Source organism: Phytopseudomonas straminea, assembly GCF_900112645.1.
GTDB lineage: Bacteria > Pseudomonadota > Gammaproteobacteria > Pseudomonadales > Pseudomonadaceae > Aquipseudomonas > Aquipseudomonas straminea.
Genome location: NZ_FOMO01000002.1, coordinates 57,593 through 113,232, shown reverse-complemented (window position 1 = coordinate 113,232; position 55,640 = coordinate 57,593). Strand labels below are relative to the sequence as shown.

At 63.8% G+C, this 55,640-nt stretch carries 54 protein-coding genes and 1 tRNA gene (1 of these 55 cut by a window edge); 41 read left to right on the top strand and 14 right to left on the bottom strand.

All coding sequences use genetic code 11. The features are described from left to right. Positions 1-773, bottom strand: partial view of an MFS transporter gene (locus BM279_RS04690; protein WP_093501451.1) — the 5' portion only. Its footprint begins 433 nt before the window's first position; the window shows 773 of its 1,206 coding nt (coding positions 1-773); it begins with the start codon at positions 771-773; the stop codon falls past the left edge of the window. 230 nt (positions 774-1,003) lie between these two features. Between BM279_RS04690 and BM279_RS04685 the strand changes: the two genes are divergently transcribed. The 4 genes from BM279_RS04685 (at position 1,004) to recD (ending at position 10,721) form a co-directional block, all read left to right on the top strand. Then, on the top strand, positions 1,004-1,477 hold the full coding sequence (locus tag BM279_RS04685) for a winged helix-turn-helix transcriptional regulator (protein WP_093501449.1): 474 nt from the start codon (positions 1,004-1,006) through the stop codon (positions 1,475-1,477). A 93-nt stretch (positions 1,478-1,570) separates the two neighbouring features. Further along, positions 1,571-5,023 (top strand): exodeoxyribonuclease V subunit gamma, encoded by a 3,453-nt coding sequence (gene recC, locus BM279_RS04680; RefSeq protein WP_093501447.1) that lies wholly within the window; start codon positions 1,571-1,573, stop codon positions 5,021-5,023. Then, the gene (gene recB, locus BM279_RS04675; protein ID WP_093501445.1) at positions 5,020-8,685 is read left to right on the top strand and encodes an exodeoxyribonuclease V subunit beta; all 3,666 of its coding nucleotides are present in this window, start codon (positions 5,020-5,022) and stop codon (positions 8,683-8,685) included. The genes recC and recB overlap by 4 nt, the downstream gene beginning before the upstream one ends. Further along, positions 8,682-10,721, top strand: a complete 2,040-nt coding sequence (gene recD / locus BM279_RS04670) for an exodeoxyribonuclease V subunit alpha (protein ID WP_093501443.1) — start codon at positions 8,682-8,684, stop codon at positions 10,719-10,721. The genes recB and recD overlap by 4 nt, the downstream gene beginning before the upstream one ends. A gap of 145 nt (positions 10,722-10,866) precedes the next feature. Here the strand turns inward: recD and BM279_RS04665 are convergent, their stop codons facing one another. Next, a complete protein-coding gene (locus BM279_RS04665) occupies positions 10,867-11,445 on the bottom strand; it encodes a Maf family protein (RefSeq protein ID WP_093501441.1) in 579 nt (192 codons plus the stop codon). 111 nt (positions 11,446-11,556) lie between these two features. On the opposite strand from BM279_RS04665, the gene BM279_RS04660 reads away from it, so the two are divergent. The 13 genes from BM279_RS04660 to BM279_RS04600 all read left to right on the top strand — a co-directional run bounded on the left by BM279_RS04660 (position 11,557) and on the right by BM279_RS04600 (position 21,753). Continuing rightward, complete coding sequence (locus BM279_RS04660; RefSeq protein WP_013791825.1) at positions 11,557-12,084, top strand: YceD family protein; 528 nt, start codon at positions 11,557-11,559, stop codon at positions 12,082-12,084. A gap of 12 nt (positions 12,085-12,096) precedes the next feature. Beyond that, entirely contained in the window at positions 12,097-12,279 is a 183-nt protein-coding gene (gene rpmF / locus BM279_RS04655; protein WP_013791824.1) for a 50S ribosomal protein L32, read from the top strand. Positions 12,280-12,282: 3 nt separating this feature from the next. Beyond that, positions 12,283-13,299: a phosphate acyltransferase PlsX gene (gene plsX, locus BM279_RS04650; protein WP_093501439.1), complete on the top strand. Its 1,017-nt coding sequence runs from the start codon at positions 12,283-12,285 to the stop codon at positions 13,297-13,299. Between the two features lie 99 nt (positions 13,300-13,398). Then, on the top strand, positions 13,399-14,349 hold the full coding sequence (gene fabD, locus BM279_RS04645) for an ACP S-malonyltransferase (protein WP_093501437.1): 951 nt from the start codon (positions 13,399-13,401) through the stop codon (positions 14,347-14,349). A gap of 15 nt (positions 14,350-14,364) precedes the next feature. Further along, entirely contained in the window at positions 14,365-15,108 is a 744-nt protein-coding gene (gene fabG, locus BM279_RS04640; protein ID WP_093501435.1) for a 3-oxoacyl-ACP reductase FabG, read from the top strand. Between the two features lie 192 nt (positions 15,109-15,300). Then, positions 15,301-15,537, top strand: a complete 237-nt coding sequence (gene acpP, locus BM279_RS04635; protein WP_003245177.1) for an acyl carrier protein — start codon at positions 15,301-15,303, stop codon at positions 15,535-15,537. A 214-nt stretch (positions 15,538-15,751) separates the two neighbouring features. Continuing rightward, positions 15,752-16,996 (top strand): beta-ketoacyl-ACP synthase II, encoded by a 1,245-nt coding sequence (fabF, locus tag BM279_RS04630; RefSeq protein WP_093501433.1) that lies wholly within the window; start codon positions 15,752-15,754, stop codon positions 16,994-16,996. Further along, a complete protein-coding gene (pabC, locus tag BM279_RS04625; protein ID WP_093501430.1) occupies positions 16,996-17,808 on the top strand; it encodes an aminodeoxychorismate lyase in 813 nt (270 codons plus the stop codon). Before fabF ends, pabC begins: the two co-directional genes overlap by 1 nt. Before the next feature lie 3 nt (positions 17,809-17,811). Beyond that, positions 17,812-18,876 (top strand): endolytic transglycosylase MltG, encoded by a 1,065-nt coding sequence (gene mltG / locus BM279_RS04620; RefSeq protein WP_093501427.1) that lies wholly within the window; start codon positions 17,812-17,814, stop codon positions 18,874-18,876. Beyond that, entirely contained in the window at positions 18,873-19,505 is a 633-nt protein-coding gene (tmk, locus tag BM279_RS04615) for a dTMP kinase (protein ID WP_093501425.1), read from the top strand. Before mltG ends, tmk begins: the two co-directional genes overlap by 4 nt. Beyond that, a complete protein-coding gene (locus tag BM279_RS04610) occupies positions 19,498-20,484 on the top strand; it encodes a DNA polymerase III subunit delta' (protein ID WP_093501423.1) in 987 nt (328 codons plus the stop codon). Before tmk ends, BM279_RS04610 begins: the two co-directional genes overlap by 8 nt. Before the next feature lie 34 nt (positions 20,485-20,518). Then, positions 20,519-20,875, top strand: coding sequence for a PilZ domain-containing protein (locus BM279_RS04605; RefSeq protein ID WP_013791815.1), 357 nt, complete (start codon positions 20,519-20,521; stop codon positions 20,873-20,875). 86 nt (positions 20,876-20,961) lie between these two features. Continuing rightward, positions 20,962-21,753: a TatD family hydrolase gene (locus BM279_RS04600; RefSeq protein ID WP_093501420.1), complete on the top strand. Its 792-nt coding sequence runs from the start codon at positions 20,962-20,964 to the stop codon at positions 21,751-21,753. A 231-nt stretch (positions 21,754-21,984) separates the two neighbouring features. Here the strand turns inward: BM279_RS04600 and BM279_RS04595 are convergent, their stop codons facing one another. Then, a complete protein-coding gene (locus BM279_RS04595; protein WP_093501418.1) occupies positions 21,985-23,118 on the bottom strand; it encodes an aminotransferase class V-fold PLP-dependent enzyme in 1,134 nt (377 codons plus the stop codon). 73 nt (positions 23,119-23,191) lie between these two features. On the opposite strand from BM279_RS04595, the gene BM279_RS04590 reads away from it, so the two are divergent. The 3 genes from BM279_RS04590 to BM279_RS04580 all read left to right on the top strand — a co-directional run bounded on the left by BM279_RS04590 (position 23,192) and on the right by BM279_RS04580 (position 25,116). After that, complete coding sequence (locus BM279_RS04590) at positions 23,192-23,830, top strand: TetR/AcrR family transcriptional regulator (RefSeq protein ID WP_075959504.1); 639 nt, start codon at positions 23,192-23,194, stop codon at positions 23,828-23,830. A gap of 101 nt (positions 23,831-23,931) precedes the next feature. Next, positions 23,932-24,537, top strand: coding sequence for a DUF4823 domain-containing protein (locus BM279_RS04585; protein WP_093501416.1), 606 nt, complete (start codon positions 23,932-23,934; stop codon positions 24,535-24,537). 12 nt (positions 24,538-24,549) lie between these two features. Next, positions 24,550-25,116, top strand: coding sequence for a DUF1285 domain-containing protein (locus tag BM279_RS04580; RefSeq protein WP_075959502.1), 567 nt, complete (start codon positions 24,550-24,552; stop codon positions 25,114-25,116). A 39-nt stretch (positions 25,117-25,155) separates the two neighbouring features. Here BM279_RS04580 and BM279_RS04575 read toward each other — a convergent pair whose 3' ends face one another. Beyond that, positions 25,156-26,820: an electron transfer flavoprotein-ubiquinone oxidoreductase gene (locus BM279_RS04575; protein WP_093501414.1), complete on the bottom strand. Its 1,665-nt coding sequence runs from the start codon at positions 26,818-26,820 to the stop codon at positions 25,156-25,158. A 320-nt stretch (positions 26,821-27,140) separates the two neighbouring features. On the opposite strand from BM279_RS04575, the gene BM279_RS04570 reads away from it, so the two are divergent. Both BM279_RS04570 and BM279_RS04565 read left to right on the top strand, forming a co-directional pair. Beyond that, entirely contained in the window at positions 27,141-27,890 is a 750-nt protein-coding gene (locus BM279_RS04570) for an electron transfer flavoprotein subunit beta/FixA family protein (RefSeq protein WP_093501412.1), read from the top strand. Further along, positions 27,890-28,819: an electron transfer flavoprotein subunit alpha/FixB family protein gene (locus BM279_RS04565; RefSeq protein ID WP_093501410.1), complete on the top strand. Its 930-nt coding sequence runs from the start codon at positions 27,890-27,892 to the stop codon at positions 28,817-28,819. The genes BM279_RS04570 and BM279_RS04565 overlap by 1 nt, the downstream gene beginning before the upstream one ends. 63 nt (positions 28,820-28,882) lie before the next feature. Here the strand turns inward: BM279_RS04565 and BM279_RS04560 are convergent, their stop codons facing one another. Continuing rightward, on the bottom strand, positions 28,883-29,848 hold the full coding sequence (locus BM279_RS04560) for an alpha/beta fold hydrolase (protein ID WP_093501408.1): 966 nt from the start codon (positions 29,846-29,848) through the stop codon (positions 28,883-28,885). Positions 29,849-29,945: 97 nt separating this feature from the next. Here BM279_RS04560 and BM279_RS04555 point away from each other — a divergent pair, with 97 nt between their 5' ends. The 8 genes from BM279_RS04555 to BM279_RS04520 all read left to right on the top strand — a co-directional run bounded on the left by BM279_RS04555 (position 29,946) and on the right by BM279_RS04520 (position 37,043). Further along, entirely contained in the window at positions 29,946-30,776 is an 831-nt protein-coding gene (locus BM279_RS04555) for a substrate-binding periplasmic protein (RefSeq protein ID WP_093501406.1), read from the top strand. Between the two features lie 9 nt (positions 30,777-30,785). Next, complete coding sequence (locus BM279_RS04550; RefSeq protein ID WP_093501404.1) at positions 30,786-31,139, top strand: DUF4398 domain-containing protein; 354 nt, start codon at positions 30,786-30,788, stop codon at positions 31,137-31,139. Further along, entirely contained in the window at positions 31,136-31,945 is an 810-nt protein-coding gene (locus BM279_RS04545; protein WP_093501402.1) for an OmpA family protein, read from the top strand. The genes BM279_RS04550 and BM279_RS04545 overlap by 4 nt, the downstream gene beginning before the upstream one ends. A gap of 152 nt (positions 31,946-32,097) precedes the next feature. Continuing rightward, positions 32,098-33,528 carry an aminotransferase-like domain-containing protein gene (locus BM279_RS04540; RefSeq protein ID WP_093501400.1) on the top strand — a complete coding sequence of 477 codons (1,431 nt, stop codon included), beginning with the start codon at positions 32,098-32,100 and terminating at the stop codon, positions 33,526-33,528. A gap of 83 nt (positions 33,529-33,611) precedes the next feature. Beyond that, a complete protein-coding gene (locus BM279_RS04535; RefSeq protein WP_093501398.1) occupies positions 33,612-35,270 on the top strand; it encodes a vWA domain-containing protein in 1,659 nt (552 codons plus the stop codon). Between the two features lie 2 nt (positions 35,271-35,272). Then, a complete protein-coding gene (locus BM279_RS04530) occupies positions 35,273-35,860 on the top strand; it encodes an RNA polymerase sigma factor (RefSeq protein ID WP_093501396.1) in 588 nt (195 codons plus the stop codon). Continuing rightward, positions 35,857-36,405, top strand: a complete 549-nt coding sequence (locus tag BM279_RS04525) for a hypothetical protein (RefSeq protein ID WP_093501393.1) — start codon at positions 35,857-35,859, stop codon at positions 36,403-36,405. Before BM279_RS04530 ends, BM279_RS04525 begins: the two co-directional genes overlap by 4 nt. Positions 36,406-36,515: 110 nt before the next feature. Next, on the top strand, positions 36,516-37,043 hold the full coding sequence (locus BM279_RS04520; RefSeq protein ID WP_143103563.1) for a hypothetical protein: 528 nt from the start codon (positions 36,516-36,518) through the stop codon (positions 37,041-37,043). A gap of 14 nt (positions 37,044-37,057) precedes the next feature. Here BM279_RS04520 and BM279_RS04515 read toward each other — a convergent pair whose 3' ends face one another. From BM279_RS04515 to BM279_RS04505, 3 genes are all read right to left on the bottom strand, one after another. Then, positions 37,058-37,813 carry a CPBP family intramembrane glutamic endopeptidase gene (locus tag BM279_RS04515; RefSeq protein WP_093501387.1) on the bottom strand — a complete coding sequence of 252 codons (756 nt, stop codon included), beginning with the start codon at positions 37,811-37,813 and terminating at the stop codon, positions 37,058-37,060. Between the two features lie 59 nt (positions 37,814-37,872). After that, entirely contained in the window at positions 37,873-38,040 is a 168-nt protein-coding gene (locus tag BM279_RS04510; protein ID WP_093501385.1) for a DUF2897 family protein, read from the bottom strand. A 103-nt stretch (positions 38,041-38,143) separates the two neighbouring features. Then, the gene (locus tag BM279_RS04505) at positions 38,144-39,490 is read right to left on the bottom strand and encodes a class II 3-deoxy-7-phosphoheptulonate synthase (protein ID WP_093501383.1); all 1,347 of its coding nucleotides are present in this window, start codon (positions 39,488-39,490) and stop codon (positions 38,144-38,146) included. A gap of 172 nt (positions 39,491-39,662) precedes the next feature. Between BM279_RS04505 and BM279_RS04500 the strand changes: the two genes are divergently transcribed. The 4 genes from BM279_RS04500 (at position 39,663) to pabB (ending at position 44,682) form a co-directional block, all read left to right on the top strand. Next, positions 39,663-40,436 (top strand): spermidine synthase, encoded by a 774-nt coding sequence (locus tag BM279_RS04500; protein WP_425272663.1) that lies wholly within the window; start codon positions 39,663-39,665, stop codon positions 40,434-40,436. Between the two features lie 342 nt (positions 40,437-40,778). Beyond that, positions 40,779-41,177 carry an ester cyclase gene (locus BM279_RS04495; RefSeq protein ID WP_093501381.1) on the top strand — a complete coding sequence of 133 codons (399 nt, stop codon included), beginning with the start codon at positions 40,779-40,781 and terminating at the stop codon, positions 41,175-41,177. Positions 41,178-41,505: 328 nt separating this feature from the next. Beyond that, positions 41,506-43,179: a DEAD/DEAH box helicase gene (locus BM279_RS04490; RefSeq protein ID WP_093501379.1), complete on the top strand. Its 1,674-nt coding sequence runs from the start codon at positions 41,506-41,508 to the stop codon at positions 43,177-43,179. A gap of 138 nt (positions 43,180-43,317) precedes the next feature. After that, on the top strand, positions 43,318-44,682 hold the full coding sequence (gene pabB, locus BM279_RS04485) for an aminodeoxychorismate synthase component I (RefSeq protein WP_093501377.1): 1,365 nt from the start codon (positions 43,318-43,320) through the stop codon (positions 44,680-44,682). Here the strand turns inward: pabB and BM279_RS04480 are convergent. After that, the gene (locus tag BM279_RS04480) at positions 44,667-45,434 is read right to left on the bottom strand and encodes a DODA-type extradiol aromatic ring-opening family dioxygenase (RefSeq protein WP_093501375.1); all 768 of its coding nucleotides are present in this window, start codon (positions 45,432-45,434) and stop codon (positions 44,667-44,669) included. The genes pabB and BM279_RS04480 overlap by 16 nt on opposite strands. Before the next feature lie 105 nt (positions 45,435-45,539). Here BM279_RS04480 and BM279_RS04475 point away from each other — a divergent pair, with 105 nt between their 5' ends. Beyond that, positions 45,540-46,190 (top strand): thiopurine S-methyltransferase, encoded by a 651-nt coding sequence (locus tag BM279_RS04475; RefSeq protein ID WP_093501373.1) that lies wholly within the window; start codon positions 45,540-45,542, stop codon positions 46,188-46,190. A gap of 57 nt (positions 46,191-46,247) precedes the next feature. On the opposite strand, the gene htpX is transcribed toward BM279_RS04475, so the two are convergent. From htpX to BM279_RS04460, 3 genes are all read right to left on the bottom strand, one after another. After that, the gene (gene htpX / locus BM279_RS04470) at positions 46,248-47,120 is read right to left on the bottom strand and encodes a protease HtpX (protein ID WP_093501371.1); all 873 of its coding nucleotides are present in this window, start codon (positions 47,118-47,120) and stop codon (positions 46,248-46,250) included. A 217-nt stretch (positions 47,121-47,337) separates the two neighbouring features. Continuing rightward, entirely contained in the window at positions 47,338-47,781 is a 444-nt protein-coding gene (locus BM279_RS04465) for a hypothetical protein (protein WP_093501369.1), read from the bottom strand. A 61-nt stretch (positions 47,782-47,842) separates the two neighbouring features. Then, on the bottom strand, positions 47,843-49,054 hold the full coding sequence (locus tag BM279_RS04460) for a pyridoxal phosphate-dependent aminotransferase (protein WP_093501367.1): 1,212 nt from the start codon (positions 49,052-49,054) through the stop codon (positions 47,843-47,845). 147 nt (positions 49,055-49,201) lie between these two features. Here BM279_RS04460 and msrB point away from each other — a divergent pair, with 147 nt between their 5' ends. The 3 genes from msrB (at position 49,202) to BM279_RS04445 (ending at position 50,652) form a co-directional block, all read left to right on the top strand. Beyond that, positions 49,202-49,600 carry a peptide-methionine (R)-S-oxide reductase MsrB gene (msrB, locus tag BM279_RS04455; RefSeq protein ID WP_093501365.1) on the top strand — a complete coding sequence of 133 codons (399 nt, stop codon included), beginning with the start codon at positions 49,202-49,204 and terminating at the stop codon, positions 49,598-49,600. Between the two features lie 118 nt (positions 49,601-49,718). Continuing rightward, entirely contained in the window at positions 49,719-50,207 is a 489-nt protein-coding gene (locus BM279_RS04450) for a glutathione peroxidase (RefSeq protein ID WP_093501363.1), read from the top strand. Then, the gene (locus BM279_RS04445) at positions 50,200-50,652 is read left to right on the top strand and encodes a MarR family winged helix-turn-helix transcriptional regulator (RefSeq protein ID WP_093501361.1); all 453 of its coding nucleotides are present in this window, start codon (positions 50,200-50,202) and stop codon (positions 50,650-50,652) included. The genes BM279_RS04450 and BM279_RS04445 overlap by 8 nt, the downstream gene beginning before the upstream one ends. A gap of 15 nt (positions 50,653-50,667) precedes the next feature. On the opposite strand, the gene BM279_RS04440 is transcribed toward BM279_RS04445, so the two are convergent. After that, complete coding sequence (locus BM279_RS04440) at positions 50,668-52,977, bottom strand: hybrid sensor histidine kinase/response regulator (RefSeq protein ID WP_093501359.1); 2,310 nt, start codon at positions 52,975-52,977, stop codon at positions 50,668-50,670. A 101-nt stretch (positions 52,978-53,078) separates the two neighbouring features. Between BM279_RS04440 and BM279_RS04435 the strand changes: the two genes are divergently transcribed. Continuing rightward, the gene (locus BM279_RS04435) at positions 53,079-53,969 is read left to right on the top strand and encodes an ATP-binding protein (RefSeq protein ID WP_093501357.1); all 891 of its coding nucleotides are present in this window, start codon (positions 53,079-53,081) and stop codon (positions 53,967-53,969) included. Next, complete coding sequence (locus BM279_RS04430) at positions 53,966-54,448, top strand: GAF domain-containing protein (RefSeq protein WP_093501355.1); 483 nt, start codon at positions 53,966-53,968, stop codon at positions 54,446-54,448. The genes BM279_RS04435 and BM279_RS04430 overlap by 4 nt, the downstream gene beginning before the upstream one ends. Positions 54,449-54,480: 32 nt before the next feature. On the opposite strand, the gene BM279_RS04425 is transcribed toward BM279_RS04430, so the two are convergent. Then, positions 54,481-55,248, bottom strand: coding sequence for a hypothetical protein (locus tag BM279_RS04425; protein ID WP_093501353.1), 768 nt, complete (start codon positions 55,246-55,248; stop codon positions 54,481-54,483). A 316-nt stretch (positions 55,249-55,564) separates the two neighbouring features. Between BM279_RS04425 and BM279_RS04420 the strand changes: the two genes are divergently transcribed. Next, a tRNA-Glu gene (locus BM279_RS04420) sits at positions 55,565-55,640 on the top strand.

The following is a 55,640-nucleotide window of genomic DNA, read 5'->3' as shown; positions in this document are numbered from 1 at the left end:
GCGGTTTGCGAAAGATTGTGCGGCGGTGCGCTCAAGAGCAGCACGATGGCCGTCCAGAACACGTTGAACACGGCGAACATCAGCAGTGCCAGCACGCCGCGTACCTGCAGCGTGCGCTGACGGGCGAGGAGGGTCAGTAACGATAGAAGCAGTTGCCCGTAACGAGGTGCCTCAGATGAAAGCGGCTGAGCCGGCAGGTATCGCCAGAGGGCCAGTGCCAGGCCGCCCATCACTGCTGCCGAAGTCAGGTAAACGCTGCGCCAGCCTGCCAGGTCGGCAACCCCGCCGGCCATGACCCGAGCGAGTAGCAGGCCGACGAGCACACCACCCTGTGTCGTGCCGACCACCCGGCCGCGCTCGCTATCGCTGGTGGCCGCTGCGGCGTAGGCGATCAGCCCCTGGGTCATGGCCGTACCGACCAGCCCGACTGCGAGCATGCCGGCCAGAAGCAGGGCGGGCGTTGGCGCCGCCGCGACCCACAGAAGCGCTGCAATGAGTGCGGCCAGTTGCGCCAGCATCAGACGGCGTCTTTCCACTCGGTCGCCGAGCGGCACCAGGAGCAGCAGCGCAATTGCGCAGCCGATCTGCGTTGCGGTGATGACACCTCCCACGGCGGCCTGGCTGATTGCGAAATCGCGGGCCAGTGCATCGAGCAATGGCTGCGCGTAGTACACGTTGGCAACGCTGAGACCGGCCGCGCAGGCGAGCAGCATGACCAGGGCGCGCGGCAGGCTCGCAGTAGAAGCGGCGGGCGCGGCTGTAGGCAGTGACATACGAGAGTTCCTATCTGGTTTTATTTTGAAACCATGTCAGGCTAGGTCTTAAGGTTTTATTTTGCAACTAGGTGCTGGATGTGGGCTGGCTGGTGGTGTTCATCCGCACCGTTTCTCAATGCAAATGGGCGACAGGGCATGAGCGCGCTTCAATCCGTTGCAAAGACGTTTTAAAGTGCAACCAGACGATTGCCGAACTTTCTGCCGGCAAGTTTGAAGGACAGATGCACATGGCAAAACGCAAACGCCTCGATGACTCACCGTGCCCGGTGGCGCGCGCCGTCGATCTGGTGGGCGACCGCTGGTGCCTGCTGATCATCCGCGATGCCTTCGATGGCGTACGGCGCTTCGGCGCTTTCCAGGCCAGCCTGGGGATTGCGCGCAACATCCTCGCCGATCGCCTGCGGACGCTGGAGCAGGCCGGTATTCTCGAAACCGTACCGGCATCGGACGGTTCCGCCTACCAGGACTATGTGCTGACCCCGCGGGGCGAGTCGCTGTTTCCGCTGCTGGTGGCCATGCGGCAGTGGGGCGAGGAGCAGCTGTTCGCGAAGGGCGAGGCCCACTCCACGCTGGTCGAGCGCAGCTCTGGCAAGCCGGTTGCCAGGCTGTTGCCGACCCGGGGTGACGGCGAGCCACTGGCTGCCGCGGATACCTGCGTGATCAAGCTGCCCGCATCCGCCGCATCGCCAAGCAAACAATGAGGAGGACTGGCAAGGAGAGCGAGTATTCGCGACACACCTCGTCGCCATGCTCTGTCATCATTCGCCGTCTGATTCTGCGTTCAGGAATTCTGCATGTCGGCGCTTAACCCCGGTCTGATCGTCATCCATGGCAACCGCCTCGAGGAGCTGCGCGCCCTGGCGGTGGAGTGGATGCGTCGGTACCCCCTGCGCCCGCTGGAGAACGAGGTGCTGCTGGTGCAGAGCAACGGCATCGCCCAGTGGCTCAAGCTGGCGCTGGCCGAGCAGGACGGCTGCGGCATCGCAGCGGCCACCGATGTGAGCCTGCCGGCGCGCTTTCTGTGGCAGGCCTACCGCACGGTGCTGGGTAGCGAGGCGATTCCCCAGCAGTCGCCGCTGGACAAGGCGCCGCTGACCTGGCGTCTGATGCGCCTGTTGCCGAGCCTGCTCGACGAGCCCTGTTTCGCGCCACTGCGCCGCTTCCTGGCCGACGACGCCGACCTGCGCAAGCGTCACCAGTTGGCCGAGCGCCTGGCCGACCTGTTCGACCAGTACCAGGTGTACCGCGCCGACTGGCTGGCGGACTGGGCCGGTGGGCACGATCAATTGCGCAACGCCCGCGGCGGCGTGAAGCGCCTCGATGACACCGCGCTGTGGCAGCCGCTGCTGTGGCGCACGCTGCTGGCCGATGTCGGTGAGGAGCATCTGTCCCAGAGCCGCGCCGGGGTGCATCCGCGCTTCGTCGCCAGGCTGGCCGAGCTGGATGCGCCGCCCCGCGGCCTGCCGCGGCGGGTCACGGTGTTCGGCATTTCCTCGCTGCCGGCGCAGATGCTCGAGGCGCTGGCGGCCATGGCGCGTTTCAGCCAGGTGATGCTCTACGTGCACAACCCGTCCCAGCACCACTGGGGCGATATCGTCGAAGACAAGGACCTGCTGCGCCACGAATACCGTCGGCAGAAACGCAAGGCCGGCGGCCAGTCGGGGCAGGTCGGCCAGCTTGGGCTGTTCGAGGTCGAGGAGCTGCATCAGCATGGTCAGCCGCTGCTTGCCTCTTGGGGCAAGCAGGGCCGCGACTACATCAACCTGCTCGACCAGTACGACGAACCGCAGCGCTACCGCGAGCAGTTCGAGCGCATTGACCTGTTCAGCGCGATGAGCGAGGACACACTGCTGGGCCAACTGCACAACGACATTCTCGACCTGCGCCCGGTCGATGAAAGTCGCACCCGCTGGCCGGCGGTCGATCCGGAGAAGGATCACTCGCTGCGTTTTCATGTCGCCCACAGCGCCCAGCGCGAAGTGGAGGTGCTGCACGATCAGCTACTGGCGGCGTTCAGCGCAGACCCGACCCTGCGCCCGCGCGACATCATCGTCATGGTGCCGGACGTCAACACCTATGCCGCGCACATCCGCGCGGTATTCGGCCAATTCGGCAGCGACGATCCGCGCTTCATTCCCTTCACCCTGGCCGACCAGGGCCTGCGCGGCAAGGAGCCGCTGGTGATCGCCCTGGAGCACTTGCTGCGCCTGCCGGACAGCCGCTTCAGCGTCAGCGAGATTCTCGATCTGCTCGATGTGGCCGCCGTGCGCGCGCGCTTCGCCATCGCTGATGACCAACTGCCGCTGCTGCGCCGCTGGCTGGAAGGCGCCGGTGTGCGCTGGGGGCTGGATGCCGAACAGCGCGAAGGCCTCGGCCTGGGCGCCGGGCTTGAGCAGAACAGCTGGCGTTTCGGCTTGCGCCGCATGCTGCTCGGCTACGCCGTGGGTGGCGCCGGCGCACGGGCTGGCATCGAGCCTTTCGACGAAATCGGTGGCCTGGATGCTGCGCTGATCGGCCCGCTGACCCGGCTGCTGGATGCACTGGAGCTGCATGGCGACAGCCTCGCCGAAACCCTGCTGCCGGTGACCTGGGGCGAGCGCCTGCGGGCACTGCTGGACGACTTCTTCCTGCCCCAGGACGAACGCGACGAAGTACTACGCAACCAGGCCCAGGATGCTTTGGAGAGTTGGCTGGAGCTGTGCGACGCGGCCAGCCTGGAGGAAGCCCTGCCGCTGGCCGTGGTCCGTGAAGCCTGGCTCGGTGGGCTGGATCAGGGCGGGCTCAGCCAGCGTTTTCTGGCAGGCGCGGTGAACGTCTGCACGCTGATGCCGATGCGCGCCATTCCGTTCCGTCATCTTTGCCTGCTGGGCATGAACGATGGTGACTACCCGCGCAGTCAGGCGCCGCTGGACTTCGACCTGATGGGCGGCGACTACCGCCCCGGCGACCGCTCGCGCCGCGAGGACGACCGCTACCTGCTGCTCGAAGCGCTGCTGGCGGTGCGCGAGCACCTGTATATCAGCTGGGTCGGGCGCAGCATCCGCGACAATACCGAGCGACCGCCGTCGGTGCTGATCGGCCAACTGCGTGATCACCTGGCCAGCGCCTGGCGCCTGGCGGGCGGCGGCGACCTGCTGCATGCCCTGACCATCGAGCACCCGCTGCAGCCCTTCAGCCGCCGTTACTTCTCCGGTGATGGGCCGCTGTTCAGTTATGTGCACGAATGGGCTGCTTCCCACCGCGCGCCGCTGGCCCAGACCGGCGAGCAGCCGTTGGGCGCTTATGTGGTGGACGACGCGCTGAATCTGGAAACCCTGCAGCGCTTCCTGCGTGACCCGGTGAAGCAGTTCTTCACCGCGCGCCTCAAGGTGCACCTGGACGAAGCCGAACAGGCCGAGCTGGATGCCGAGCCCTTTGCCCTCGATGGCCTGCAGCGCCACCAGATCCAGCAGGCGCTGCTGCAGGCTGCCGCGCTGGCCCTGCAGGAAGACCAGCCTGTCGATGTGGCACTCGAGCGGGCCGCGCGGCGTATCCAGCGCAGTGGCCTGCTGCCGGTGGCCGGCTTCGGTGAGCGTTTGCGCGCGCAATTGCTCGAACCACTGCCGGCACAGTTGAAGGGCTATGCCGCGCTGTTGGCGCGCTGGCCCGAGCGCTTGCCATCGCCGCTGCGCCTGAGCTTCGCCCATGGTGATCTCGCACTTGAGGATTGGCTCGGCGATCTGTACGCGTCCGGCGCTGCTCTGGCACGGCTGGAGCTGCAGCCTGGCGGGCTGAAGCGCAAGGATCGTTCCTACAAGTGGCACCGCCTGCTCAGGCCCTGGGTGAGCCATGTGGCGGCCGCTGCCTGTGGCCATCCGCTGACCACGCTGCTGGTCGCCGAAGACGTGCGTCTGGCCTTCGATCCGCTGAGCCAGGCTGATGCCGAACACCTGCTGCGTCAGTGGCTGGACGGCTACGCCGCTGGCATGCAGGCGCCGCTGCCAGTGGCGATCAGAACGGTTGCGGCCTGGTTCGCCCAGCTCGCCAAGAGCGAGGATGAAGACAAGGCCGCGGACGCTGCCCGCAAGGTCTACGAAGGTGACGGCCACACCACCACCGGCGAAGTGCAGCAGAGCGCCAGCCTGGCCCGCCAGTATCCGGATTTCGACGCCTTGCTGCGCGACGGCCAGTTCGCCCAGTGGGGCGCCGTGCTCTACCAGTCGCTATTCGAGGCGGCGATCAGCGAACTTCAGGATGATCAGCCATGAGCCAGCCAGCACGCCCCTTGGCGCTCAGCTTTCCGTTGCACGGCAGCCGCCTGATCGAGGCCAGCGCCGGTACCGGCAAGACCTATACCATCTCGGCGCTCTATCTGCGCCTGATCCTGCAGCATGGCGGCGACGCCGCCTTTCGCGAGCCGCTGCTGCCGCCGCAGATCCTCGTGGTGACCTTTACCGATGCCGCCACTCGCGAACTGCGTGATCGCATCCGCGCGCGTCTGGTGGAAGCGGCCACGGTGTTTCGCGGTGATGGCGAAGGTGACGCGCTGCTGGCCACCCTCAAGGCCGACTTCGCTTCGGCCGAATGGCCAGAGTGCGCACGGCGCCTCGAGCTGGCGGCGCAGTGGATGGACGAGGCGGCGGTATCGACCATCCACGGCTGGTGCCAGCGCATGTTGCGCGAGCACGCCTTCGACAGCGGCAGCCTGTTCAGTCAAACCCTGGAAACCGACCACAGCGAGCTGCTCGCCGAAGTGGTGCGCGACTACTGGCGTCAGCACTGCTACCCGCTGCAGGGCCTGGCCCTGGACTGGGTAGCGGAGAACTGGGACGCGCCGGACACGCTGGGTCAGCGCATCCGCCCGCTGCTGGGCGAACAGGACGACGGCGCTGCTCTGGCGTTGGGCGATCTGCTCGACGGCACCCTGCGTGACCGCCAGCGCGCACTGCATGCCCTCAAGGAACCCTGGAGCACCTGGGCCGATGCCTTGCAGGGCCTGCTCGAGCAGGCCGCGGCGGAGAAACAGGTCGATGCCCGCAAGCTGCAGGCGCGCTATTACAAACCCTGGCTCGACAAGCTGCGCGCCTGGGCCGATAGCGACGACGAGTTGCTGGATATCGGCACCGGCTTCACCCGCCTGACCCCGGAGGGCCTGGCCGAGGCCTGGAAGGTCGGTGCGCCGCCTGTGCATCCTGCGCTGGAGGCCATGGCCACGCTCAAGGGCGAGCTCGACGCCTTGCCGGCACCGGGCGAGGCTGCACTGCGCCACGCCGCCGCGTGGATTCGCCAGCGCTTCGACCGCGAGAAGCGCCAACGCGCCGAGATGGGCTTTGACGACATGCTCACCCGCCTGGACGACGCCCTGCAGGGCGACAGCGGCCCCCGTCTGGCCGAGGTGATTCGCCAGCAGTTCCCGGTGGCGCTGATCGACGAATTCCAGGACACCGACCCGCTGCAGTACCGCATCTTCGACACCCTGTATCAGCTCGAGGCCAACCGCGACGACTGCGGCCTGTTTATGATCGGCGACCCCAAGCAGGCCATCTACTCGTTCCGCGGTGCGGACATTCACACCTACTTGCGCGCCCGCCGGGCCACGGCCGGGCGGCACTACAACCTGGACACCAACTTCCGCTCCAGCGAGGCCATGGTCGCGGTGGTCAACGGCTTGTTCGAACGGGCCGAGACCCGTGAAGGCGGGCAGGGCGCCTTTCTGCTGCGTGACGACCTGCCGTTCATCGCAGTCGGCGCTCAGGGCCGCAAGGAAGTCTGGACGGTGGAGGGCCAGGCGCAGCCGGCGCTCAACCTCTGGCACCTGCCCAGCGAGGAAGCAGTCGCCAAGGGGCGTTATCTGGACGCTCTGGCCGCCAGCGCGGCGAGCGAAATCGTCCGCCTGCTGGTGCTCGGGCAGCAGCAGCGCGCCGGTTTTCTCACCGGCGACGAACTGACGGCCCTGCGCCCCAGCGATATCGCCGTGCTGGTGCGCGATTTCAAGGAAGCCCAGGCGATTCGCGGCCAGCTGGCGGCCCGCGGGGTGCGCAGCGTGTACCTGTCCGACAAGGATTCGGTGTACGCCACGGTCGAGGCCCACGATCTGCTGCTGTGGCTGCGTGCCTGCGCCGAGCCCGATCAGGATCGCCCCCTGCGTGCGGCGCTGGCCAGCTCGACCCTTGGCCTGAGCCTTACCGAACTGGAGCAACTGAACCTCGACGAGCGCTTCTGGGAGGCGCGGGTCATGCAGTTCCGTGGTTACCGCCAGCGCTGGCAGCGCCAGGGCGTGCTGCCGATGCTGCGCCAGTTGCTGCAGGATTTCGGCCTGCCGCAACGGCTGATGAGCCGCCCGGACGGCGAGCGCATTCTGACCAATCTGCTGCACCTGGCCGAATTGCTGCAGCTGGCCGCCGCCGAGCTGGACGGTGAGCTGGCGCTGATCCGTCATCTGGGCGACTGCCTGGCCGGGCGCGGGCAGGCAGCCGAGGAGCAGGTGCTGCGCCTGGAAAGCGACGATGCCCTGGTGCGCGTGGTGACCATCCACAAATCCAAGGGCCTGGAATACCCATTGGTGTTCCTGCCCTTCATCTGTTCGTTCCGCCCGCTGGACGACAAGAAGCCGGTGCAGGTGCACGACGGCGAACGCCGCCGCCTGCTGCTCAAACCTGATGAGGAGAGCCTGGAGAAGGCCGAGCGCGAGCGTCTCGGCGAAGACCTGCGCCTGCTCTACGTGGCGCTGACCCGGGCGCGGCATGCCTGCTGGCTGGGTATCGCCGACCTGAAGATCGGCACCGCCAAGACCTCGCGCCTGCACCAGAGCGCCCTGGGTTACCTGCTCGGCGCTGGCCAGCCCCTGGCGCAGAGCGCGCAACTGATCGACTGGCTCAGCCCGCTGGCCGATCCACCGCGCTGCGTGGCGTTGCCTGCGCCCGAGGCCAGCGACCAGGCCTATCGCGCCCAGGATGCAGATGCTTTCGAGCCCCATTGGCGCACGCCAGCACGGCGCGCCGCCGAACACTGGTGGATCGCTTCCTACAGCGCCTTGCGTATGGAGGAGGGCGAAGCTGCCGTAGTGGATCGCAACCCGGTGGATCGCCACCCAGTGGATCGCCACGACGACGTCTCGCCGGACAGTTCGGCGGTGCAGATCGCCAGTGACGACGAAGACCCGGCCCTGGCGCTGGAGCAGATTCCTGTCTCCGCCCAGGGGCTGCATCGCTTTCCCCGCGGGCCCAACCCCGGCACCTTTCTCCATGGCCTGCTGGAAATCGCTGCCGCCGAAGGCTTCGCGGCCATGGCGGGGGCGCCGGAGGTGCTGCGTGAGCACCTGGCGAGGCGTTGCCAGCGGCGCGGCCTGGAAACCTGGATCGAGCCGCTGTGGCTGTGGCTGCAAGGCCTGCTGGTGCAGCCCCTGTCGCTCGGCAATGGAAGCGCGGTGAGCCTGGCGCAGTTGAGCGAATATCAGGCTGAGCTGGAGTTCTGGTTCGAGGCCTGCCGGGTCGACGTGCTGCGCCTGGATGCGCTGGTGCGCCATTTCGAGATGCCGACCGTGGCGCGACCTGTGCTCAGCCCGGACACCTTGAACGGCATGTTCAAAGGCTTTATCGACCTGGTGTTCGAGCATGAGGGGCGTTACTACGTGGTCGACTACAAGTCCAACTGGCTGGGCGCCGACGAACAGGCTTATACGGCCGAGGCCATGAACATTGCCGTGGCCAGCCACCGCTACGATCTGCAGTACGTGCTGTACGTGCTGGCCCTGCATCGCCACCTGCGGCTGCGCCTGACCGACTATGACTACGACACCCATATGGGCGGCGCGCTGTACCTGTTCCTGCGTGCGCCGGCTGCGGGCCAATACCTGGCGCGCCCGCAGCGGGCGCTGATCGAAAGGCTGGACGCGCTGTTTCTCGGCGAGCCGGCGGAGGAACCGGCATGACGCCGATGCTGGAAAACCGCGACACGCTGTTCGAGCTGCTGGCCGCCTGGAGCGAGCGCGGCTGGTTGCGCGAACTGGACCGAACCCTGGCGCATTTCTTCGCCGAGCTGGACCCCCAGGCACCGCCGTTGCTGCTGCTCGCTGCTTCGCTGGCCAGTCATCAACTGGGCCAGGGCCATGTGTGCCTCGACCTGCAGACCACCCTGGCCGATCCGGATTCGGCGCTGTCGCTGCCACCGGAAGGCGAGGACGCCGAGGGCGTCAGCCTGCTGCCCTCCGAGGTGCTGGCCGGCCTGAGTGCGAGCACCTGGCTGGCAGCCTGTGCCGGCAGCGCCTTGCTGCGTGATGCCGAAGATGAAGTCGCGCCGCTGGTGCTGCGCGGCACCTGCCTATACTTGCGCCGCTACTGGGATTACGAGCGCAGCGTCGCCGAGGATATTGGCGAGCGCCTGCAGGCGGCGGGCGATGCGCCGGCCGGTCTCGCTCAGCGCCTGGCCGTGTTGTTCCCCGAGCCATTGCAGCTCGATGGCCAGCGCCTCACCGACTGGCAGAAACTGGCCTGCGCCCTGGCGGCGCGGGGGCGCTTCACGCTGATCACCGGCGGCCCTGGTACCGGCAAGACCACCACCGTGGTGCGCCTTCTGGCGCTGCTGCAGGCCGCCGCGCTGGATCGCGGTGCGCCGCTGCGCCTGAACCTGGCCGCGCCTACCGGCAAGGCGGCGGCGCGGCTGACCGAGTCCATCGGCGCCCAGGTGGCGACCCTGCCGGTCAGCGAGCAGGTGCGCGAGCAGATTCCCAATACCGTCACCACGCTGCACCGCCTGCTGGGCAGTCGTCCGGACAGCCGTCATTTCCGTCACCATGCGGCCAACCCGCTGCCGCTGGATGTGCTGGTGGTCGACGAAGCCTCGATGATCGACCTGGAAATGATGGCCAACCTGCTCGACGCGCTGCCGATGCATGCGCGGTTGATCCTGCTCGGCGACAAGGATCAGCTGGCCTCGGTGGAGGCGGGGGCGGTACTTGGTGATCTGTGCCGCGACGCTGAAGCCGGCAGCTACAGCGAGGCCACCCGCGCCTGGTTGGCGCAGCAGACCGGCGAACGTATCGAGGGAGCAGGGCTGCAGCCGGGCGAGCAGGCGTTGTCGCAGCACATCGTGATGCTCCGCCATTCCCGGCGCTTTGCCGGGGGCTCGGGTATCGGCCGCCTGGCCCTGGCGGTGAATCGCGGTGCAGCCCTGGAGGCCCGTGAGGTGCTGGCAGGTGGCGGGGCGGACCTGCACCAGTTGCGCCTTGCCGGCGAGCAGGATCGTGCCTTCGAACGCCTGCTGCTCGATGGCTTGCCCGGCGGTGAGGGGCGGGCAGTGGGCTATGCGGATTACTTGAACGTGCTGCATGAGCAGCGCCCAGGCTTGACCGACGGCGACGAGCGCTGGAGCGGCTGGACTGCCGCGGTGCTGGCGGCCTTCGATCGCTTCCAGTTGCTCTGTGCGGTGCGTAAGGGGCCCTGGGGCGTCGAGGCGCTCAACGGGCGTATCGCCCGTGCGTTGCTGCAGCGTGGCCTGATCGAGCAGGAGCATGGCTGGTACGAAGGGCGGCCGGTGCTGGTCACCCGTAACGATTATGGCCTGGGCCTGATGAACGGCGACATCGGCATCGCCCTGCGTTTGCCCGAGCCGGCGCTGGAGGCGGGTGGCCCATTGCGCTCAGCGCTGCGCGTGGTGTTCCCACGCAACGATGGTTCGGGCGAGCTGCGCTCGATCCTGCCCAGCCGCCTGGGCGCGGTGGAAACCGTGTTCGCCATGACCGTGCACAAATCCCAGGGCTCTGAATTCGCCCATTGCGCCCTGGTGCTGCCGGATACCCTCAACCCGGTGCTGACCAAGGAGCTGGTGTACACCGGCATCACCCGCGCCCGGGATTGCTTCAGCCTGATCGAGAGCCGTGCCGGTATTTTCGAAGCGGCTATCGGGCGGCGAGTCGAAAGGCGCAGTGGGCTGTGGGAGCGGTTGGTTGGGGATGCATATATTGATTGATGGGTTGGCTCCGATCCATCCTGCGGATTTATCAAATGTGGGAGGGCGCCATGCGCCCGATTCGCGGGCATGGCCCGCTCCCACAACTAAATAGATGAGTCAGGTCGTAGGATGGGCGGCAGCCCATCAACCAGCAGCTATCAATTCAGGGCACCTTCACCCCAACCTCATCGAGCATTTCCACCAGACGAATCAGCGGCAGGCCGATCAGGCTGTTGACGTCGCTGCCTTCGGTTCGGCGAAACAGGCTGATGCCCAGACCTTCGGCCTTGAAGCTGCCGGCGCAGTCGTAAGGCTCTTCGGCATTCAGATAGCGGGTGATCTGCTCGGCATCCAGGGTGCGGAAATGCACCGTATAAGGAATGCAGTCGACCTGGCAGGTACCACTCTGGCTGTCCAGCAACGCCAGGCCGGTGAGAAAGGTCACGCTCTTGCCGCTGGCGGCGCTGAGCTGGGCATGGGCGCGCTCGAAGCCGTGGGGCTTGCCGAGCACCTGGCCGTCGAGCACGGCCACCTGGTCGGAGCCGATGATCAGGTGACAGGGGAATCGCCCGGCCAATGCCGCGGCCTTTTCCCGGGCCAGGCGGCGCACCAGCTCTTCGGCGGGCTCGCCATCCCGGCGCGACTCGTCGATACTTGGCGCGGCCCATTCGAAGGGCTGGCGCAGGCGGCTCAGCAGCTCGCGGCGATAGGGGGAGCTGGAAGCGAGAACCAGGGGCAACATGGGCATCGACCTCGTGCGAAACGGAGCGCCGATTCTAGTCGTCGGCAAAGGGCCTGGACAGGCGGAATTTCCTTTGACAGCGCACGGTTGCATCCATAGAATGCGGCGCCTATGTCAAATGGCCCGATTCCACCTCACGTTGATCCACGCAAACTCGCTGACCGCGGCGCCACCCTTCAGGGTGAATTGCCGTTAGCTGATTTGTCGAGGCTCTGCGATCCTCTCGCCGATAATGGCGGCAACGTGCGCGCGAAGCTGAGCTTCGAGCGTGACGAGCGCCACGCTGTGGTCATCCACAGCCAGCTTGAGGTCGAAGTCAAGATGGTTTGCCAGCGGTGTCTGGATCAGGTCACCTTACCGATCCTCAGCGAGTGTGATTACGCTGTGGTGAAGGAAGGCGCGAATACCCAGTCCGTGCCGCAAGGCTATGACGTACTGGAAATGGGTGAGGATCCTCTGGATCTGTTGGCCTTGATCGAGGATGAGCTGTTGCTCGCCTTGCCCATCGTGCCAATGCATGACCCGAAAGATTGCCAGCAGCCGGCGGGCCTCGATGAGCCCGAACCGAGCGAGGACGAGGTGACGCGGTCCAACCCGTTCAGTGTATTGGCACAGTTAAAGCGTGACCCAAACGTTTAGGAGTTAACTAGTATGGCTGTTCAGCAGAACAAAAAATCCCGTTCCGCCCGTGACATGCGTCGTTCGCACGACGCCCTCGAGGCTAACGCTCTGTCCGTTGAGAAGAGCACTGGTGAAGTTCACCTGCGCCACCACGTATCGCCGGAAGGCGTTTACCGTGGTCGCAAAGTGATCGACAAGGGCGCTGACGAGTAAATCTTGTCCGCTCCGATCATCGCGATTGATGCAATGGGTGGGGACTTCGGTCCCCACTGCATTGTTCCAGCCAGCGTCGCCTGTCTGGCCGAATTCCCCTCGCTGCACCTGGTCCTTGTTGGCCAAGCTCCTCTGATCGAAGAACTGCTCGCTGGTATTCCCGGTGTGGATCGCGCGCGCCTGCGCGTCGAGCATGCGGCCGAAAGCATCGAGATGGGCGAGCGCCCCAGTCAGGCCCTGCGCGGCAAACCGGAGTCTTCCATGCGCTTGGCGCTGGAGGCGGTGCGTGACGGGCGGGCCCATGCCTGCGTGAGCGCTGGCAATACCGGTGCGTTGATGGCGCTGTCGCGGTACGTGTTGAAAACCCTGCCGGGCATCGACCGGCCGGCGATGATCGCTGCCATTCCCAATCGCAAGGGCGTGTGCCTGTTGCTGGATCTGGGGGCCAACGTCGACTGCACGGCTGAGCAGTTGTGCCAGTTCGCGATCATGGGCGCGGTGGCGGCCGAGGTGCAGGGCGCCAGGGCGCCGCGCGTCGGCTTGCTGAACGTGGGCAGTGAAGAGACCAAGGGCAATCAGCAGGTCAAGCAGGCTGCGGCGCTGCTCGAAGGTGTCGACGGCCTCAACTATGTAGGCTTCGTCGAAGGCGATGGCCTGTATGGCGGCGAGGCTGACGTGCTGGTGTGTGATGGTTTCGTCGGCAATGCGTTGCTCAAGTCCAGCGAAGGGCTGGTGACCATGATTGTGGCGCGGCTTGAGGCGCTGTTTCGCGGCAGCTTGCTGGGCCGGGTCGCCGGGCTTCTGGCCTTGCCGCTGCTGCGCCGCTTACGTGGCGAGCTGGCGCCGGCGCGTCATAACGGCGCGAGTTTTCTGGGCTTGCAGGGCGTCGTGGTGAAGAGCCACGGTAGTGCCGGGCCGGATGGTATAAAGAGCGCCATTCGCCGGGCCATGACCGATGTGCAGGAGAATTTACCGGCGCGACTGGGTGGTCGAATCGAGCACTTGATCCGTAATATGTGACCGCTCGGGATGCTCAGCCATCCAAGGTGTCAGTTTTTCAACGCTTGCCCGAGGCGAGCGTAAATTTTTCGACGAGAAGATCACTAAGGGAACCGTTCCATGTCTGCATCCCTCGCATTCGTCTTTCCCGGTCAGGGCTCGCAAGCGCTGACCATGTTGGCCAGACACGGCGCAGAGCACGCGCTGATCCTCGATACCTTCGGCGAAGCTTCGAGCGCCCTGGGTTATGACCTGTGGGCACTGACCCAGCAGGGCCCGGAAGAGCAGCTCAACCAGACCGACAAGACTCAGCCCGCGATCCTCGCCGCCTCCATCGCCCTGTGGCGCCTGTGGCTGGCCGAAGGTGGCGCGCGTCCGGCATTCGTCGCCGGGCACAGTCTGGGTGAATACAGCGCGCTGGTCGCCTCCGGCGCCGTCGGCTTTGCCGAAGCGGTCAAGCTGGTCGAGCTGCGTGGCCAACTGATGCAGCAGGCCGTACCGGCCGGGCATGGCGGCATGGCGGCGATCATTGGTCTGGAAGATGCCGACGTGCAGGCGGCCTGCGCCGAAGCGGCCCAGGGAGATGTGGTCAGCGCGGTGAACTACAACGCGCCTGGGCAGGTGGTCATCGCCGGCTCCGCTGCTGCCGTTGCTCGCGCCGTCGAGGCCTGCAAGGCCCGTGGGGCCAAGCGTGCACTGCCGCTGCCGGTCAGCGTGCCGTCGCACTGCGAGCTGATGCGCCCAGCCGCCGAGCGTTTTGCCGAGGCGGTCAGCGCCATCGCCTGGCAGCCGCCGCAGATCCCGCTGGTGCAGAACGCCAGCGCTGCCGTGGTAGCCGACCTGGATACCCTCAAACGCGACCTGCTGGCTCAGCTGTACAGCCCGGTGCGTTGGGTCGAGTCCATCGTTCGTCTGGGCGAGCAGGGCGTTACCGATCTGGTCGAATGTGGTCCGGGCAAAGTGCTGTCGGGCCTGAACAAGCGTTGTGTCAAGGGCGTCAATACGCACAACCTCGACACCCCCGAAAGCTTTGCCGCTGCGCGCGCCGCACTGGCCGCCGTACAGTCCTGAACAAGGGAGAATGCTATGAGTCTGCAAGGTAAGGTTGCACTGGTCACTGGTGCCAGCCGTGGTATTGGCCAGGCCATCGCCCTGGAATTGGGTCGTCAGGGTGCCGTGGTCATCGGTACCGCAACGTCCGAGGCGGGTGCCGAGCGCATTGCGGCAACCCTCAAGGAAAACGGCATCGAAGGCACCGGCCTGATGCTCAATGTCAGCAACGACGAGTCCGTCGCTGCGACCCTGGAGAAGATCCAGAAGGACTTCGGTCAGGTGCTGGTGCTGGTCAACAACGCCGGCATCACCCGTGACAACCTGATGCTGCGCATGAAGGACGAAGAGTGGTACGACGTGATCGATACCAACCTCAACAGCCTGTATCGCCTGTCGAAGGCCGTGCTGCGCGGCATGACCAAGGCCCGTTTCGGGCGTATCATCAACATCGGTTCGGTGGTGGGTGCCATGGGCAACGCCGGGCAGGTGAACTATGCAGCCGCCAAGGCCGGCCTCGAAGGTTTTGGCCGTGCGCTGGCCCGTGAAGTGGGCTCGCGCTCGATCACGGTCAACGCCGTGGCACCGGGTTTCATCGATACCGACATGACCCGTGAATTGCCTGAAGCGCAACGTGAAGCGCTGCTGACACAGATTCCGCTGGGCCGTCTGGGGCAAGCGCAAGAGATCGCCAACGTGGTTTCTTTCCTCGCTTCCGATGGTGCAGCTTACGTCACAGGGGCTACTATCCCTGTGAACGGCGGGATGTACATGAGCTGAATCCGAGGGGCGCCGTCGGCGAACGTCTGCGATTCGATGCAAACTTGGTGATAAAGCTGTAAGTTTGCGCACCGAATCGTTGGCGTATTTCCGTGGGCGCCGCTGGCTTTCAGCTTGAAAAGCTGAAAACCCTTTCTATACACTTGCCGGCACAACCAGCTGGCTGGATTTGTCCAATAGGAGTGATAACACGTGAGCACCATCGAAGAACGCGTCAAGAAAATCGTTGCCGAGCAACTGGGCGTGAAGGAAGAAGAAGTAACCAACAGCGCTTCCTTCGTTGAAGACCTGGGTGCCGACTCGCTTGACACCGTTGAGCTGGTGATGGCTCTCGAGGAAGAATTCGAGACCGAGATCCCGGACGAACAAGCCGAGAAGATCACCACTGTTCAGGAAGCCATCGACTACGTTACTGCTCACGCTCAGTAAGCAGTTCGTCGCTTCCCGAATCGGAAAAGCCGCACGTCTGCAAAGGCGTGCGGCTTTTCTTTGACGGTTCGCTGTAAAAGTTTCAAGAGCGCCCTTTGGGCGTCTTTTCGCTCGGGTACCGGCTACCTTGAGCCAATCGCCGGATGATCAACGCCTGGGCAACGGTTTGCCAGGTGCATCGTGGCGTCGAAAAACCTGATAAGAGGAGATTGCTGTGTCGCGTAGACGCGTCGTGGTTACCGGTATGGGCATGCTGTCGCCGCTGGGTAACGATGTGCCGAGCAGCTGGCAGGGCATTCTGGCCGGCCGCAGTGGTATCGGCCTGATCGAACACATGGATCTTTCCGCTTTCTCGACCCGCATCGGCGGCTCGGTGAAGAATTTCGATGTCGAGCCCTATCTGTCGCCCAAAGAGGCGCGCAAGCTCGACCTGTTCATCCAGTACGGCCTGGCCGCCTGCTTCCAGGCCGCCCGCGATTCCGGCCTGGAAGTTACGGACGCCAACCGTGACCGTATCGGTGTGGCCATGGGTTCCGGCATCGGCGGCCTGACCAACATCGAGAACAACTGCAAATCGCTGCATGAGCAGGGCCCGCGACGTATTTCGCCGTTCTTCGTGCCTGGCTCGATCATCAACATGATTTCCGGTTTCCTGTCGATCCATCTGGGTCTGCAGGGCCCCAACTACGCCATCTCCACGGCGTGCACCACCGGCACCCACTGCATCGGTATGGCCGCGCGCAACATCGCCTACGGCGAGGCGGATGTGATGATCGCCGGTGGCGCCGAGATGGCCGCCTGCGGTCTTGGCCTGGGTGGCTTCGGCGCAGCGCGGGCGATGTCCACCCGCAACGACGAGCCCACCAAGGCAAGCCGTCCGTGGGACAAGGATCGTGACGGCTTCGTACTGTCCGACGGCGCTGGCGCTCTGGTGCTCGAAGAGCTCGAGCATGCCAAGGCCCGCGGCGCGACCATCTACGCTGAGCTGATCGGGTTCGGCATGAGCGGCGATGCTTTCCACATGACCTCGCCACCCGAAGATGGCGCTGGCGCGGCGCGCTGCATGGCCAACGCCCTTCGCGATGCCAGTATCGAACCCTCCGCGGTGCAGTACATCAACGCCCACGGCACCTCCACCTCGGCCGGCGACAAGGCGGAAGTGGCGGCGATCAAGACCGTGTTCGGCGAGCACGCGCACAAGCTGGCGGTCAGTTCGACCAAGTCCATGACCGGCCACCTGCTGGGCGCCGCCGGTGCGGTGGAGGCGATCTTCAGCGTGCTGGCGCTGCGCGACCAGATCGCGCCGCCGACCATCAACCTGGACCAGCCGGACGAAGGCTGCGACCTGGACTTCGTGCCCCATGAAGCGCGCAAGATGCCGATGGACGTGGTGCTGTCCAACTCCTTCGGGTTTGGTGGCACCAACGGTTCGCTGGTATTTCGTCGGTACGCCGACTGATGCTGCACTGGGTCGACGGTCAGCCAGCGGCGTCGCTGCCCCTGGCTGACCGCGGCCTGGCCTACGGTGACGGCCTGTTCGAGACCATGGCGGTGCGCGGCGGCCGGCCGGTGCTGCTGGAGCGGCATCTGGCGCGGGTCACGGCTGGTTGCACACGCCTGCATATCGTTCTGGATGCCGAGCGACTGCGCCGCGAAGTAACGGCCTTCTGTGCCGAGCTGGGGCAGGGCGTCGCCAAACTGATCGTCACCCGTGGTGATGGCCTGCGCGGCTATGCGCCGTCGACCGGTACGCCACGACATATCCTCCAATCCGCCGCCATGCCGGTGTATCCCGCCCAACACGCCGATCAGGGAATCTGCCTGTATCCCTGTTCGATGCGACTGGCAGAGCAGCCGCTGCTCGCCGGCCTCAAGCACCTCAATCGCCTCGAGCAAGTGCTGGCCCGTGCCGAGTGGCAAGATGCCGAGCATGCCGAAGGATTGATGCGCGATGTGTCCGGTCGAGTGATCGAAGGGGTGTTCAGCAACCTGTTTCTGGTCGCAGGCTGCGTGCTGGTCACCCCAGGCCTGCAGCGTTGCGGTGTGGCCGGGGTGATGCGCGCCGAGCTGCTCGAGCAGGCACAGGCGCTGGGTATCGAGTGTCAGGTTCGAGATATCGAACTGGACGAACTGCTGGGCGCCGATGAAGTCTTTCTCTGCAACAGCCTGTATGGCGTATGGCCGGTGCGTCGGCTGCAGGCCAGTCACTGGCCGGTGGGCCCGCTCACCCGTAAACTGCAGGCCCTTGCCCGTCATCTACTGGACCGCTGATTCGTGATTCGCAAATTACTGTTGATGCTCGAAATCGTCGTGGTGCTGGCCGGCCTTACCCTCGGTCTGGTCGCATGGCAGCAGCATCGCGCGCTCGAACAGCCGCTGACCCTCAGCGAGGCGCGCCTGATCGAAGTGCCGGCCGGCGCCACGCCCGGCGGCGTGCTGAATCGCCTGGAGGCCGACGGCGTGATCGATGGCGCCTTCTGGCTGCGCCTGTACTGGCGCTTCAACCTGCAGGGCCAGCCGCTGCACAGCGGCGAGTACCGGCTGACCCCCGACCTGCGGGTACGCGACATGCTCGACCTGTGGCGCCGCGGTGAAGTGGTGCAGTACAGCCTGACGCTGGTCGAAGGCTGGACCTTCCGCCAGGTGCGCGCTGCCCTGGCGCGCCAGGACAAACTGGAACTGACCCTGAGCGATCTGAGCGACGCCGAGATCATGGCCAAGCTCGGTCAGCCCGGCGAAAACCCCGAAGGGCGCTTCTTCCCCGATACCTACCGCTACGTGCGCGGCATGAGCGACCTGGATCTGCTCAAGCAGGCCCACAAGCGTCTGCAGGTGGTGCTCGACGAAGAGTGGGAGAAGCGCGCCGACGCGCTGCCCTACAAGGATCCCTACGAGGCGCTGATCATGGCCTCGATGATCGAGAAGGAAACCGGCGTGCCCGAAGAGCGTGGCGAGATCGCCGGTGTGTTCGTACGGCGCCTGGCTACCGGTATGCGCCTGCAGACGGATCCGACGGTGATCTTCGGCCTCGGCGAGCGCTATCAAGGGCGCATCACCCGTGCTCACCTGCGCGAACCCACGCCTTACAACACCTACACCATCGACGGCATGCCGCCGACGCCGATCGCCCTGGTCGGTCGTGAGGCGATTCATGCAGCCTTGCATCCGGTCGATGGCAAGACTCTGTATTTCGTGGCGCGCGGCGACGGCAGTCATGTGTTCTCGGAAACCCTCGACGAGCACAACCGCGCCGTGCGCGAGTACCAGTTGAAGCGCCGTGCGGACTATCGGTCCAGCCCGGCGCCCATACCCCAGACCAGCGAAAAGGACACCCAGTGAGCGGCTTGTTTATCACCCTGGAAGGCCCCGAGGGCGCCGGCAAGAGCACTAATCGGGAGTACCTGGCGGCGCGTTTGCGCGAGCAGGGGATCGACGTGCTGCTGACCCGCGAGCCCGGCGGCACACCGCTGGCCGAGCGGGTGCGTGAGCTGCTGCTGGCGCCCAGTGACGAGCCCATGGCCAGCGATACCGAGCTGCTGTTGGTGTTCGCCGCACGTGCCCAGCACCTGGCCCAGGTCATCGTTCCAGCCCTCGAACGCGGCGCGGTGGTGCTTTGCGATCGCTTCACCGATGCCACCTATGCCTACCAGGGCGGCGGCCGCGGCCTGGATGTCGCGCGCATCGCTCAGTTGGAAGAATTCGTGCAGGGCGCGCTGCGCCCGGACCTGACCGTGGTGTTCGACCTGCCGGTTGAAGTAGGTCTGTCGCGCGCCGCCGCCCGTGGTCGCCTGGACCGTTTCGAGCAGGAGGGCCGCAGCTTCTTCGAAGCGGTGCGTGCCACCTACCTGCAGCGTGCCAAGGCGGCGCCTGCACGTTATCGCATTCTCGATGCGTCGCAGTCTTTGGAGGCAGTTCAGCGTGACCTGGATGCGTTGCTGCCGCAACTGATGGAGCTGCAGCGTGGCTGACGTGTACCCCTGGCAGACCGAGCTCTGGCAGCAATTGGCTGGCCGCACGCAGCATGCCCACGCCTATCTGCTGCATGGCCCGGCCGGTATTGGTAAACGTGCGCTGGCCGAGCGCCTGATGGCCTTGCTGCTGTGCAAGTCGCCGGTGGACCTGCAGCCGTGCGAGCAGTGCAAGTCGTGCCATCTGCTGGCTGCCGGCAGTCATCCGGACAACTACGTGCTGGAGCCGGAAGAGGCCGACAAGCCGATCAAGGTCGACCAGGTACGTGCGCTGGTCAACTTCGTGGTGCAGACCGCGCAGCTCGGCGGGCGCAAGGTGGTGCTGCTCGAACCCACCGAAGCGATGAACCTCAACGCGGCCAACGCGCTGCTGAAAAGCCTGGAGGAGCCCTCGGGCGATACTGTGCTGCTGCTGATCAGCCACCAGCCGAGCCGCCTGCTGCCGACCATCAAGAGCCGTTGTGTGCAGCAGGCTTGCCCGCTGCCCAGCGAAGCGATGAGCCTACAATGGTTGAGCGAAACCCTGCCCGCTTGCAGCGAGCAGGAAATCCGCGAACTGCTGTACCTGGCGGCGGGCTCGCCGCTGGCGGCTGCCAGGCTGCAGGAGCAGGGCGTGCGCGAGCAGCGCGCACTGGTGGTCGACGGCGTGAAGAAGCTGCACAAGCAGCAGGTATCCGCCAGCCAACTGGCCGAAGGCTGGAAGGACGTGCCGCTGACGCTGTTGTTCGATTGGTTCTGCGACTGGGCACACCTTACCCTGCGCTATCAGCTCACCCAGGACGAACAGGGCCTTGGCCCCGCGGATATGGCCAAGGTGGTTCAGTACCTGGCGCAGAAAGCTTCCCAGGCCAAAGTGTTGGCCATCCAGGAATGGTTGCTGCAGCAGCGCCAGAAAGTGCTGGGCAAAGCCAACCTCAACCGTGTGCTGCTTCTCGAAGCCTTGCTGGTGCAGTGGGCAAGCCTGCCTGGACCGGGCTAGAATCGGGCTCACGTCATGACTTCAGGAATCACGCATGAACTTGCCACCTAATCTGGGACCCCGTAACGGCATCCTGTCCCTGACCATCAAGGACAAGTCTGTGCTGTATGCCGCCTACATGCCCTTCATCAAGAATGGCGGCCTGTTCATTCCCACCAACAAGAGCTACAAGCTCGGTGATGAAGTGTTCATGCTGCTCAACCTGATGGACGAGCCGGAGAAGATCCCGGTGGCCGGCAAGGTGGTGTGGATCACCCCGAAAGGCGCCCAGGGCAACCGCGCGGCTGGCGTAGGCGTGCAGTTCAACGAAGGCGACAATACCGCCCGCAACAAGATCGAGACCTACCTGGCTGGCGCCCTCAAGTCCGATCGCCCCACCCATACGATGTAACAGCGGCCCCTATGCGCATGGCTGACAGGCCATTTGGTCTGCCGGGTGACGTGCCGCATCCCGCCTGCCGCTCAAGGTTCTGATTTATGCTCATCGATTCCCACTGCCACCTCGACCGTCTCGACCTGGCCGTCCATGGCGGTTCCCTGGACGACGCGCTGGCTGCTGCCCGCGCCCGTGGCGTCGGCCACTTCCTGTGCATCGGAGTGAGCGCCGACAACGCTGCTGCCGTGCGCGAGTTGGCGGGTCGCTACGCCGATGTCGACTGCTCCGTCGGCATCCACCCGCTGGACCTCGAGCCCGGCAGTGCGCCGGCGCTGGACTGGCTGCTCGCCGAGTTGGACCATCCTGGCGTGGTGGCCATCGGCGAGACCGGCCTGGATTATCACTACGAGCCCGAAGCGGCCGAGCTGCAGCAGGAGGCGTTTCGCCTGCACCTGCGGGCCGCGCAGATCACCGGCAAGCCGGTCATCGTGCATACCCGTGAAGCCCGCGCCGATACCCTGAAGTTGCTGCGCGAAGCCGCGCTGCCCCAGGGCGGCGTGTTGCACTGCTTCACCGAAGATTGGGAGATGGCCAGGGCAGCGCTGGATATCGGCTTCTACATTTCGCTGTCCGGCATCGTTACGTTCCGCAATGCCGAGGCACTGCGCGAAGTCGCCCGTCAGGTACCAGCCGACCGGCTGCTGGTAGAAACCGATTCACCCTATCTCGCGCCCGTGCCGCACCGTGGCAAGCCGAACCTGCCAGAGTACGTGCGCGATGTCGCCGAGTATTTGGCGACGTTGCGCGGCGTCAGCTACGAAACCCTGGCGCAGCAGACTGGCGACAACTTCCGACGTCTGTTTCCCCTCGCCCGAGTCGCCGCTGACGCCTGACGCGCCGCCGGGTGGTCGCCAGGAATGGCGAGGCATAAAAAAACCCGGCTTCGGGACGGAATCCGGGTCAAGACCATTAGGAGTCAAACGAAGTGCGCGGTCCTCGGCACTTCGGCCGCTGCGACACTTGGGGGAATATGCCGCACCGGTACGATTGAGTATTGGTCATCCGCAGCCATCGTCCACGCCGGCTTTAAACGGATTTGGAATACTTCCGCCGCCTCTGAGTGCCTATTCGCTGAGTATTGCCCGCACGCGCTGCAGGCTGTGCTCGATCACCCGTGCCTCGGTGTAGAAATGCGGTGACAGGCGGATACCACCGCCGCGCTGGGCGCAGATGATCTGTTCAGCCTTGAAGCGTTCGTGCAGTTGGCGATTGTCCCAGCCGTCTGCCGTGAAGGTGACGATGCCGGCACGCCGGTCGCGTTCCTGGGCGCTAAGCAGGCGCACACCTGGCATCCCCTCGAGGCCATCGAGCAACCATTGCACCCGCTCGTGCAATGCGCGTTCGACCTGGGGCATGCCCACTTCCTCGAGCAGCGACAGGCTGGCCTCCAGGGCCATGGCGCCGAGCATGTTAGGGCTGCCGCATTCGAAGCGGCGGGCGCTGCGCGCGGGTGCCCACTCATCGCGGTCGTAGTCGCCGGCGTTTTCCAGCATGTGCCAGCCGTATTCGTGCAGCGCCAAGCGTTCTCGCAGATCCTGGCGGCAATAGAACACGCCCAGGCCTTCCGGGCCGAGCATCCACTTGTGGCCGTCAGCCATGGCGAAGGCGCAGCGGCTGCGCTGCACATCCATGGCCAGGGCGCCGAGTTGTTGAATGGCATCGACGCACAGCAGTACGCCGCGTTGCTCGCAGCCCAGGCCTAGGCGTTCGAGGGCCAGGCGCAGGCCGCTGGCGTATTGCACGGCGCTGATCGCCATCAGGCGGGTGCGCGGTGTGCAGGCGGCGAGCAGGGCGCCTTCGGCATCGCCACCCTGTAGATCGACCTGCACCACTTCCACACCACGCGGGCGCAGCGCCTCCCAGACGATACGGTTGGAGGGGAACTCCTCTGTGCTGATGATCACCTGGTCGCCTTCGCGCCAATCCAAGCCGAAGGCCACAAAGGAAAGAGCTTCAGAGGTGTTCTTCACCAGCGCGATATCGGCGCGTGAGGCCGCATTTAGCAGGCGCGCCAGGCGTTCGCGCAGGGTGCGCTCGGTGACCAGCCATTGCGCGTAGTCGCGGGCGCCAGTGGCGATATTCTCCCGGGCGAAGCGCTCCACAGCCCGTGCGCTGCGTGCCGGCCAGGGGGCGACGGCGGCGTGGTTCAGGTAGTAGAGATCGGCCGGCTGGGGAAACTCGTCAATGATGGCATTCATGTCGCATGATCCGTGCAATTTGGCGTTAGTTGGGCATAATAGCGGACTCGAATTCCGACCTTGTCATTTCCCTATGCAGAAAGAACCCCGCAAGATCCGTGAGTTTCGCCGCCGCGAGCAGGAGATCCTCGACATCGCTCTGAAACTCTTCCTCGAGCAGGGTGAGGACAGCGTGACCGTGGAGATGATTGCCGATGCCGTGGGCATCGGCAAAGGCACCATCTACAAGCACTTCAAGTCGAAGGCGGAAATCTACCTGCGCCTGATGCTCGACTACGAGCGGGATCTGAACGAGCTGCTGCACTCGTCCGATATCGACCGTGACAAGGAAGCGTTGTCGCGGGCCTATTTCGAGTTCCGCATGCGCGACCCGCAGCGCTACCGTCTGTTTGATCGTCTGGAAGAGAAGGTGGTCAAGGGCAATCAGGTGCCGGAACTGGTCGAGCAGTTGCACGCCATCCGCGCCTCGAACTTCGAGCGGCTGACCCAGTTGATCAAGGGGCGCATCGCCGAAGGCAAGCTCGAAGACGTGCCGCCGTACTTCCACTACTGCGCGGCCTGGGCGCTGGTGCACGGCGCAGTGGCGCTCTATCACTCGCCGTTCTGGAGCAACGTGCTCGAGGATCAGGAAGGCTTCTTCCAGTTCCTGATGGACATCGGCGTGCGCATGGGCAACAAGCGCAAGCGCGACAGCGAAACGCCTCCCGCCTGAGTCATGGCGCGACCTGGCGCAGTCGCGCGCGTCTCCTGGCGCGAAACCTGCTTGGAGCAGTCATTCGCCGGTTTTCCGTCGCCGGTGTCGGGAGATTACATATGCGTAACCTGTTCGCCCTGGCTTTCGTGCTGAGCCTGACCGGCTGCATGAACGTCAGCGACATGGCCGATGGCGCCACCTACCACCTGCGCGATGCCGGCGTGCTGGACTACAGCAAGATCCGCCGCTCGGCTTCCTGGCGCCTGCAGCCCGATTCGTTCATCTACATCGCCCAGGGGCCATTCACCCCCAGCGGCAAGCATGCCTATCCGCGGCCCAATGTGGTCGCCGAGGAGGCGTTCCGCGGTTTCGTGGAGTACTTCCCCATGGTTCGCCGCGCCCGCGCGCCGGTCGGCCTGGATGAGGCGCTGGGCGAGGCTCGTGCCGCCGGCGCCCACTATCTGCTCTACACCCGGTTCGCCTATGCAGACGATCGCATCGGTACGATGGAGGAGTGGGAGGATCAGGAGGAGTTCGATCGCCTGGGCACCGACCGCAGCGTGCTGCAACTGATGCTGATTGAAACCAACACTCGTTTTCTAGTGGACACCGCGCGCATTCGCAGCCGCGGCGGATTCCTGACTTTCTACGACGCCAAACCCGAAGACCTGATCCGGGCGCCGCTCGAGGATTATGCGCGTACACTCCTGGGTTTCAGTCAGTAACCCGGAGTGTTCATGAGCGAGGGCGACAAGGCCGGCAACTTGCTGGCGCAAATCCCGCCGGCAGGCAGCAAGGGCATGCCGCCGGTGCACCTGTGGAACCCTGATTTCTGTGGCGATATCGACATGCGCATCGCCAGGGACGGCACCTGGTTCTACATGGGCACGCCGATCGGGCGGCCGGCGATGGTGCGGCTGTTCTCGACCATCATTCGCCGCGATGGCGATGATTACTTCCTGGTCACGCCGGTGGAGAAAGTCGGCATCACCGTCGATGACGCGCCCTTCGTGGCGGTGTCGCTGCAGGCGAGCGGGCAGGGCGAAACCCAGGTGCTGAAGTTCGTCACCAACGTCGGCGACGAGGTCGAGGCAGGTGCCGAGCATCCGCTGCGGGTAGAACTCGACCCGCAAACCCAGGAGCCTTCGCCCTACGTGCACGTGCGCGCCAACCTGGAAGCACTGATTCACCGCAACGTGTTCTATCAACTGGTAGAGCTGGCCCAGACTCGCGAAATCGATGGCCAACCCTGGCTGGGCGTGTGGAGCGGCGGAGTGTTCTTTCCCATCGGCCCGCTGGAGTAGCACCCAATAAAAAGGCTCCCGAAGGAGCCTTTTTCGCACTTACATGTTGGGGTAGTTGGGGCCGCCAGTCCCTTCCGGCGCCACCCAGGTGATGTTCTGGGCCGGATCCTTGATGTCGCAGGTCTTGCAGTGCACGCAGTTCTGCGCGTTGATCTGGAAGCGCTTGCTGCCATCGTCGTTGGCCACCACTTCGTATACGCCGGCCGGGCAATAGCGCTGCGCCGGCTCATCGTATAGCGGCAGGTTCTTGTCGATCGGGATGCTCGGGTCGGTGAGCTTCAGGTGACAAGGCTGTTCTTCTTCGTGGTTGGTGTTGGACAGGAACACCGAGCTGAGCTTGTCGAAGCTGAGCTTGCCATCCGGTTTTGGGTACTCGACCTTCTTGCAGTCGGCTGCAGGCTTCAGGCAGGCGTAGTCCGGCTTGTTGTCGTGCAGCGTGAAGGGCAGCTTGCCGCCGAACAGGTTCTGGTCGACCCAGTTGATGCCGCCGCCGATCACTGCGCCGTACTTGTGGATCGCCGCGCCGAAGTTGCGGCTGCGGAACAATTCGTCGTAAAGCCAGCTGGCCTTGAAGCCGTCTACATAGCTGCCCAGCTCGTCGCCGCCTTCACTACCGCTGGCCAGAGCTTCGGCGATGGCTTCGGCGGCGAGCATGCCGGACTTCATGGCAGTGTGGCTGCCCTTGATCTTGGCAAAGTTCAGGGTGCCTAGGTCGCAGCCGATCAGCGCGCCGCCCGGGAAGACCATCTTCGGCAGCGAGTTGAGGCCGCCCTTGGCGATGGCGCGAGCGCCGTAGGCGACACGCTTGCCGCCTTCCAGGTACTGCTTGAGCACCGGGTGGTGCTTGAGGCGCTGGAACTCGTCGAACGGCGACAGGTGCGGGTTGGCGTAGGACAGGTCGACGATCAAGCCGACCACCACCTGGTTGTTCTCCAGGTGATAGAGGAAGGAGCCGCCAGTGTTATCGGTGCCCATGATGTCCATCGGCCAGCCGGCGGTGTGAACCACCAGGCCCTGCTGGTGCTTGCTTGGGTCGATGTCCCAGATTTCCTTGATGCCAATGCCGTAATGCTGGGCGTCGGCTTCGCTGTCCAGGTTGTACTTCTTGATCAGCTGCTTGCCGATATGGCCGCGGCAACCCTCGGCGAACAGCGTGTACTTGCCGCGCAGTTCCATGCCGGGGGTGTAGTAGCCTTCTTTCGGGTTGCCTTCGCGGTCGACGCCCAGGTCACCGGTGACGATGCCACGCACCACGCCGTTTTCGTCGATCAGCGCTTCCTGAGCCGCGAAGCCTGGGTAGATTTCCACACCGAGGTTCTCGGCCTGCTGGGCCAGCCAGCGGCACAGGTTGCCCAGCGAGATGATATAGTTGCCTTCGTTGTGCATGGTCTTGGGCACGAAGAAACCCGGCACCTTGGTGGCGCTTTCGGCATCCTTGAGCACATAGATGTCATCACCCTTGACCGGGGTGTTGAGCGGGGCGCCCAGCGCTTTCCAGTCGGGGAACAGCTCGTTCAGGGCGCGCGGTTCGAATACCGCGCCGGAGAGGATGTGGGCACCGACTTCGGAGCCTTTCTCGACCACGCAGACGCTGATTTCCTGGCCAGCCTCGGCGGCCTTCTGCTTCAGGCGACAAGCGGCGGACAGACCGGCAGGGCCGGCGCCGACGATGACGACGTCGAATTCCATAAATTCGCGTTCCACGGGCTATCTCCTCATCAAGGCTCTCTAATTTTCATGGCGGGCCGGCATCCTTCCCGAGGCACGCTCGCGCAGTATATAGCGAGCCCCGATCAGGGCCAATACAAACGTTTGTTTGAATTTTCTGTAGGCCTGCTAGAATCCGGCTACAACACGAATGGCTCGCAGCCAGTCGTATTGACCGAGCTAGGTCGTACGGTCAAGATACGGGCGGTTTTGCGCTCGCCGTCTGGGCTGAAGGTCGCTCGCGTCCTGCTTGTCTGCATCACCCGCATGCTCGCTTCTGGCGACATTCCTATTCACCGGAGAGTAACGAGGAATCCATGAAGGTTCTTGTAGCTGTCAAACGAGTGGTCGATTACAACGTCAAGGTTCGCGTCAAACCGGACAATAGTGGCGTCGATCTTGCCAACGTCAAGATGTCGATGAACCCTTTCTGTGAAATCGCCGTTGAAGAAGCCGTGCGCCTGAAAGAGAAGGGTGTGGCCAGCGAGATCGTGGTGGTTTCCATTGGCCCGACCCAGGCTCAGGAGCAACTGCGTACCGCTCTGGCGCTGGGTGCTGATCGCGCCATCCTTGTCGAGTCCGCCGACGAGCTGAACTCCCTGGCTGTCGCCAAGCTGCTCAAGGCCGTGGTCGACAAGGAGCAGCCGCAGCTGGTCATTCTCGGCAAACAGGCTATCGACAGCGACAATAACCAGACCGGCCAGATGCTCGCCGCGCTGACTGGCTACGCCCAGGGCACTTTCGCCTCCAAGGTCGAGATCAATGGCGACAAGGCCAACGTGACCCGTGAGATCGATGGCGGTCTGCAGACCGTTGCTCTGAATCTGCCGGCCATCGTCACCACCGACCTGCGCCTGAACGAGCCGCGCTACGCCTCGCTGCCGAACATCATGAAGGCCAAGAAGAAGCCGCTGGAAACCCTGACCCCCGACGCGCTGGGCGTTTCCACCGCGTCCACCGTTAAGACCGTCAAGGTCGAAGCGCCTGCGGCACGTGGCGCAGGCATCAAGGTCAAGTCGGTCGCCGAACTGGTCGAGAAACTGAAAACCGAAGCGAAGGTGATCTGATGACTATCCTGGTAATCGCTGAAAACACCAATTCCGTGCTGGCACCTGCCACGCTGAACACCGTTGCCGCTGCCCAGAAGATCGGTGGCGACATCCATGTGCTGGTTGCCGGCCAGGGCGTTGGCGCCGTTGCCGAAGCCGCTGCCAAGATCGCTGGCGTGGCCAAGGTGCTGGTTGCCGACAACGCTGCGTTCGCTCATCAGCTGCCGGAAAACGTTGCGCCGCTGGTTGCCGAGCTGGGCAAGAGCTACAGCCACGTGCTGGCTGCTGCTACCAGCAACGGCAAGAACATCCTGCCGCGTGTCGCTGCGCAGTTGGACGTCGACCAGATCTCCGAGATCGTTTCCGTGGAAAGCCCGGATACCTTCAAGCGTCCGATCTATGCCGGTAACGCCATCGCTACCGTACAGTCGTCGGCTGCCGTGAAAGTCATCACCGTGCGTGCCACCGGCTTCGACGCCGTGGCAGCCGAGGGCGGCTCCGCTGCCATCGAAAACGTTTCGGCAGGCGGCGATGCCGGCAAGTCGGCGTTCGTTGGTGAAGAGCTGGCCAAGTCCGACCGTCCGGAGCTGACCGCTGCAAAGATCGTGGTTTCCGGTGGTCGCGGCATGCAGAACGGCGACAACTTCAAGCACCTCTACGCCCTGGCCGACAAGCTCGGCGCGGCAGTGGGCGCTTCCCGCGCTGCCGTGGACGCCGGCTTCGTGCCCAACGACATGCAGGTCGGTCAGACCGGCAAGATCGTCGCGCCGCAGCTGTACATCGCGGTCGGCATCAGCGGCGCCATCCAGCACCTGGCGGGCATGAAGGACTCCAAGGTGATCGTCGCGATCAACAAGGATGAAGAGGCACCGATCTTCCAGGTTGCCGACTACGGCCTGGTGGCTGACCTGTTCGAAGCCGTACCGGAGCTGGAAAAGCTGGTCTGACCTGCTTTTTCCCGCAACGAAAAACCCGCTCATCGAGCGGGTTTTTTATTGGCTGGCAGCGCGCTATTGCCTTGGCGCCGTCCTGCGGGCCTCGGCTGCCTGCAGGCTCGCCTGATCGATGAACTTGAGGTAGTCGGCTGCGCTTTCCTGCGGGCGCTCGAGAATTGGCGCATGGCCGCAGCCCTTGATGATCACCACGCTGGCGTCTTTGAGCAGCGGCTGCATGGCCTCGATGCTGGACACGTCGAGGATGCGGTCCTGATCGCCCCACAGCAGCAGCGTCGGAGCCTGGATTCTCGGCAGCTCCGGCTCCAGCGGCACATAACGATCGCGCAGGTGCTCGAAGACTTCGCGCTGGTGCGCGCTGTCCGCCACGGCGCGTTGCGCCAGGTACTGATGCAGGCGCTCGGGCAACTGTGGCGGGGCGACGAACAGCCAGTCGAGCAGCTCGTCGAATTGCGGTTCACTGTCCACCAGCAACGGATTGCCGCCCTGTTCCTCGAGGCGCTGGAAGAACGGGCTGCGCCGCGGCGCGGTGACCCCGGCGTTGGCGATCAGCGTCAGGCTGGTCACCTGTTCGGGATAGCGGGCTGCGTAGAGCGCTGCGATATGCCCGCCCATGGAATGGCCGGCGAGGTGCAGGCGGCGGATACCCAGGGCGTCGACGAATGCGGCGAGGCGTTCGGTCTGGGTGCCGACGTCATAGCTGCCGTTGGGGCGGTCGCTGTCGCCGAAACCGGGCAGGTCCACAGCGATGACGTGGTAGCGCTCGGTCAGGTCCCGGGCGAACCACAGCCAGGTGCTCTTGTCGGCACCGAAGCCGTGAACGAGCAGTACGGTTTCGGCGCCCTGGGGGCCGCCTTCGTAATAGCTGACCTTGAGGTCGTTCACGCTGATGCTGCGCGCGTGCAGCCCGGCGCGCCACTGCTCGACGCCCTGATAGACCGCCAGCTGCGCCGCTGGTGAAAGGTACAGAGCGGTGCCAGCGGCAGTCAGGAGAACCAATACGGCAAGGATCAATTTCTTCATGCGGCGTCTTATCGCTGATTATCGAGATCGTATGAGCTAGCATGTCACGAATCTATGGCCGGTGGTCGCCGGTCGTGTCGCAATCGAGAGTATGCCAATGGGGGAGCGAGGCTTTAGCAGGGTTGGGCTTTGGGCGTGCGCCGCCATGTTGCTGGCCGGTGGTGCGCAGGCCGCCGGCAAGTGTGAGCGCCTGGTCGCCACGGGCAACCCAGAGTATCCACCTTACTTGTGGCGTGATCCGCAGAACCCGGACAAGCTGATCGGTGCGACGGTCGATCTGCTCAAGGCGGTCGCCACCGATCTTGGCGTCGGCATTGACGTGATCTATGCCGGGCCCTGGTCGCGAGCCCAGGAAGAAGTACGCGCCGGGCGTGTCGACATGCTCGCTGGCGCCTTTGTGACCGTACCGCGTCTGGAAACCATGGACTTCGTGCACCCGGCCTTTCTCTCCACGCCAAGCGTGGTGTGGGTGCGCAAGGGCCATGAGTTTCCCTATGCCAGCTGGGCCGATCTGCAAGGCCGCACCGGCGATACGCTGGTCAATAACAGCTTTGGCCAGGCCTTCGATGCCTATGCCCGTGACAACCTGACTCTGGAAGGCGTTTCCAGCCTCACCCAGGCGTTCCAGAAGCTGATGCTCGAACGTACCGATTACGTGATCTACGAGCGCTACCCCGGCCAGGCACTGGCCTCGACCCTGGGGCTGCAGGACGATCTGCAGGTGCTTGACCCGCCGGTCTCCAGCGAAGGCCTGCATCTGGCGCTGTCGCACAACTCGGCCTGCAACGACGCCTGGCTGCGCGGACAGCTGGCCAAAAAAATGACAGAATTCACTTCCGCCGGCATGCCGCAAACCCTTCTGCAGCGCAACTTGCAGCGCTGGAAGGAGCAACAGCCCGCACCGGCCGCCAGTGTTCCGAATCAGTAGGACGTACCCGTGATCTATCGATATACCAGTGCCGCTTTGGCGTTGCTGTTGCTCCAGGGTTGTGCCAGCGATCCCGCGCCGACCGAGCAGATGCGTTTGACCGAACAGGAAGTCGAGCAGGCACGTACTGTGGCTGCCGGTGACGCCGTCGCCGAGCTGAGCCTGGCCGAAGAAAAGCTCGCCAAGGCCCAGGGCGCCATGGCTGCGGGCGCCTATCGCACGGCCCGTGTGCAGGCCGAGCAGGCCGAGCTGGATGCGCGACTGGCCGAGGCCCGTGTGCTGACGCTGCGCAGCCAGGCCGAACTGACTGAACTGAATCGCCGTATCGGGCGCTTACGTGACCAGCTGGGAGCCATGCCATGAGCCTGCTGCGTTGTGGCGTGCTGGCGCTGATGGGCCTGACCCTGGCCGGTTGTGCCGGGCTCGGAGACAAACAACAGGCTGAGCTTGAGGCTGCCCGTACCAGCTTTCAGTCCGTGAAGGAAGATCCACAAGTGCTGCGCAGCGCGCCCAAGGATGTGATTCGCGCTGGCGAATCCCTGGGCCGTGCCGAGCGCCTGGCTGACTACTGGGGTAGCGCCGATGACGTGGCCCATTATGCCTACCTGAGCCAACGCTACAGCGAGATCGCTCGCGAGCACGCCAAGCTCGCTCTGGATCAGGAGCGAGCGGCGCGTTTGGAACTGGATCGTCAGCGCCTGCAGTTGGCCTTGCGTGAGGCCAAGCTGCTCAGCGTGCAGGAGCAGAATGCCTGGTTGGAAGAGCAGATCATCAACCTGGCCACGGCGCAAACCGACCGTGGCCTGGTGATGACCCTCGGTGACGTGCTGTTCGATGCCGGCGAGGCGCGCCTCAAGACCAGCGCCAATCGCACCGTGCTCAAGCTGGTGCAGTTTCTCCAGCTCAACCCGCGGCGCACCTTGCGTATCGAGGGTTACAGCGACAGCAGTGGCAAGCGTGAGGAAAACCTGGAGCTCTCCAGGGCGCGGGCGCAGACCGTTGCCGATGCATTGATCGACTTGGGGGTCGATGCCAAGCGCATCGAAGTTCAGGGTTTCGGTGAGAGTTTCCCGGTCGCCGAAAACGCCTCGGCCAAGGGCCGTGCGCAGAACCGCCGCGTAGAAATCCTGTTCTCCGACGAGAAGGGGCGTCTGGGCGCCACGCGCTGAGTCAGTTGTCGAAAAACCCCGCCACTGAATAGCAGAGCGGGGTTTTTTATTGCCTCTGAGATGAGTGTATCGTCGAGATATTTCAGGGCTGTACCGGTACAGAAACAATTTCATGGAGTACTGTTATGGTTCAGTAGCGGGATCACACGGCCATGACCAATCTGTTGCTTTACCAGCGAATTGCCCAGCAACTGGCGGATGACATCCGCCGCGGCGTCTATCAGCCCGGCGAGCGCGTACCTTCGGTGCGCAAGATGAGCGCCCAGCTCAGCGTCAGCCACGCCACGGTATTGCAGGCCTACGCCAATCTTGAAGACCTCGGGCTGATTCGCGCTCGTCCGCAATCCGGTTTCTACGTGCACCAGACGCCGGCGCTGACCGCCGAAACCCCGGAGATCGCCCGGGTCGAGCGGCCCGGTCTGGTTACGCGCAGCAGCATCATCAACCAGGTGCTCGGCGAGGCCCGTCGCGAGGGTGTGTTCCCGCTCGGCGCGGCAGTGCCTCACGTGGAGTATTTGCCGGTACGCGCACTGCACCAGCAACTGGCCAAGGTCACCCGTTTCCAGAGCCCGCGCGCCTTCAGCTACATGTTCAGCCCGGGTTTCGAGCCGCTGCGCCGCCAGGTGGCGATTCGCATGCGCGATGCCGGCGTGTTGGTCGATCCTTCCGAGGTAGTGATCACCCACGGTTGCGTCGATGCCCTGCAGATGAGCCTGCGCGTGCTGACGCGTCCCGGCGACCTGATCGCCACCGAGTCGCCGACCTACTATGGCTTGCTGCAGCTGGCCGATCTGCTGGGGCTCAAGGTTATCGAGATTCCCAGCGACCCGACCACCGGGATCAGCGTCGAGGCCCTGCAACTGGCGGCCAGCCAGTGGCCGATCAAGGCGCTGGTGCTGACAGCGCGGCTGAGCAATCCCCTGGGCGGCACCATTCCCGAGGCCCGGCAGAAACAGTTGCTGCGCCTGGCCAGCGACTTCGACATCCAGATCGTCGAGGACGACATCTATGGCGAGCTGATGTTCGAGCAGGGCCGCACCAAGGCGCTCAAGGCCAGCGATCTGGAAGGCCGCGTGGTGTACTGCTCGAGTTTCTCGAAAACCCTGTCGCCCGGCGTGCGCATCGGCTGGATCATCGCCGGCAAGTACCACGACGAAGTGCAGCGTCTGCAGATGTTCACCACCCATTCTGCGTGCAGCGTCACCCAGATGGCGGTGGCTGCCTACCTAGAGAACGGCGGCTACGACCGCCATCTGCGACATATCCGTCAGGAGTACCGCAAGAACCTCAGCGCCTTCCAGTTGGCCATCCAGCAGTACTTCCCCGAAGGCACGCAGATCACCCGGCCCAACGGCGGATTTATTCTGTGGGTAAGCCTACCGGCGCGGGTCAACACCAAGGATCTTCACATCAATGCGCTGCAGCAGGGCATCAGCATCGCGCCGGGGCTAATCTTCAGCAATACCGAGCAGTTCAACCACTGTGTACGCATCAACTGCGGCATCCCGTGGAACCGCGAGGCCGAGCGCGCCGTTATGACCCTGGGCATGCTGGCCACCCAGCTGTGCCACGAGGCGAGCTGAGGCAGCTCGCGCCGGATTAACCCGAATCGGCGGCGGCCTGCGTCTACTGGATCGAAGCGCTCTTTCGATCCAGGAGAAACATCATGGGCAGCCTTTGCCAATTCGTGTCGTACAGTCTCGCCGGCAGCATCGTACTGTCGCTGGTTGCTTGCAGTGCCGGGCAGAATCCTTCGCAAGACTCAGCAGCCAAGCCAGCACAGACCGTTGAAGCGCCTCGCATTGCGCCAGCCATTGCCCCGGCGCCGATGACGACCCGCATGGCCGCACCGGCGGCGCGCGAGTACGCGTACTTGCCGCAACCAGAAGCCAGCCGCGAACAGTATCAGCGTTTGGCTGCCAACCCCGTGCAGTCGGCTGCCGAGGCGCCGGTGTCGACCTTCAGCATCGATGTCGATACCGGCAGTTACGCCAACGTGCGCCGCTTCCTCAACGAAGGCCGCCTGCCACCTGCCGAGGCGGTGCGCCTGGAGGAACTGGTCAATTACTTCCCCTACGCCTATCCGTTGCCTACCGGCAGCACGCCGTTCGGTGTCGGCACCGAGCTGGCGGTCACGCCTTGGAATTCCCAGAGCCGCCTGCTGCGCATCGCCATAAAGGCCTCCGACATGCAGGTTGCCCAACTGCCGGCCGCCAATCTGGTGTTTCTGGTCGATGTGTCCGGCTCGATGGATCGCCCCGACGGCCTGCCGCTGGTGCAGAGCACCCTGAAGCTGTTGGTGGACCAGTTGCGTACACAGGACCGTGTTTCGCTGGTGATCTACGCCGGCGATTCCAGTGTGGTGCTGGAGCCGACGGCAGGTTCGCAAAAAGCGCAGATCCGCGCGGCGATCGAGCAATTGCGCGCGGGTGGTTCGACGGCGGGGGAATCGGCTATCCAGCTGGCTTATCAGCAGGCGCAGCAGGGCTTTATCAAGGGCGGCATCAACCGCATCCTGCTGGCCACCGATGGCGACTTCAATGTCGGCATCAGCGATTTCGAAAGCCTCAAGGCGCTGGCGGCCGACAAGCGCAAGACCGGCATCTCGTTGACTACCCTGGGCTTCGGCACGGGCAACTACAACGAGCAACTGATGGAGCAGCTGGCCGACGCCGGTGACGGCAACTATGCCTATATCGACAGCCTGCGCGAGGCGCGCAAGGTGCTGGTCGAGCAGCTCAGTTCGACCCTGGCCACGGTGGCGCGGGATGTGAAGATTCAGGTCGAATTCAACCCGGCCCAGGTCAGCGAGTACCGCCTGCTCGGTTATGAGAACCGTACCCTGAATCGTGAGGATTTCGCCAACGACAAGGTCGATGCTGGCGATATCGGCGCCGGACACAGTGTCACGGCGCTTTACGAAATCGTGCCGGTCGGTAACCCGGGCTGGCTGGAGCCGCTGCGCTACCGCCAGGCGCCATCGTCTACAACGGGCTCAGGTGAGCTGGCCTGGTTGCGTATCCGCTACAAGGCACCGGAGCGCAATGACAGCCGGCTGCTGGAGACTGCCATCGAAGCACCCGCGTCCATTACGCCAATCGCCAAGGCCAGCGAGGATCTGCGTTTCGCTGCCGCTGTCGCCGCGTTCGCCCAGCAACTGAGCGGCGGTCGTTACACCGGTCGCTTCGATTGGGCGGCTACCGAGGCGCTGGCGCGGGGCAGTCGTGGCGAAGACCCGTTCGGCCTGCGTAGCGAGTTCGTGCAACTGGTGGAACTGGCGCAAAGCCTGCAAACTGGCGACTCCCGCACCCCCGGAGCCGAGTGAGTGTGACTGTCCATCCCTCCAATGCCGAGCCCGGCGACGCCGACCTGTTGCGTCGCTACCGGGCCGGCGACGCTGCAGCATTCACGCAACTCTACGAGCGCCATCGCCTGGGGCTGTTTCGCTTTCTGATGGGCTTGTGCGGCGATCAGGCGGTCGCCGAGGAAGTGTTCCAGGAAACCTGGATGAGCCTGATTCGCAGCGAATCGGTGCAGCGAGAAGCGGCGGTGCTGTTCAAGACCTGGTTGTATCAGATCGCCCGTAATCGCCTGATCGATCACTGGCGCAAGCAGGGCAAACGCCTGCAGCGCGAAGAGGTGTTCGACGAGCAACTGCACGACCAGGCCATCGACGAGCCGGATCCCGAGCGGCAACTCAGCCTCAGCCAGGACCAGGCGCGCATCCAGGCAGCGCTCGCCGACCTGCCGGCCGAACAGCGTGAAGTGTTCCTGTTGCGTGCCCATGGCGACCTGGAACTGCATGAGATTGCCGAGTTGACCCGCACACCGGCAGAAACGGTAAAAAGTCGCCTGCGTTATGCGTTGCAGAAAATGCGCCGCTTGCTCAGCGCGGCTGAAGAGGTAGCACCATGAACGATCACGACGAGGCCTTGCTACGCCATGTGAGTGAGCACAGTCGCGCAGAGCCGAGGCCGGCGTTGGATGCGCATATCCTGGCAGCTGCTGCCGATGCGGCCAAGCGACGCCAGCCGCAGGGCTTCTGGCAGCGGCTACGACACTCGCTGAGTGGCGCCTCCACGCGCGGGCGCTGGTCGGCGGCCTTCGGGTGTCTGGCGCTGCTGGGCGTGGGGCTTGGCCTGAGCTTGCGCACGCTGGAACAGGCACCGCCTCGCTACGATGCACCAGCCGCCGCGATGCAACGTCAGGCGCCCATGGCCCTGCAGGCACCGCCGAGCCCGGCACCGATGGCCGAGATGACAGAGGCGCCACGGTTGATGGCGCGCATGGCCGCCAAGGCAGCACCGCCAGCTGACGAGGTGTTGGCGAAACTGCGCGAAATTGCCGAGCTGCGCGCTGCTGGAGAGGGTGAGGAGGCCGAGCTGCGCAAGGCGCAGTTGCAGGCCGAACATCCCGGGCTGGATATCGAGGCCGAGCTCCAGCGTTTGCCCGAGCGCTGAGGGCGTTTGTACGACGGGCGGTGTTGCCATTCGGCAGACTGGCTGGCGTTATTGCACAGTCGTTTTAAAATGAAGGGCTACCTAGTGATAAATCAGGGGTGATGAGTTCGATGCGTTATCTGTTGCTGCCGCTTTGTCTTGCCGTGCTGCTGAGTGCCTGTGGTTCCGATGAGCAGGGCAAGGATGTGCCGCGCAAGAACGCCGAGCCAGCAGTAGCCGCCGAGCCCGCCAAGGCTCCTGCGAAACCCGCCGAACAGAGCCCCGCGCCAGCACCACAGGCCGCACCAGCCCAGGCTGCCGAGCCGCAAACCGAGGCGGTACAGAAGCCGGCGCCTGCCGAGCCGAAAAAGACCGCTCAGCGCGCCAAGGCGCAGAGCAAGCCAGCGCAAAAAATGGCCCATGAAGCCCCCAAGACCAAGTTGGACCTGAGCCTGCCACCCGAACTTGCTGCCGCACTGGACGCTGAAGACAAGGCCGCCAGCGATGGTGTGGCGCCCATCCTTCCGGCGTTTTTCGAGGAGCGTAAGCCCTCGATCAACCCCTTTCAGGTCAGCGGCAAGCTGCTCACCGGCGAGCTGGGTTCTCAGACCTGGGACAGCGTGGAGGGCGCTCAGCTGCAATTCGAGTTCCGACGCTAACCGCGTGCCGGGTATCAGTCGATCCGCAATGGATAGCTCAGCAACGTGAAGTGCAGCAGGTTGACCAGCCCGTGCAGGGCGATCGCCATGCTGAGCCTGCCACTGACCTGCATGGCCAAGCCATAACCCAAACCCGCAAGCGCGGCCACGACTGCAAAGGTCGGGCTGGAGGGGATATGCACGGCGCCGAACAGCAGCGCCGTCACCAGCAGTCCCGGCCACATGCCCAGCCAGCCGATCAGGCGCGGTTGCAAGATGCCACGAAACAGCAGTTCCTCGGCCAGCACGGCAACGGCAAGGTTGACCGCCAGCCAGGCGCCGAGCATGTCAGGCCATTTCGGCTGCCAGGCGACCACTCCCGACAGCAGCGCCAGGCCCGGCACCGCCAGCAGAGTGAGGATAAAGATCGGTGCCAAGAGTGTTGGCCGTTGCGCCGGTTTCGACGGCAAGCCCAGCCACCAGGCAAGCAGCGTACAACCCACCAGCAGCTTGTCCCATGACAGTCTCAGCAGGTAAGGCAGCGTATCGGCGCTTATGCGCTGCGGCTCGGCGAGTTGCCATGGTGCAAAGCCAGGTAGCAGGTGCGCCGCCAGCAGAACGCTGGCGACTATCACCAGCAGGCTCCATAGCCACTGTGGCAGGCGCATTGGCGCCAGCACCAGGGCGATGAACAGGCAGGCGAGCAACAGGCCGATGGGCTGGATATGGCCCATGAGAACACCCGCCAGAAGCGGGAAGCAGGGTAGTAACAGGCGGGGAATTAGCGGCATTGCGCCTCCTGGCTGGAGGCGCAGTTTACAGCGCGGCAGGGTCAGCTTGCGCGGTGTGATCAGCGATCTTGTGCGTCCTTGGCGTTCTGCTCGATTTCGCGTTCGTGAATGCGTTTGAGCTGCTCCTCACTGAGCGGCAACTTCTTGGCACTGTCTCGCAGCATCAGCAGGCCACCAACGATGGAGCCGATCGCCACAATCAGGATCAACCAGGCATACCAGGGCATGTGCGACTCCTTCTGTCGGATGATGGGCTTCGCCGTTTTCTTCTCTCGAAACCCTGTTCTGAAGACCTTTGGCCGGTCCGCTTGGTTCAGGTTAACGCGCCGCTCAGCGGCGAACCTGTTTGAGGGTTTCGGCGATCATGAATGCCAGTTCCAGGGATTGGTCGGCGTTCATCCGTGGATCGCAGTGGGTGTGATAACGATCCGACAGGCCGGCCTCGGTGATTGGCTTGGCACCGCCGATGCATTCGGTCACGTCCTGGCCGGTCATCTCGATATGGATGCCGCCGGCGTAGCTGCCCTCGGCGTGGTGCACGGCAAAGAACTGCCTGACCTCGGCGAGGATCTGCGCGAAATCCCGGGTCTTGTAGCCACTCGAGGCCTTGATGGTGTTGCCGTGCATCGGGTCGCTGCTCCACAGCACCTGGCGACCCTCGCGTTGCACGGTGCGGATCAGCCGTGGCAAGCCGGCCTCGACCTTGTCGGCGCCCATGCGCACGATCAGGTTGAGGCGACCCGGGTCGTTATCCGGGTTGAGGATGTCGATCAGGCGGATCAGGTCCTCGTCGGTCATGCTCGGGCCGACCTTGACGCCGATCGGGTTGCCCACGCCGCGCAGGAATTCCACATGGGCGCCGTCCACCTGGCGGGTGCGGTCGCCGATCCACAGCATGTGCGCCGAGCAGTCGTAGAAGTCGCCGGTCAGGCTATCGCGGCGTACGAAGGCTTCTTCGTAGTTGAGCAGCAGGGCTTCGTGGGCGGTGAAGAAACTGGTCTCGCGCACCTGGGCCGCGCTGTCCATGCCGCAGGCACGCATGAAGGCCAAGGTTTCGTCGATGCGGTCTGCCAGTTGGTGGTACTTCTGGGCCAGTGTCGAGTTGGCGATGAAATCCAGGTTCCACTGATGCACCTGATGCAGGTCGGCGAAGCCGCCCTGTGCGAAGGCGCGCAGCAGGTTCAGCGAGGCGGTGGACTGGTGATACGCCTGCAGCAGACGCTGCGGGTCCGGCGCACGGCTGGCCGCGTCGAAGCCGATACCGTTGACGATATCGCCGCGGTAAGCGGGCAGGGTGACGCCGTCGAGGGTCTCGTCATTGGCCGAGCGCGGCTTGGCGAACTGGCCTGCCATGCGGCCAACCTTCACCACCGGGCAGCCGGCGGCAAAGGTCATGACGATGGCCATCTGCAGCAGCACCTTGAAAGTGTCGCGGATCTTCGCGGCGCTGAACTCGGCGAAGCTCTCGGCGCAGTCGCCGCCCTGCAGCAGGAATGCGCGGCCCTGGGTGACCTCGGCGAACTGCTTGCGCAGCTCGCGCGCCTCGCCGGCGAACACCAGGGGCGGAAAGCTCGCCAGGGTCTGCTCGACCTGGGCTAGTTTCGCGGCGTTCGGGTACTGAGGTTGTTGCTGGATGGGGCGGCTTCTCCAGCTATCGGGGCTCCAGGGCTGACTCATGGCGGCATCTCTTGTTGGCGATTGGCCATGGTAACCGATCGCCGCGCAACACCAAGCATGCCGCCCGGCTCGTGCCCAGGGCATTTAGCACGTGACCTCGGCGTGCTCCATGGCCGACAATCAGCGCCCAGCCCGGCGGTAGCCGGGTAACGCGATGGTGGAGAATCTGCGTATGCCTGGCTTGCCTCCGGTGGAGGATATGAAGGACGAAGTGGTGCTGGCCGAGGTGCGCGACGCCTTCGGGGTGATCCGTGTGGTCGAGGTCGGTGAATACCGGTTTCTCGAATTCGGCGAGGCGATCGAGCAGAGCTGCGTGTTCACCGCTGATCCGAGCTGGCTGGAGTACGACTACACCCGCGCCATGTTCGTCGGTGCGCTGTGCCACCAGGCGCCGGAAAGTGCGCTGTTTCTTGGCCTTGGCGCCGGTACGCTGACCCAGGCCTGTCTGCGCTTTTTGCCGCTGGACGATGTCGAGACCATCGAGCTGCGCTCTGACGTGCCGCGTTTGGCCATGGAGTACCTGGGGCTGGAAGACGACGAGCGCCTGACCGTGCGCGTTGGCGATGCCATGCAGTTGCTGCCTACCGCGGAAACGGCGGATCTGATCTTCGTCGACCTCTACACCGACACCGGCCCCGGTGTCGGCCACCTGGCCTGGCGCTTTCTCGACGATTGCCGGGCCAAGCTAAACCCTGGCGGCTGGCTGATTATCAACCAGTGGGCCGGCGATGACGGCAAGCCGCTGGGCGCCGCACTGTTGCGCGGTCTCTATCACCGCCATTATTGGGAATGCCCGGTGGTGGAGGGCAATGTGGTGGTGTTGGTGCCAGCTGATCTGGATCAGCATTTCGACCGCGAGACGGTGAGTCAGCGCGCTAAGGCCTTGCAGCCGCAGCTCGGCTATTCGCTGCAGCCGTTGATCGATGCCGTGCGCATGGCGAGCTAGGGGCTGTTCACGATCTCCATGCTCGTGAAGCGGCAATTACAAGGCAGAGGCGGCCGCCCAGCGATCGCGTGGGAGCGGCTTTAGCCGCGAGTTTTCATTAATGTAAGTAAAGAGCTCGGGGCTAAAGCCCCTCCCACAAAATCACGCATTTACCGTCTGCTTTTGCCAAACTTGGCTGCCAGAATCGGGGAGCCTGGGCTGAAAGATTATGAATAGGTTCCAAGGGCGCCTCAGCCTCGCCAGGAATTAACTGCCACCGACGCTGTCCTTTTAGAGCCTTGCAGGGCTCAGCGCATCACCTGAGCCTGCGAACTCTCAAGCCCACTGCGACGGAGCCCTGTCATGACCGATCAAGATCTACCTTCGGTGTATCGCGCCTATATCGATTGCCTCAACCGGCAGGACTGGGCCAGCCTGGGGCAGTTTGTTCACGATGACGTGGTGCACAACGGTCGGCGTCTGGGGCTGAGCGGCTATCGCGAGATGCTCGAGCGTGACTTCCAGGAAATTCCCGATCTGCAGTTCAACATCCGCCTGCTGACTTGCGAGGATTCGATGATTGCCAGCCGCCTGGATTTCCACTGCACCCCGAAAGGCCGCTTTCTCGATGTGCCGGTCCATGGCCGCAAGGTGGCCTTCAGCGAGAACGTGTTCTACGCCTTTCGGGACGACAGAATCGCCGAGGTCTGGTCGGTGGTCGACAAGGTGGCGATCGAAGCGCAGCTGGTTAGCAGAGCCTGACTGATCGATCAGGGGCGGGCGGCTGCGGCATAGCGTCGCAATGGGGCCGCCGCCTGCTTTTGTCCTATTTATTGTGTGAAAAAGCGCACACGTCTATATGAATTCCGGTATAGTACGCGCCGGCCAATTCATGGCCCCGTTCAAGTAGTGCAACTCGCCCGGAAGCTTTCCGGCAGCCAGTCCGCCAAGCGGGCTATCTTGACGATTCATTACCACCACAGTCTTCGCAAATTCTCGCCTACATTGCTGCCAGGGTGACCCACAAGGTCCTACATGGCATGTGCAGCTTTGGAACATGGGTCTTTGCGGATGCACGAGAGGCAGACCCATGACCCAGGAAACCGGCGGCTTCGCCGCACTCGGCCTTCACGCCAATATTCTCTCCGCCCTGACCGCAGTCGGCTACGAAGAGCCTTCTCCCATTCAGTCGCAAGCCATCCCGGTAATTCTTTCCGGTCAGGACATGATCGGCCAGGCACAGACGGGTACCGGCAAGACCGCCGCCTTCGCGCTGCCGATCCTGTCGAAGATCGACCCGGCCAAGCGTGAGCCTCAGGCGCTGATTCTCGCCCCGACTCGCGAGCTGGCCCTGCAGGTTGCCACCGCCTTCGAAACCTACTCCAAGCAGATGCCTGGCCTGAACGTGGTCGCTGTCTACGGCGGCGCGCCGATGGGCCCGCAGCTCAAGGCCATTCGCCAGGGCGCACAGGTCATCGTCGCTACGCCGGGCCGTCTGGTCGATCACCTGCGTCGCGACGAGAAAGTGCTGTCGACCATCCAGTATCTGGTACTCGACGAAGCCGACGAAATGCTCAAGCTGGGCTTCATGGATGACCTCGAGGTGATCTTCGAGGCCATGCCGGAAAGCCGCCAGAGCGTATTGTTCTCCGCGACCCTGCCGCACTCGATCCGTGCCATCGCCGAGAAGCACCTGCGCGAGCCGCAGCACATCAAGATTGCAGCCAAGACCCAGACCGTCTCGCGCATCGAGCAGGCGCACCTGATGATCCACGCCGATCAGAAGACCAACGCCGTGCTGCGTCTCTTGGAAGTCGAGGAATTCGACGCGCTGATCGCTTTCGTGCGCACCAAGCAGGCCACCCTGGACCTGGCCGCCGCCCTGGAAGCCAAGGGCTTCAAGGCTGCTGCACTGAACGGCGACATCGCCCAGAACCAGCGTGAGCGCGTCATCGAGTCGCTCAAGGATGGCCGCCTGGACATCGTCGTGGCCACTGACGTCGCCGCCCGTGGTATCGATGTGCCGCGCATCACCCACGTATTCAACGTCGACATGCCGTACGACCCCGAGTCCTACGTGCACCGTATCGGCCGTACCGGCCGTGCCGGTCGCGATGGCCGTGCGCTGCTGCTGGTCACCCCGCGTGAGCGCCGCATGCTGCAGGTGATCGAGCGTGTAACCGGCCAGAAGGTTGGCGAGGTCAAGCTGCCTAACGCCCAGCAGGTGCTGGATGCGCGCATCAAGAAGCTCACCAACAGCCTGGCGCCGCTGGTGGCCGATGCCGAAGCCAGCCATGGCGATCTGCTCGACCGCCTGACCACCGACATCGGTTGCAGCCCGCGTGCCCTGGCCGCTGCGCTGCTGAAGAAGGCCACCAACGGCCAGGCTCTTGATCTGGCCAGCGTCGAGCGCGAGCAACCTCTGGTGCCGGGCGTCGGTGGTGCTCCTCGCGAGCGTCGTGAGCGTGATGGCGAGCGCAGCGGTGAGCCGCGTGAGCGTCGTGCGCCGATGCCGCTGGCCGAAGGCCGTGCACGCTGCCGCACCGCTCTGGGTGCCCGTGACGGTATCGCCGCCAAGAACCTGCTCGGCGCGATCCTCAACGAGGGCGGCCTGGCTCGTGAAGCCATCGGCCGTATCCAGATCCGCGAGAGCTTCAGCCTGGTGGAACTGCCGGAGGAAGGCCTGGAGCGCCTGCTCGGCAAGCTCAAGGACACTCGCGTTGCCGGCAAGCCGCTGAAACTGCGTCGCTACCGCGAAGACTGATCCGTAATGCAGCACTGATTCGGGGGAGCCAATGGCTCCCCCGAGTCGTTTCTGGAACCTGAACCGTCGCGTGTCAGCCCTAGGACGATCCGGCCGGCGGCTCTACAATCGGCCGTCCTCGTTTTCGTGATGCCTCGAATGCCTATCTGTCTCGTTCACCGCCTGCCGTATCAGGCCGATCCTGCCGTGTATTTTCAGGTGGTGCGCCAGGCGCCTGGGGCGGTGTTGCTGGATGCCGGCAGGCCGGCGGCAAGCCGTGGGCGTTATGACCTGCTCAGCGCCTGGCCGATGGCCGAGCTGACGCCATTGCAGAAGGAATCGGGCGCCGCATTCTTCGCGCGCCTGCGTGAGCAGCTCACTGCACTCGGGCCTGCCGATTTGCCCGCCGGCGTCGAGCTGCCGTTCGCCGGTGGCCTGCTGGGCTATCTGGCCTACGACTTTGGGCGCCGTATCGAAGCGTTGCCTGAGCAGGCTCGGGACGATCTGGGGTTGGGCGACGCCGTTTTCGGCCTTTACGCCTGGGCATTGATTACCGATCACCAGGCGCAGACCAGCCAACTGGTGTTCCATCCTACCTTGCCGGCAGCCGAGCAGACGCGCTTGCGGGCGCTGTTCGAGCAACCTTTGACAGGCGAAGCAGGGCAGGTGTCGTTCGCCTTGCTGGCGACCTTCAAGGCGGATATCGAACCGCAGCGCTACGCCGAGGCCATCGGCCGGATTCAGGCCTATATCGCATCCGGGGACTGCTACCAGGTCAACTATGCGCAGCGCTTCCAGGCCCGCTATCAGGGCGATCCTTGGCAGGCCTATGGCGCGTTGCGCGGTGCTTGCCCGACGCCGTTTTCCGGTTATCTGACTCTGCCCGGTGGCGGCACCTTACTGAGTCTGTCCCCCGAGCGCTTTATGCGCGTCAGTGGCGGTCAGGTGGAGACGCGTCCGATCAAGGGCACCCAGCCGCGTGGGCGTGACGAGCAGGAAGATGCACGCAACGCTCAGGTGCTGCTCACCAGCATCAAGGACCGCGCCGAGAACCTGATGATCGTCGATCTGCTGCGCAACGACCTGGGGCGCAGTTGCCGCATCGGCTCGGTGCGTGTGCCCGAGCTGTTTTCCCTGGAAAGTTATCCGAACGTGCACCACCTGGTCAGCGCGGTGACCGGTGAGCTGGCCGCCGACAAGGATGCGCTGGATCTGCTGCTGGGTGCCTTCCCTGGGGGTTCTATCACCGGTGCGCCGAAGATCCGCGCGATGCAGATCATCGATGAGCTCGAGCCGACACGACGCGGCCCCTACTGCGGGTCGCTGTTGTATCTGGACGTGCGTGGCGAGATGGACAGCTCCATCGCCATCCGCAGCCTGCTGGCCAAAGACGGTGTGATCAGTTGCTGGGGCGGTGGCGGTATCGTCGCCGACTCGGCCTGGCAGGCCGAGTATCAGGAATCCATCACCAAGGTGCAGGTGCTGCTCAGCACCTTGGAAAGCTTTTGTCAGTCGAAGCGGTAGATGTCCATGCCCAGGGCGCCCAGGGTGAACCCCTGGTGCTCGATGGCGAAGGTATCGCCGGCGCCGCGGGCGAAGAACAATGGTAGAAGGTGTTCTTCGCTCGGGTGGTTGCGCTGTGCGTGTGGGGCCTGGCGGCGGTAATCGATTAACGCGGTGAGGTCGTCCTCCTGCAGCCGCTCGACCATCCAGTCGCGAAACTCCAGTGCCCAGGGCGCGGCTTCATCGCCGGTGGAGCGCCAGTCGAGCTCGCCCAGGTTGTGGGTGATGCTGCCGGAACCAATCAGCAGTACGTTCTGCTTGCGCAACGCGACCAGTGCTTCGCCTACCCGTACTTGCAGGCCCGGGCCCTGGCGGCTGGGCAGTGAGACCTGCACCACCGGGATATCGGCGTTGGGGTAGAGCAGTGACAGCGGCACCCAGCTGCCATGGTCGAACGGGCGGCGGTCATCGGTGGCGGCGGCGAGGCCGGCGGCGTGCAGGCGCTGTACGATGTCTTCTGCCAATTGCGGGCTGCCGGGCGCCGGGTATTGCACTTGGTAGAGTTCGGCCGGAAAACCACCGAAGTCGTGCCAGGTTTGCGGCTGCGGGTTGCTCATCACTCGCAGCGTCTCGCTTTCCCAATGTGCCGAGACCACCACGATCGCGTCTGGCCGCTGCAGCTTGGCGGCGATACGCGCCAGGGCAGGGCCGCTGGCGCCGGGTTGCAGGGCGAGCATGGGCGAACCGTGGGAAATGAACAGGCTAGGTTGCATGGTGTTCTCCTGATATTGCAGGCATGATCTATCAGCCAAGTTGGCCTAACAACGGGTAAAGTCTGCTCGGTTTTATCTGTTTTATTGATGGTTTTGGAGCAAAACATGCAGGAATCATTCTGGCTGCAACGCTGGCACGCCAATCAGATCGGCTTTCATGCCCGCCAAGTCAACGGCCAGTTGCAACGTCACTGGGTGACGGTGGCCGGTGCGAGCGACGCGACCGTGCTGGTGCCCTTGTGTGGCAAAAGTCTGGATGTTGCCTGGCTGGCGGCGCAGGGGCATCGCGTGGTGGGCGTGGAACTGGCCGAAGTGGCGGTCGCGGCTTTCTTCGCCGAGCAGGGCGTCGAGCCGGTGATCACCCAGGAAGGCGCCTTCAAGGTGTATCGTCACGGCCGAGTAGAACTATTCTGCGGCGATTTCTTTGCCTTCGAAGCCCGCCATATGCCGGGTTGCGCGTTGTTCTACGATCGCGCGGCGCTGATTGCGCTGCCTGCCGAGATGCGTGAGCGCTACGTGCGTCACCTGCGGCAGATCCTGCTGCCGGAAAGCCACGGCCTGCTGGTGACCCTGGATTACGACCAGGCGCTGATGGAAGGGCCACCGTTCTCGGTGACTGACGCCGAGGTGCGCAGCTGGAACGGCGCTATATGGGAAAGCGAATTGCTGGAAAGCCAGAATGCCCTGGAGGATCGTTTCAGGGCTCGAGGCCTCACGCGTATGGATGAGCGGGCCTACCACCTGCGCCTGCTCTAGGGCGAATCATGAGTATGAAAAAGGCGACCCTCGGGTCGCCTTTTCGTTGCGTTTCGATCAGGCCATGCGGCGCAGGGCTTCGATACGCTCTTCCAGCGGCGGATGAGTCATCAGCAGGCCCGCCAGGCCGTTCTTAAGGCCGCCGTTGATGCCGAAGGCGGTCAGGCTGTCGGGCATCTGCACCGGTACGCCCTGTTCGGCACGCAGGCGCTGCAGGGCGGCGATCATCGCACCCTTGCCGGCCAATCGTGCGCCGGCTTCGTCGGCCTTGTACTCGCGTTTGCGCGAGAACCACATGACGATGATGCTGGCCAGGATACCCAGCACCAGTTCGGCGAAGATGGTTGCCACGAAGTAGCCAATGCCGTGGCCGTCTTCGTTCTTCAGGATCGCCTTGTCGACGAAGTTACCGAAGATACGTGCGAAGAACATCACGAAAGTGTTCACCACGCCCTGGATCAGCGCAAGCGTCACCATGTCGCCATTGGCCACATGGCCGATTTCGTGCGCCAGTACGGCTTTCACCTCGTCAGGCGAGAAGCGCTCGAGCAGGCCCTGGCTGACGGCGACCAGCGCGTCGTTCTTGTTCCAGCCGGTGGCGAAGGCGTTGGATTCATAAGCCGGGAAGATACCCACTTCCGGCATCTTGATGCCGGCATCGCGCGACAGCTCTTCGACGGTCTGCAGCAGCCACTGTTCGTGGCGGGTGCGCGGCTGGGTGATGATTTCGGTCCCGGTGCTCATCTTCGCCATCCACTTGGACAGGAAGAGCGAGACCAGCGAGCCGGCAAAACCAAAGACGGCGCAGAAGATCAGCAGGCTGCCGTGGTTCTGGCCGGTGAAGCGATCAACCCCCAGCAGTTTGAGGGTGATGCTGGCGATAACCAGTACCGCCAAGTTGGTAGCCAGGAACAACATAATGCGCATCATGGTGTGAAACGACTCCTCAAGGGAAAGACAGGCTCGATACGGCGGCTATATAAGGGCGCGCCCTGTAGCGATTCAACCGAGTCACTATTTCAAACTGTGTCGCCTGGCTCAGCGGCTGCAAGCAGCCTCACGCGGGCGGCAAAGCTTAGATGGACTTTTTCGCGTTTATTTCAATCGAGGCCAAGAAAAACCGCTGCTTTCGCTGTGCCGAGTGCAGTCAGTAAGGGGTAGCAGGGCGCTGTTCGAACAACTGGCGGGTCAGGCGCGCAATCCGTTCACCATGTTGCTGGGCGAGCGCTTCGCGCAACTGAAAGGCCAGGGTCGCCTGCACTCGATCCACCGCCGGCGGCAAGGCTTCCCCCTCGCTGATCGCCCGGGGAATGCCGCGCGACAGACGCAGAAAGCCTTTTTCGGTCAGCACCGCCTGATCCAGCGCGTCATAACCGATGGTGGATTCGTAGCGCAGGTAGCCTTCTTCGGCCAGCCACAGCAGCGCGCCCAGGCAGGCCTGGTGGCGTTTGCTCGGCAAACCGAATTCATCCGGTTCTTCGCGACCGATCAGGTCTTCCACGTACAGCGATACCTTGCGCGGAAAGGCCTGGTAGAGCATCAGCAAGCCGCTGGCGGCGTCCTTGTAGAAGTCGTCTATCTGCAGGTCCATGGGCTCGTGCTCTGGCGGCGAAGGAGGCGGATGCCTGGTCTGGCATCCGCACAGGCTGAAGTTACTGGCGGTAGGTCTTGAGGAAGTTGCCGATGCGGCCAATGGCCTGCTCCAGATCGTCGACGCGGGGCAGGGTGACCACGCGGAAGTGGTCCGGCCACGGCCAGTTGAAGGCGGTGCCCTGGACGATCAGCAGCTTCTCGGAGAGCAGCAGGTCGAGGACGAACTTCTCGTCGTTGTGGATCGGGCAGACCTTGGGGTCGATCTTCGGGAAGGCATAAAGCGCGCCCATGGGTTTGACGCAGCTGACGCCGGGAATGTCGTTGAGCAGCTCCCAGGTGCGGTTGCGCTGTTCCAGCAGGCGACCGTTGGGCAGTACCAGATCATTGATGCTCTGGTAGCCGCCCAGGGCTGTCTGAATCGCATGCTGGCTGGGCACGTTGGCGCACAGGCGCATGTTGGCCAGGATATCGAGACCCTCGATGTAGCTTTTCGCGTTGTGCTTGGGGCCGGAAATGATCACCCAGCCGGAGCGGAAACCGGCCACGCGGTAGGATTTGGACAGGCCGTTGAAGGTCAGGCACAGCACGTCCGGCGCCAGGGAGGCGGTGGAGATGTGCTGGGCTTCGTCATAAAGAATCTTGTCGTAGATCTCGTCGGAGAAGATCACCAGGTTGTGCTGGCGGGCCAGTTCGACGATATCCAGCAGCACTTCGCGCGAATACACGGCGCCGGTGGGGTTGTTCGGGTTGATCAGCACCAGCGCCTTGGTGTTCGGGGTGATCTTGGCGCGCATGTCGGCGATATCCGGGAACCAGCCGGCCTGCTCATCGCACAGGTAATGCACCGGCTTGCCGCCGGAGAGCGCCACGGCGGCGGTCCACAGCGGGTAGTCGGGTGCCGGGATCAGCACTTCGTCACCGTTGTTGAGCAGCGCCTGCATGGCCATGACGATCAGCTCGGACACGCCGTTGCCCAGGTAGATGTCCTCGATGCCGACGCCTTCGATCTGCTTCTGCTGGCAGTACTGCATCACTGCCTTGCGCGCGCTGAACAGGCCCTTGGAGTCGCTGTAGCCTTGCGCCGTGGGCAGGTTGCGGATCACGTCCTGGAGGATTTCTTCGGGGGCCTCAAAGCCGAACGGCGCCGGGTTGCCGATGTTCAGCTTGAGGATGCGCTGGCCTTCCTCTTCCAGACGCTTGGCGTGTTTGAGCACCGGGCCGCGAATGTCGTAGCAGACGTTGGCGAGCTTGTTGGATTTGCTGACCTGCATGGTGAAGAATCCCGAATCGAAGAAAGGCGGCCTCTAATGGGCCGAGGCGGCTGCGCGCCGTGGCGGGTTGAGGTGTCGAATCATACGTGTCAGCCTGAGTCGGGCAAAGATACAGATAGGGCTTTTTTATCCTGAGGAGGACGGCCTGTGAGCAAGCTCGAAAAACCACTGGAAACCTGGCGCGATGAGCTGACCGACGCGCAGTTCAACGTCTGCCGCCTGGGCGGCACCGAACGGCCGTTCACCGGTGAGTACCACGACAGCAAGGTGCCGGGCATCTACCAGTGCGTGTGCTGCGGCACGCCGCTGTTCGACTCGGATGCCAAGTTCGATTCCGGCTGTGGCTGGCCAAGTTATTTCCAGCCGCTCAACGACCAGGTGATCACCGAGCTGGACGACTTCAGCCACGGCATGCACCGCATCGAAGTGCGCTGCAGCAATTGCGACGCTCACCTGGGTCATGTGTTTCCCGATGGCCCGCGGCCGACCGGGCAGCGCTACTGCATCAACTCGGTGTCGCTCAAGCACGTGCCACGCGAGACGTAGGTACCACACGCTGTTATCAGGCCCGCTGATGGCGGGCCTGATTTTTAATTAATTAAGTTGTATACAATTTAATTGCTTACTATTCTTTACGCTCTATCCATCAAAAGAGCGTCATCTAATGAGCCAGGATCTGCTGACAATTCCCTGCACCACTATCGCCGGCGAGCAGAAGTGCCTGGCCGATTTCGGCGCCAAGGCCATTTTGGTGGTCAACACCGCCAGCCAGTGTGGCTACACGCCGCAGTATCAAGGGCTGGAAACGTTGTGGAAGCAGCACCGTGACAAGGGGTTGGTGGTACTGGGATTTCCCTGCAACCAGTTCGGTAAGCAGGAGCCGGGTGACGAGCAAGCCATCGCCAGTTTCTGTGAGCTGAATTTCGGTGTGAGCTTTCCGCTGTTTCGCAAGGTTGAGGTCAATGGCCCGGGCGCCCATCCGCTGTTCGTGGAACTCAAGCGCCGGGCGCCGGGTTTGCTCGGTACCCAGCGCATCAAGTGGAACTTCACCAAGTTCCTGATCAGTGGCGATGGCCGTCAGGTCACGCGCTTCGCCACGGCCACCAAGCCGCATGCGCTGCAGGCGGCCATCGAAGCGCTCATCGATGGATGAGTTGAAACTCGACCGGCAGCTGTGCTTCAAGCTGTACGCCGCGTCCCGACAGGTGGTGCGAGCCTACAAGCCGATGCTCGAAGCGCTGCAACTGACCTACCCACAGTACCTGGTGATGCTGGTGCTCTGGGAGTGGGATGAGCAGGCGCCGCCACAGCCGACGGTCAAGGCCCTCGGTGAGCGCCTGCTGCTTGACTCGGGCACCCTGACACCGCTGCTCAAGCGTCTGCAGGCGGCCGGGCTGATCGACCGCCGGCGCAGCAATGCGGACGAGCGCGAGATGCATCTATGCCTCAGCGAGCAGGGCCGTGAGCTTCGCAACCGCGTGCCGGCTCTCAAGCGTCAGCTGCTCTGCGAGCAGGGCGTCGACAGCGAGCAGCTGGCGCCCTTGCGCGCGCAATTGGATGTGCTGTTGCAGCGCATCGCCGGGCAAATTTCTGATTAGCCGATGGGCTGCCGCTCAGGCGGGCAGCCACTGGTCGAGCAGGACGAGCAGCTCTTCACGGCGAAACGGCTTGGCCAGGTAGTCGTTCATGCCCGCGGCCAGGCAGCGCTCGCGCTCGTCCGACAGCGCGTTGGCGGTCAGGGCGATGACTGGCAGGTGCCGCCAAGCCGGGTTTTCGCGGATGCGGCGGCTGGCTTCGTAGCCGTCCATGATCGGCATGTTGCAGTCCATCAGCACCAGTTCGAAGGTGTTTTCCTGCAGCCGCTCCAGCGCCTGCTGGCCATTATTGGCCAGCACCACTTCGAGCCCCTGTTTGGCCAGCATGCCCTTGGCGACCAGCTGGTTGACCGGGTTGTCCTCGACCAGCAGCACGCGGGCCGGCTTGCGGTCGCTCACAGTCGGGGCAGGAGCGCTGGTCGATTCTTCCGGCGAATTTTTCAGCGCATGGCTGAGTGCCTGCAGCAGATGCTGGCGTGTCAGGGGTCTTGCGACCTGTTCCAGTGGAGCCAGTGCGGCAGCCTGTTCGGCATCCAGAAAGCTACCGTATGCAGTGACCAGGATAATCGGCACCGCGGTTTGCCCGCGCAGCTTTTTCATGCAGCCGGGGCAGTCGCTGATGATTACGTCTGCCTCGATATCTTCGACGTCCCGGGCGCTGTCTAGGCGGCGGTAACTCAGGCCCCAATTGCCGATCAGCACCGGCAGCAGCTCGGCAAGCCCGGTATCGGCGCCGCAAATCGCCAGTACGCGCCCACCCAGCTTTGGCGCCGCGGACGGTACCTCCAGGCCCTGCAATGGCAGGATGGCGCTGAAACGGCTGCCGCTGCCAGGTGTGGATTGCAGCTCCAGTTTGCCCTGCATCGCCTCGCACAGGCGGCGAGTCAGCGCCAGGCCGAGCCCGGTACCACCGAACTGCCGGGTGATGTTGGCGCCGGCCTGAGTGAACGGCTGGAAGATACGCGCCTGGGCATCTTCGGCGATGCCGATACCGGTGTCGCACACCTCGATACGGATACGTTCGCCCTCGGCGCCGATGCGAATGTCGACGCGTCCTTCGCGGGTGAATTTCAGGGCGTTGGACAGCAGGTTGCTGACGATCTGCCGGACACGGGTCGGGTCGCCGAGCACCTGTGCGGGCAGCCGGGGATCGATCAGGCAGGTCAGCTCCACGCCGGCCTGGGCATTTTGCGAGAGCAGGCTGGCAGTGCCTTCCACCAGCGCGCCGAGGTCGAAGGCGATACGCTCCAGTTCCAGCTGGCCGGCCTCGAATTTGGACAAATCGAGAATGTCGTTGAGCAGGTCGACCAGCACCTTGCCCGAGTCGTGGGCGATGGACAGCTGCTGGCGTTGTTCGCTGCTCAGCGGGCCTTCGAGTGACAGGGCGAGCATGCCCAGTAAGCCGTTCAGTGGCGTACGGATCTCGTGACTCATGTTGGCCAGGAAAATCGAGCGCGCCTGGGCCATGGCCAGGGCGTCACGGCGGGCCTGCTCCAGCTCTTCATTGGAGCGGCTGAGGCGGCTGTTGGCGGCCTTCAACTCGACTGTGCGGGCCGAGACGATGGCTTCCAGTTCGCCCAGATAGTCGGTAAGCCGGTCTTCGGCACTGCGCCGCTGCTCGATCTCGGTGGCGATGCTGGCAAATTGTCGATTGGCGACTTTCACCAGTACGCCAAGTTCATCGCGCTCGTGACCGGGGGGGCAGGGCAGTGGCGTGCGATCCGGAGTACGCAGGTCGCGCTCGGCCAGTGCCTGGATAACCTGGTTAAATGGCTTGGTCAGCATGAAGTAGAACAGCACCAGGAGGATCGCCGAAAGCAGCAGGCTGCGGGTGAAACCATTGATCATGGTCAGCATCGAGCGTTTGAGAAAATTGCTGCCGAACGCGTAGGTATCGATGTCCAGCTGCAGCATGCCGAGCGGCTCATCCGGTGCGTGACCGACCGAAAGTGTGGTCTGGAAGTGACGTGTGGCGCCGAACAGGAAATCGCTGAACAGCCGGTAGCGGCTCTGCATGGATGGCTGCGTGGCGCTGGCCAACTCTTCGCCATTGCTGTCGACGATGCGTGCGGTGATTACCGCGGGGGAGCGGCGCAGGCCGACGACCAGCTCCTGGGCGAGTTCGGCATCGATGTTGTAGGCGATTCGGGCGGCGGGATCGTGGCTGATCTCCATCAGTGCACGAATCTCGCGGTTGATGGCAGCGTCTTCACTGGCATAATCGACGCCGATCTGCACCAGACTGAGCAGCGCGCCGAGAATGAAGGCGACCAGAACGGTGAGGCCTGCCTGCTTGAATGACAGTCGCTGTCTGAGTGGTATTTCCATATTGGGGCGCTGTCTCGTTCCGTTCGCTGCCCAAGCATAGTCGATCTGGCCTATTTTTCGGCACGCCTGACTCACAGACTGAATATCCGAGGAGCTGCTACGTGGATTCGCGCATTACCGATTTTCTACAGCGCGCCGAGAGCGTGCTGATGCGCCTAGAGCCGCTATTGCCGGCCGAGCGCGAACCGCTGGACTGGCGTCATACCCTCGCCGCGCGCTGGCAGCGTGAGGGGCGCTCGGGCTATCTGCAGGCGCTCAAGGTCAGTCTGGACATGAATCTGTCCGACCTGATTGGCGTCGATGCCCAGCGCGAGCAACTGGCGCGTAACACCCGCCAGTTCGTGCAGGGCATGCCGGCCAACCACGCGCTGCTTTGGGGCGCGCGTGGCACAGGTAAATCGTCGCTGGTTCGCGCGCTGTTGGCCGAGCATGCCAGCGCCGGGCTACGTTTGATCGAGATCGAGCGTGACCACTTGGCCGATTTGCCGCGGGTGGTCGAGCAACTGATGACGCTCCCGCAGCGTTTCATCCTGTTCTGCGACGATTTGTCATTCGAGGCGGGCGAGGGTGATTACCGGGTACTCAAGAGCGTGCTCGATGGCTCGCTGGAGCGCTCGCCGGAGAATGTGCTGCTGTACGCCACGTCCAACCGTCGACACCTGGTGCCGGAGCGCGAGAGCGACAACGCCAACACCAAGATGGTCGACGGCGAGCTGCACCCGAACGAGGCCGTCGAGGACAAGATCGCATTGTCGGACCGCTTCGGCCTGTGGCTTTCCTTCTATCCGTTCACCCAGGAGCATTACCTGGATGTGGTGCGTCACTGGGTCGAGGTTCAGGCAGAGCAGGCCGGCCTGCAATGGCGGTGGAGCGAGGAGCTGGAAAAGCTCGCCGTGCGCTGGGCCACCGGACGCGGCAACCGCAATGGAAGGTGTGCCTATCAGTTTGCCCGCCACTGGGTCGGGCTGCAGTTACTGGAGACTTCGCAATGATCGATTTGAGTCAGACCGGTTCGGGGCTGGATGGTTACGCCTTGATGACTGCCCAGCTGGAAGCACTTTTGTCCGGTGAGCGGGACTTCATCGCCAATGCTGCGCAGTTCAGCGCCTTCATTTATCACGAGCTGGAAGGTCTGAACTGGGCCGGCTTCTACTTGGTGAAGGACGATGAGCTGGTGCTCGGCCCGTTCCAGGGCAAGGTGGCCTGCGTGCGGATCGCGTTCGGACGCGGCGTGTGCGGCGCTGCGGCGGCATCGCGGCAAACCCAGCGCATCGAGGATGTGCATGCCTTCCCCGGGCATATCGCCTGCGACAGCGCATCCAACAGCGAGCTGGTGGTGCCTTTGGTCAAGGATGGCCGGCTAATCGGCGTATTGGATCTGGACAGCCCAAGAATGGGGCGTTTCAGCGAGGTGGATCAGCGCGGTATCGAAGGGCTGGCCGCTGTGCTGCTGCGCGCCAGTGATTGCTAAAAGAGAAGTGAGGGCTGAGAGGCGCAGGCCTCTCAGTCGTACAGCGCCTTTTTCTTCCAGCCGTCGTCTTCCATCGATTTGAGACCCTCGGTCAGCTCGCTGTCGGCGTCGCCGGTTGGCGCTTGGGCGCTGACCAGCATCGCATTGACCCGCTCCAGCTGCTTCTGGAACTGCGCCAGGGTCGCCTGATAACGCGCAGTGTCTGGCTGCTTCTGCAGGAACTGCACACCACGCTCCAGAGCCAGGCGGGCATGCCCGTTCTGTTGCTGCTGCAACGCCTGCTTGGCTTGGTTACCGTAAAGGTCAATGTATAGCTGCACCAGCATGTGGCGAATATCCTTTGCCCACTTTTTCGCTTCGTCCACCGGCAGCTGGCCGTTCTGGGCTAATTTGCCAACTTGGCCATGCAGTGCCTCCAGCTGGGCGCGGACCTGGGTAGCCTTGGCATCGTCGGTGACGGCGTAAGGCGCATTGCGAACGGGGATGTCTTGGCCCATGGCGATCAGCTTGCGCAGCTCTTCGGCCATGGTCGCGTAGACCGTGTCCTGCTTGTCGACTTCCAGAATGCGTTCGGCGAACTGCAGCTGCAGGCGGCACAGCAGCAATTTGAGTTCAGGGCTCATGAACTGGCCGACGAACTGCTCGTTGAGGTCGGCAATGCGCCGGTAACGCTCAGCCAGGTCAGCCTTGAGTCGGGCCTTCTTGCGTTTGTTGTTCTCAGCCAATTGATTCAGGTAGGCCAGCAGCACCAACAGCGTGATACCGCCGATTATCGCCATGGTGATAACGAGCGAGGACATCGTCTTAACCTCTTTAAAGCTGTCGGGGCAGGGCGCAGCGATCCGCGAGGCGGTGGCTGCCTGTCGATGTCAGTCATCTTACTCGCGTTCTGCCATCATTGCGCGGTTTGCGCGAAGCCAGCGCGTTTCGCTTGTCGCATTAAAGCAGGCATGCTCGGCAAGCACTCTGCCGATGGTCCTGGAATCAGATTGAAGTCGTTGATTTTAAAAATTTTTATATGAGCTGTTGACGAGTGTTGAAAGGCTCCATAGAATGCGCGCCACTTCCACGGTAATGCTGAAAAGCACAACGGGGAAGCCGGAAATTCCGGGCAATGTCCCCTTCGTCTAGTGGCCTAGGACACCGCCCTTTCACGGCGGTAACAGGGGTTCGAGTCCCCTAGGGGACGCCA

What these genes read in the sequence shown, in the direction of transcription:
- BM279_RS04685 (WP_093501449.1), top strand. Translation starts at nt 1,004, where the DNA reads ATGGCAAAACGCAAACGCCTCGATGACTCACCGTGCCCGGTGGCGCGC.
- recC (WP_093501447.1), top strand. Translation starts at nt 1,571, where the DNA reads ATGTCGGCGCTTAACCCCGGTCTGATCGTCATCCATGGCAACCGCCTC.
- recB (WP_093501445.1), top strand. Translation starts at nt 5,020, where the DNA reads ATGAGCCAGCCAGCACGCCCCTTGGCGCTCAGCTTTCCGTTGCACGGC.
- recD (WP_093501443.1), top strand. Translation starts at nt 8,682, where the DNA reads ATGACGCCGATGCTGGAAAACCGCGACACGCTGTTCGAGCTGCTGGCC.
- BM279_RS04665 (WP_093501441.1), bottom strand. Translation starts at nt 11,445, where the DNA reads ATGTTGCCCCTGGTTCTCGCTTCCAGCTCCCCCTATCGCCGCGAGCTG.
- BM279_RS04660 (WP_013791825.1), top strand. Translation starts at nt 11,557, where the DNA reads ATGTCAAATGGCCCGATTCCACCTCACGTTGATCCACGCAAACTCGCT.
- rpmF (WP_013791824.1), top strand. Translation starts at nt 12,097, where the DNA reads ATGGCTGTTCAGCAGAACAAAAAATCCCGTTCCGCCCGTGACATGCGT.
- fabD (WP_093501437.1), top strand. Translation starts at nt 13,399, where the DNA reads ATGTCTGCATCCCTCGCATTCGTCTTTCCCGGTCAGGGCTCGCAAGCG.
- fabG (WP_093501435.1), top strand. Translation starts at nt 14,365, where the DNA reads ATGAGTCTGCAAGGTAAGGTTGCACTGGTCACTGGTGCCAGCCGTGGT.
- pabC (WP_093501430.1), top strand. Translation starts at nt 16,996, where the DNA reads ATGCTGCACTGGGTCGACGGTCAGCCAGCGGCGTCGCTGCCCCTGGCT.
- BM279_RS04605 (WP_013791815.1), top strand. Translation starts at nt 20,519, where the DNA reads ATGAACTTGCCACCTAATCTGGGACCCCGTAACGGCATCCTGTCCCTG.
- BM279_RS04600 (WP_093501420.1), top strand. Translation starts at nt 20,962, where the DNA reads ATGCTCATCGATTCCCACTGCCACCTCGACCGTCTCGACCTGGCCGTC.
- BM279_RS04595 (WP_093501418.1), bottom strand. Translation starts at nt 23,118, where the DNA reads ATGAATGCCATCATTGACGAGTTTCCCCAGCCGGCCGATCTCTACTAC.
- BM279_RS04590 (WP_075959504.1), top strand. Translation starts at nt 23,192, where the DNA reads ATGCAGAAAGAACCCCGCAAGATCCGTGAGTTTCGCCGCCGCGAGCAG.
- BM279_RS04585 (WP_093501416.1), top strand. Translation starts at nt 23,932, where the DNA reads ATGCGTAACCTGTTCGCCCTGGCTTTCGTGCTGAGCCTGACCGGCTGC.
- BM279_RS04580 (WP_075959502.1), top strand. Translation starts at nt 24,550, where the DNA reads ATGAGCGAGGGCGACAAGGCCGGCAACTTGCTGGCGCAAATCCCGCCG.
- BM279_RS04570 (WP_093501412.1), top strand. Translation starts at nt 27,141, where the DNA reads ATGAAGGTTCTTGTAGCTGTCAAACGAGTGGTCGATTACAACGTCAAG.
- BM279_RS04565 (WP_093501410.1), top strand. Translation starts at nt 27,890, where the DNA reads ATGACTATCCTGGTAATCGCTGAAAACACCAATTCCGTGCTGGCACCT.
- BM279_RS04560 (WP_093501408.1), bottom strand. Translation starts at nt 29,848, where the DNA reads ATGAAGAAATTGATCCTTGCCGTATTGGTTCTCCTGACTGCCGCTGGC.
- BM279_RS04555 (WP_093501406.1), top strand. Translation starts at nt 29,946, where the DNA reads ATGGGGGAGCGAGGCTTTAGCAGGGTTGGGCTTTGGGCGTGCGCCGCC.
- BM279_RS04545 (WP_093501402.1), top strand. Translation starts at nt 31,136, where the DNA reads ATGAGCCTGCTGCGTTGTGGCGTGCTGGCGCTGATGGGCCTGACCCTG.
- BM279_RS04540 (WP_093501400.1), top strand. Translation starts at nt 32,098, where the DNA reads ATGACCAATCTGTTGCTTTACCAGCGAATTGCCCAGCAACTGGCGGAT.
- BM279_RS04535 (WP_093501398.1), top strand. Translation starts at nt 33,612, where the DNA reads ATGGGCAGCCTTTGCCAATTCGTGTCGTACAGTCTCGCCGGCAGCATC.
- BM279_RS04525 (WP_093501393.1), top strand. Translation starts at nt 35,857, where the DNA reads ATGAACGATCACGACGAGGCCTTGCTACGCCATGTGAGTGAGCACAGT.
- BM279_RS04520 (WP_143103563.1), top strand. Translation starts at nt 36,516, where the DNA reads ATGCGTTATCTGTTGCTGCCGCTTTGTCTTGCCGTGCTGCTGAGTGCC.
- BM279_RS04515 (WP_093501387.1), bottom strand. Translation starts at nt 37,813, where the DNA reads ATGCCGCTAATTCCCCGCCTGTTACTACCCTGCTTCCCGCTTCTGGCG.
- BM279_RS04510 (WP_093501385.1), bottom strand. Translation starts at nt 38,040, where the DNA reads ATGCCCTGGTATGCCTGGTTGATCCTGATTGTGGCGATCGGCTCCATC.
- BM279_RS04505 (WP_093501383.1), bottom strand. Translation starts at nt 39,490, where the DNA reads ATGAGTCAGCCCTGGAGCCCCGATAGCTGGAGAAGCCGCCCCATCCAG.
- BM279_RS04500 (WP_425272663.1), top strand. Translation starts at nt 39,663, where the DNA reads ATGCCTGGCTTGCCTCCGGTGGAGGATATGAAGGACGAAGTGGTGCTG.
- BM279_RS04495 (WP_093501381.1), top strand. Translation starts at nt 40,779, where the DNA reads ATGACCGATCAAGATCTACCTTCGGTGTATCGCGCCTATATCGATTGC.
- BM279_RS04490 (WP_093501379.1), top strand. Translation starts at nt 41,506, where the DNA reads ATGACCCAGGAAACCGGCGGCTTCGCCGCACTCGGCCTTCACGCCAAT.
- pabB (WP_093501377.1), top strand. Translation starts at nt 43,318, where the DNA reads ATGCCTATCTGTCTCGTTCACCGCCTGCCGTATCAGGCCGATCCTGCC.
- BM279_RS04480 (WP_093501375.1), bottom strand. Translation starts at nt 45,434, where the DNA reads ATGCAACCTAGCCTGTTCATTTCCCACGGTTCGCCCATGCTCGCCCTG.
- BM279_RS04475 (WP_093501373.1), top strand. Translation starts at nt 45,540, where the DNA reads ATGCAGGAATCATTCTGGCTGCAACGCTGGCACGCCAATCAGATCGGC.
- htpX (WP_093501371.1), bottom strand. Translation starts at nt 47,120, where the DNA reads ATGATGCGCATTATGTTGTTCCTGGCTACCAACTTGGCGGTACTGGTT.
- BM279_RS04465 (WP_093501369.1), bottom strand. Translation starts at nt 47,781, where the DNA reads ATGGACCTGCAGATAGACGACTTCTACAAGGACGCCGCCAGCGGCTTG.
- BM279_RS04460 (WP_093501367.1), bottom strand. Translation starts at nt 49,054, where the DNA reads ATGCAGGTCAGCAAATCCAACAAGCTCGCCAACGTCTGCTACGACATT.
- BM279_RS04450 (WP_093501363.1), top strand. Translation starts at nt 49,719, where the DNA reads ATGAGCCAGGATCTGCTGACAATTCCCTGCACCACTATCGCCGGCGAG.
- BM279_RS04445 (WP_093501361.1), top strand. Translation starts at nt 50,200, where the DNA reads ATGGATGAGTTGAAACTCGACCGGCAGCTGTGCTTCAAGCTGTACGCC.
- BM279_RS04440 (WP_093501359.1), bottom strand. Translation starts at nt 52,977, where the DNA reads ATGGAAATACCACTCAGACAGCGACTGTCATTCAAGCAGGCAGGCCTC.
- BM279_RS04430 (WP_093501355.1), top strand. Translation starts at nt 53,966, where the DNA reads ATGATCGATTTGAGTCAGACCGGTTCGGGGCTGGATGGTTACGCCTTG.
- BM279_RS04425 (WP_093501353.1), bottom strand. Translation starts at nt 55,248, where the DNA reads ATGTCCTCGCTCGTTATCACCATGGCGATAATCGGCGGTATCACGCTG.